Annotated in this window: 57 protein-coding genes and 1 other RNA gene (1 of these 58 only partly in view); 34 read left to right on the forward strand and 24 right to left on the reverse strand. The window is 41.8% G+C overall.

The genetic code is table 11. From position 1 onward, the window contains the following. Positions 1-145: 145 nt before the first annotated feature. The 4 genes from dsbC (at position 146) to lysS (ending at position 5,719) form a co-directional block, all read left to right on the forward strand. On the forward strand, positions 146-883 hold the full coding sequence (gene dsbC, locus AC1HJP_RS11895) for a bifunctional protein-disulfide isomerase/oxidoreductase DsbC (protein WP_480362010.1): 738 nt from the start codon (positions 146-148) through the stop codon (positions 881-883). A 305-nt stretch (positions 884-1,188) separates the two neighbouring features. Beyond that, positions 1,189-2,919 carry a single-stranded-DNA-specific exonuclease RecJ gene (recJ, locus tag AC1HJP_RS11900; protein ID WP_480362011.1) on the forward strand — a complete coding sequence of 577 codons (1,731 nt, stop codon included), beginning with the start codon at positions 1,189-1,191 and terminating at the stop codon, positions 2,917-2,919. A 132-nt stretch (positions 2,920-3,051) separates the two neighbouring features. Next, a protein-coding gene (prfB, locus tag AC1HJP_RS11905; protein WP_130256774.1) for a peptide chain release factor 2 occupies positions 3,052-4,150 on the forward strand; the annotation gives its coding sequence in 2 pieces (ribosomal slippage) (positions 3,052-3,126 and positions 3,128-4,150; 1,098 coding nt in all). A 27-nt stretch (positions 4,151-4,177) separates the two neighbouring features. Then, positions 4,178-5,719 (forward strand): lysine--tRNA ligase, encoded by a 1,542-nt coding sequence (gene lysS / locus AC1HJP_RS11910; protein ID WP_480362012.1) that lies wholly within the window; start codon positions 4,178-4,180, stop codon positions 5,717-5,719. 144 nt (positions 5,720-5,863) lie between these two features. Here the strand turns inward: lysS and ssrS are convergent. Further along, positions 5,864-6,046, reverse strand: a non-coding RNA gene (gene ssrS, locus AC1HJP_RS11915) — 6S RNA. A 241-nt stretch (positions 6,047-6,287) separates the two neighbouring features. Between ssrS and AC1HJP_RS11920 the strand changes: the two genes are divergently transcribed. Genes AC1HJP_RS11920 through AC1HJP_RS11935 form a run of 4 tightly spaced genes read left to right on the forward strand, consistent with a single transcriptional unit; the run spans position 6,288 to position 10,524 of the window. Next, the gene (locus AC1HJP_RS11920) at positions 6,288-6,845 is read left to right on the forward strand and encodes a UPF0149 family protein (protein WP_138479913.1); all 558 of its coding nucleotides are present in this window, start codon (positions 6,288-6,290) and stop codon (positions 6,843-6,845) included. Next, positions 6,845-8,155 carry a Xaa-Pro aminopeptidase gene (gene pepP / locus AC1HJP_RS11925; RefSeq protein ID WP_480362013.1) on the forward strand — a complete coding sequence of 437 codons (1,311 nt, stop codon included), beginning with the start codon at positions 6,845-6,847 and terminating at the stop codon, positions 8,153-8,155. The genes AC1HJP_RS11920 and pepP overlap by 1 nt, the downstream gene beginning before the upstream one ends. A gap of 9 nt (positions 8,156-8,164) precedes the next feature. Further along, a complete protein-coding gene (ubiH, locus tag AC1HJP_RS11930; RefSeq protein ID WP_480362014.1) occupies positions 8,165-9,346 on the forward strand; it encodes a 2-octaprenyl-6-methoxyphenyl hydroxylase in 1,182 nt (393 codons plus the stop codon). Beyond that, positions 9,346-10,524 carry an FAD-dependent monooxygenase gene (locus AC1HJP_RS11935; protein WP_480362015.1) on the forward strand — a complete coding sequence of 393 codons (1,179 nt, stop codon included), beginning with the start codon at positions 9,346-9,348 and terminating at the stop codon, positions 10,522-10,524. Before ubiH ends, AC1HJP_RS11935 begins: the two co-directional genes overlap by 1 nt. Before the next feature lie 365 nt (positions 10,525-10,889). On the opposite strand, the gene AC1HJP_RS11940 is transcribed toward AC1HJP_RS11935, so the two are convergent. Next, a complete protein-coding gene (locus tag AC1HJP_RS11940) occupies positions 10,890-11,735 on the reverse strand; it encodes a LysR family transcriptional regulator (protein ID WP_480362016.1) in 846 nt (281 codons plus the stop codon). A gap of 128 nt (positions 11,736-11,863) precedes the next feature. Here AC1HJP_RS11940 and AC1HJP_RS11945 point away from each other — a divergent pair, with 128 nt between their 5' ends. From AC1HJP_RS11945 to AC1HJP_RS11980, 8 genes are all read left to right on the forward strand, one after another. Then, entirely contained in the window at positions 11,864-12,436 is a 573-nt protein-coding gene (locus tag AC1HJP_RS11945; RefSeq protein ID WP_480362017.1) for a hypothetical protein, read from the forward strand. Between the two features lie 124 nt (positions 12,437-12,560). Continuing rightward, on the forward strand, positions 12,561-13,643 hold the full coding sequence (gene gcvT / locus AC1HJP_RS11950; RefSeq protein WP_480362018.1) for a glycine cleavage system aminomethyltransferase GcvT: 1,083 nt from the start codon (positions 12,561-12,563) through the stop codon (positions 13,641-13,643). A 56-nt stretch (positions 13,644-13,699) separates the two neighbouring features. Further along, positions 13,700-14,089 (forward strand): glycine cleavage system protein GcvH, encoded by a 390-nt coding sequence (gene gcvH / locus AC1HJP_RS11955; RefSeq protein WP_480362019.1) that lies wholly within the window; start codon positions 13,700-13,702, stop codon positions 14,087-14,089. Between the two features lie 212 nt (positions 14,090-14,301). After that, positions 14,302-17,193, forward strand: a complete 2,892-nt coding sequence (gene gcvP / locus AC1HJP_RS11960; RefSeq protein ID WP_480362020.1) for an aminomethyl-transferring glycine dehydrogenase — start codon at positions 14,302-14,304, stop codon at positions 17,191-17,193. Between the two features lie 1,168 nt (positions 17,194-18,361). After that, positions 18,362-18,769, forward strand: a complete 408-nt coding sequence (locus AC1HJP_RS11965) for a hypothetical protein (protein ID WP_480362021.1) — start codon at positions 18,362-18,364, stop codon at positions 18,767-18,769. A gap of 73 nt (positions 18,770-18,842) precedes the next feature. Further along, positions 18,843-19,550, forward strand: coding sequence for a transposase (locus tag AC1HJP_RS11970; RefSeq protein ID WP_480362022.1), 708 nt, complete (start codon positions 18,843-18,845; stop codon positions 19,548-19,550). A gap of 174 nt (positions 19,551-19,724) precedes the next feature. Next, positions 19,725-19,889, forward strand: coding sequence for a hypothetical protein (locus tag AC1HJP_RS11975; RefSeq protein WP_421963649.1), 165 nt, complete (start codon positions 19,725-19,727; stop codon positions 19,887-19,889). Positions 19,890-19,913: 24 nt separating this feature from the next. Beyond that, complete coding sequence (locus AC1HJP_RS11980) at positions 19,914-21,266, forward strand: hypothetical protein (RefSeq protein ID WP_480362023.1); 1,353 nt, start codon at positions 19,914-19,916, stop codon at positions 21,264-21,266. Between the two features lie 157 nt (positions 21,267-21,423). Here the strand turns inward: AC1HJP_RS11980 and upp are convergent, their stop codons facing one another. Together upp and AC1HJP_RS11990 are read right to left on the reverse strand one after the other, a co-directional pair. Next, positions 21,424-22,053: a uracil phosphoribosyltransferase gene (upp, locus tag AC1HJP_RS11985; protein WP_480362024.1), complete on the reverse strand. Its 630-nt coding sequence runs from the start codon at positions 22,051-22,053 to the stop codon at positions 21,424-21,426. A gap of 288 nt (positions 22,054-22,341) precedes the next feature. Continuing rightward, positions 22,342-23,187, reverse strand: coding sequence for a S1 family peptidase (locus AC1HJP_RS11990; protein ID WP_480362025.1), 846 nt, complete (start codon positions 23,185-23,187; stop codon positions 22,342-22,344). A 422-nt stretch (positions 23,188-23,609) separates the two neighbouring features. Here AC1HJP_RS11990 and AC1HJP_RS11995 point away from each other — a divergent pair, with 422 nt between their 5' ends. The 4 genes from AC1HJP_RS11995 to AC1HJP_RS12010 all read left to right on the forward strand — a co-directional run bounded on the left by AC1HJP_RS11995 (position 23,610) and on the right by AC1HJP_RS12010 (position 28,156). Further along, entirely contained in the window at positions 23,610-24,047 is a 438-nt protein-coding gene (locus tag AC1HJP_RS11995; RefSeq protein WP_480362026.1) for an acyl-CoA thioesterase, read from the forward strand. 272 nt (positions 24,048-24,319) lie between these two features. After that, on the forward strand, positions 24,320-25,315 hold the full coding sequence (locus AC1HJP_RS12000; protein WP_480362027.1) for a fatty acid desaturase: 996 nt from the start codon (positions 24,320-24,322) through the stop codon (positions 25,313-25,315). A 458-nt stretch (positions 25,316-25,773) separates the two neighbouring features. Beyond that, positions 25,774-26,550 carry a helix-turn-helix domain-containing protein gene (locus tag AC1HJP_RS12005; RefSeq protein WP_480362028.1) on the forward strand — a complete coding sequence of 259 codons (777 nt, stop codon included), beginning with the start codon at positions 25,774-25,776 and terminating at the stop codon, positions 26,548-26,550. Between the two features lie 70 nt (positions 26,551-26,620). Then, positions 26,621-28,156, forward strand: a complete 1,536-nt coding sequence (locus tag AC1HJP_RS12010; protein ID WP_480362029.1) for a serine hydrolase domain-containing protein — start codon at positions 26,621-26,623, stop codon at positions 28,154-28,156. A 151-nt stretch (positions 28,157-28,307) separates the two neighbouring features. On the opposite strand, the gene AC1HJP_RS12015 is transcribed toward AC1HJP_RS12010, so the two are convergent. Beyond that, complete coding sequence (locus tag AC1HJP_RS12015; RefSeq protein ID WP_480362030.1) at positions 28,308-28,619, reverse strand: hypothetical protein; 312 nt, start codon at positions 28,617-28,619, stop codon at positions 28,308-28,310. 309 nt (positions 28,620-28,928) lie between these two features. After that, positions 28,929-29,135 carry a hypothetical protein gene (locus AC1HJP_RS12020; protein ID WP_480362031.1) on the reverse strand — a complete coding sequence of 69 codons (207 nt, stop codon included), beginning with the start codon at positions 29,133-29,135 and terminating at the stop codon, positions 28,929-28,931. 682 nt (positions 29,136-29,817) lie between these two features. On the opposite strand from AC1HJP_RS12020, the gene AC1HJP_RS12025 reads away from it, so the two are divergent. From AC1HJP_RS12025 to AC1HJP_RS12040, 4 genes are all read left to right on the forward strand, one after another. Continuing rightward, positions 29,818-31,290, forward strand: a complete 1,473-nt coding sequence (locus AC1HJP_RS12025) for a serine hydrolase (protein WP_480362032.1) — start codon at positions 29,818-29,820, stop codon at positions 31,288-31,290. Positions 31,291-31,693: 403 nt separating this feature from the next. Then, positions 31,694-32,239 (forward strand): hypothetical protein, encoded by a 546-nt coding sequence (locus AC1HJP_RS12030; protein ID WP_480362033.1) that lies wholly within the window; start codon positions 31,694-31,696, stop codon positions 32,237-32,239. Positions 32,240-32,330: 91 nt separating this feature from the next. Then, entirely contained in the window at positions 32,331-32,609 is a 279-nt protein-coding gene (ppiC, locus tag AC1HJP_RS12035) for a peptidylprolyl isomerase PpiC (protein ID WP_058028905.1), read from the forward strand. 440 nt (positions 32,610-33,049) lie between these two features. After that, positions 33,050-33,820 carry a DUF4097 family beta strand repeat-containing protein gene (locus AC1HJP_RS12040; RefSeq protein WP_480362034.1) on the forward strand — a complete coding sequence of 257 codons (771 nt, stop codon included), beginning with the start codon at positions 33,050-33,052 and terminating at the stop codon, positions 33,818-33,820. A 61-nt stretch (positions 33,821-33,881) separates the two neighbouring features. On the opposite strand, the gene AC1HJP_RS12045 is transcribed toward AC1HJP_RS12040, so the two are convergent. The 3 genes from AC1HJP_RS12045 to AC1HJP_RS12055 all read right to left on the reverse strand — a co-directional run bounded on the left by AC1HJP_RS12045 (position 33,882) and on the right by AC1HJP_RS12055 (position 37,666). Then, a complete protein-coding gene (locus AC1HJP_RS12045; protein WP_480362035.1) occupies positions 33,882-35,621 on the reverse strand; it encodes a hypothetical protein in 1,740 nt (579 codons plus the stop codon). A gap of 120 nt (positions 35,622-35,741) precedes the next feature. Then, positions 35,742-36,590, reverse strand: a complete 849-nt coding sequence (locus tag AC1HJP_RS12050; RefSeq protein ID WP_480362036.1) for an HAD family hydrolase — start codon at positions 36,588-36,590, stop codon at positions 35,742-35,744. 170 nt (positions 36,591-36,760) lie between these two features. Beyond that, positions 36,761-37,666 carry a LysR substrate-binding domain-containing protein gene (locus tag AC1HJP_RS12055; protein ID WP_480362037.1) on the reverse strand — a complete coding sequence of 302 codons (906 nt, stop codon included), beginning with the start codon at positions 37,664-37,666 and terminating at the stop codon, positions 36,761-36,763. 116 nt (positions 37,667-37,782) lie between these two features. On the opposite strand from AC1HJP_RS12055, the gene AC1HJP_RS12060 reads away from it, so the two are divergent. Beyond that, entirely contained in the window at positions 37,783-38,649 is an 867-nt protein-coding gene (locus AC1HJP_RS12060; RefSeq protein WP_480362038.1) for a pirin family protein, read from the forward strand. 124 nt (positions 38,650-38,773) lie between these two features. On the opposite strand, the gene AC1HJP_RS12065 is transcribed toward AC1HJP_RS12060, so the two are convergent. The 6 genes from AC1HJP_RS12065 to AC1HJP_RS12090 form a co-directional block, all read right to left on the reverse strand. After that, the gene (locus tag AC1HJP_RS12065) at positions 38,774-39,640 is read right to left on the reverse strand and encodes an AraC family transcriptional regulator (protein WP_480362039.1); all 867 of its coding nucleotides are present in this window, start codon (positions 39,638-39,640) and stop codon (positions 38,774-38,776) included. A gap of 282 nt (positions 39,641-39,922) precedes the next feature. After that, a complete protein-coding gene (locus AC1HJP_RS12070; RefSeq protein ID WP_480362040.1) occupies positions 39,923-40,231 on the reverse strand; it encodes a DUF6172 family protein in 309 nt (102 codons plus the stop codon). A gap of 218 nt (positions 40,232-40,449) precedes the next feature. Continuing rightward, positions 40,450-41,247 (reverse strand): hypothetical protein, encoded by a 798-nt coding sequence (locus AC1HJP_RS12075; protein ID WP_480362041.1) that lies wholly within the window; start codon positions 41,245-41,247, stop codon positions 40,450-40,452. 232 nt (positions 41,248-41,479) lie between these two features. After that, positions 41,480-42,187, reverse strand: a complete 708-nt coding sequence (locus AC1HJP_RS12080; protein WP_480362042.1) for an energy transducer TonB — start codon at positions 42,185-42,187, stop codon at positions 41,480-41,482. Continuing rightward, positions 42,156-42,563 (reverse strand): ExbD/TolR family protein, encoded by a 408-nt coding sequence (locus AC1HJP_RS12085; protein ID WP_480362043.1) that lies wholly within the window; start codon positions 42,561-42,563, stop codon positions 42,156-42,158. Before AC1HJP_RS12085 ends, AC1HJP_RS12080 begins: the two co-directional genes overlap by 32 nt. Continuing rightward, positions 42,550-43,128 carry a MotA/TolQ/ExbB proton channel family protein gene (locus AC1HJP_RS12090; RefSeq protein WP_480362044.1) on the reverse strand — a complete coding sequence of 193 codons (579 nt, stop codon included), beginning with the start codon at positions 43,126-43,128 and terminating at the stop codon, positions 42,550-42,552. Before AC1HJP_RS12090 ends, AC1HJP_RS12085 begins: the two co-directional genes overlap by 14 nt. Before the next feature lie 187 nt (positions 43,129-43,315). Here AC1HJP_RS12090 and def point away from each other — a divergent pair, with 187 nt between their 5' ends. Continuing rightward, complete coding sequence (gene def, locus AC1HJP_RS12095) at positions 43,316-43,864, forward strand: peptide deformylase (RefSeq protein ID WP_480362045.1); 549 nt, start codon at positions 43,316-43,318, stop codon at positions 43,862-43,864. Between the two features lie 104 nt (positions 43,865-43,968). Here the strand turns inward: def and AC1HJP_RS12100 are convergent, their stop codons facing one another. Beyond that, the gene (locus tag AC1HJP_RS12100) at positions 43,969-44,277 is read right to left on the reverse strand and encodes a hypothetical protein (RefSeq protein WP_058028923.1); all 309 of its coding nucleotides are present in this window, start codon (positions 44,275-44,277) and stop codon (positions 43,969-43,971) included. Between the two features lie 308 nt (positions 44,278-44,585). Here AC1HJP_RS12100 and AC1HJP_RS12105 point away from each other — a divergent pair, with 308 nt between their 5' ends. Then, positions 44,586-45,995 (forward strand): L-cystine transporter, encoded by a 1,410-nt coding sequence (locus AC1HJP_RS12105; protein WP_480362046.1) that lies wholly within the window; start codon positions 44,586-44,588, stop codon positions 45,993-45,995. Between the two features lie 33 nt (positions 45,996-46,028). Further along, the gene (locus AC1HJP_RS12110) at positions 46,029-46,196 is read left to right on the forward strand and encodes a hypothetical protein (RefSeq protein ID WP_475158853.1); all 168 of its coding nucleotides are present in this window, start codon (positions 46,029-46,031) and stop codon (positions 46,194-46,196) included. Positions 46,197-46,386: 190 nt separating this feature from the next. Here the strand turns inward: AC1HJP_RS12110 and AC1HJP_RS12115 are convergent, their stop codons facing one another. The 4 genes from AC1HJP_RS12115 to AC1HJP_RS12130 all read right to left on the reverse strand — a co-directional run bounded on the left by AC1HJP_RS12115 (position 46,387) and on the right by AC1HJP_RS12130 (position 50,587). After that, entirely contained in the window at positions 46,387-48,078 is a 1,692-nt protein-coding gene (locus tag AC1HJP_RS12115) for an immunoglobulin-like domain-containing protein (protein WP_480362047.1), read from the reverse strand. Between the two features lie 345 nt (positions 48,079-48,423). Then, positions 48,424-48,603, reverse strand: a complete 180-nt coding sequence (locus tag AC1HJP_RS12120) for a hypothetical protein (protein ID WP_138479997.1) — start codon at positions 48,601-48,603, stop codon at positions 48,424-48,426. A gap of 90 nt (positions 48,604-48,693) precedes the next feature. After that, entirely contained in the window at positions 48,694-49,692 is a 999-nt protein-coding gene (locus tag AC1HJP_RS12125) for a Kelch repeat-containing protein (RefSeq protein ID WP_480362048.1), read from the reverse strand. 199 nt (positions 49,693-49,891) lie between these two features. After that, positions 49,892-50,587 carry a VC0807 family protein gene (locus AC1HJP_RS12130; protein ID WP_480362049.1) on the reverse strand — a complete coding sequence of 232 codons (696 nt, stop codon included), beginning with the start codon at positions 50,585-50,587 and terminating at the stop codon, positions 49,892-49,894. Positions 50,588-50,774: 187 nt separating this feature from the next. Here AC1HJP_RS12130 and AC1HJP_RS12135 point away from each other — a divergent pair, with 187 nt between their 5' ends. Beyond that, on the forward strand, positions 50,775-51,944 hold the full coding sequence (locus tag AC1HJP_RS12135) for an acyltransferase family protein (protein ID WP_480362050.1): 1,170 nt from the start codon (positions 50,775-50,777) through the stop codon (positions 51,942-51,944). Here AC1HJP_RS12135 and AC1HJP_RS12140 read toward each other — a convergent pair. After that, positions 51,928-52,644: a substrate-binding periplasmic protein gene (locus tag AC1HJP_RS12140; protein ID WP_480362051.1), complete on the reverse strand. Its 717-nt coding sequence runs from the start codon at positions 52,642-52,644 to the stop codon at positions 51,928-51,930. The genes AC1HJP_RS12135 and AC1HJP_RS12140 overlap by 17 nt on opposite strands. 146 nt (positions 52,645-52,790) lie before the next feature. Between AC1HJP_RS12140 and AC1HJP_RS12145 the strand changes: the two genes are divergently transcribed. After that, the gene (locus AC1HJP_RS12145; RefSeq protein ID WP_480362052.1) at positions 52,791-53,063 is read left to right on the forward strand and encodes a hypothetical protein; all 273 of its coding nucleotides are present in this window, start codon (positions 52,791-52,793) and stop codon (positions 53,061-53,063) included. A gap of 34 nt (positions 53,064-53,097) precedes the next feature. Here AC1HJP_RS12145 and AC1HJP_RS12150 read toward each other — a convergent pair whose 3' ends face one another. Next, the gene (locus tag AC1HJP_RS12150; RefSeq protein ID WP_480362053.1) at positions 53,098-53,346 is read right to left on the reverse strand and encodes a hypothetical protein; all 249 of its coding nucleotides are present in this window, start codon (positions 53,344-53,346) and stop codon (positions 53,098-53,100) included. Between the two features lie 244 nt (positions 53,347-53,590). On the opposite strand from AC1HJP_RS12150, the gene AC1HJP_RS12155 reads away from it, so the two are divergent. The 4 genes from AC1HJP_RS12155 (at position 53,591) to AC1HJP_RS12170 (ending at position 55,685) form a co-directional block, all read left to right on the forward strand. Continuing rightward, positions 53,591-53,773 (forward strand): hypothetical protein, encoded by a 183-nt coding sequence (locus AC1HJP_RS12155; RefSeq protein WP_480362054.1) that lies wholly within the window; start codon positions 53,591-53,593, stop codon positions 53,771-53,773. Positions 53,774-53,927: 154 nt separating this feature from the next. Next, on the forward strand, positions 53,928-54,176 hold the full coding sequence (locus AC1HJP_RS12160) for a hypothetical protein (protein WP_480362055.1): 249 nt from the start codon (positions 53,928-53,930) through the stop codon (positions 54,174-54,176). A gap of 256 nt (positions 54,177-54,432) precedes the next feature. Beyond that, a complete protein-coding gene (locus AC1HJP_RS12165) occupies positions 54,433-55,161 on the forward strand; it encodes a cytochrome b/b6 domain-containing protein (protein WP_480362056.1) in 729 nt (242 codons plus the stop codon). Between the two features lie 8 nt (positions 55,162-55,169). Next, entirely contained in the window at positions 55,170-55,685 is a 516-nt protein-coding gene (locus tag AC1HJP_RS12170) for a helix-turn-helix transcriptional regulator (RefSeq protein WP_480362057.1), read from the forward strand. Here the strand turns inward: AC1HJP_RS12170 and AC1HJP_RS12175 are convergent. Continuing rightward, the gene (locus AC1HJP_RS12175) at positions 55,682-56,866 is read right to left on the reverse strand and encodes a vWA domain-containing protein (RefSeq protein WP_480362058.1); all 1,185 of its coding nucleotides are present in this window, start codon (positions 56,864-56,866) and stop codon (positions 55,682-55,684) included. The two genes, AC1HJP_RS12170 and AC1HJP_RS12175, sit on opposite strands and share 4 nt — an antisense overlap. Positions 56,867-56,869: 3 nt before the next feature. Continuing rightward, a protein-coding gene (locus tag AC1HJP_RS12180) for an AAA family ATPase (RefSeq protein WP_480362059.1) crosses the window boundary here: on the reverse strand, positions 56,870-57,432 show its 3' portion. 277 nt of this gene lie beyond the right edge of the window; only the last 563 of its 840 coding nucleotides appear in the window; the start codon falls outside the window, past its right edge — the gene reads right to left on this strand; the stop codon is at positions 56,870-56,872.

Genomic DNA, 57,432 nt, shown 5'->3' on the forward strand with positions numbered 1-57,432 from the left:
GCGACTTATCGACGACACAAATTTATACCCATGTAGCGAGCGAAAGGTTGAAATCGCTGCATCAAGAACATCATCCTCGTGCGTGATGGAATTTTTTTGAATTTATCCGGTCATACTGGGTAGCAACGAAATTTATGAGAACAGAATGAAAAAGTTAATTTTAGCTGCAGCAATGGCGTTATCTACAGGCGCAATGGCTGAGCAAGTGACTGCTCCTTTAGCTGACGCAGTAGAAACAACAGTAAGCCCAATTGAAACTCAGTTAAATAACTTAGGCTTAACAGTTAAAGCAATTCAAGACAGCCCAGTCGCTGGCTTAAGTACGGTTTTAACTGACAAAGGCGTATTTTACGTAAGCCCAGATGGTCGTTACCTGGTTCAAGGTACGATGATCGATGTTGAGAATCGTGAAAACTTAACTGAATCAGCTTTAAGTGGCGTACGCAAAGACGGCGTAACTGAGTACGAAGACTCAATGATCGTTTACAAAGCTGAAAACGAAAAGCATCAAATTACGGTATTCACCGACATTACGTGTGGTTACTGCCGTAAGTTACACCGTGAATTAGATGATTATCTAAATGCGGGTATCACGGTTAAGTACCTAGCATTCCCTCGTGGTGGCTTACGCGGTAAAGGTTACAAAGACTTAATGAATGTGTGGTGTGCTGAAGATGCTGCAAAAGCATTAACAGAGGCAAAAGCGGGTGAAGAAGTGGCAGAAGTTAAAAATTGTTCTGCACCTGTGGCTGAGCACTACCAGTTAGGTCAGAGCTTTGGCATTTCTGGTACGCCAGCAATCATTTTAGAAGATGGTTCGATTATTCCTGGTTACCAACCAGCAGCGGCATTGGCGCAAGCGCTAGACGGTAAGAAGTCATAAGCGATAAAATTCGCTATAATCACCGTATTCTTAAAAAGGCCTAAGGGCCTTTTTTTGTTGTCTGTTAAATTTCTGTTTAATACCAATCCTCTTAATTAAGTGATCTATTTTGAGGCAAGGAAAATTGTCGATAGCGAGGCGGAAATTTTGCTATTTAGTTGTTCTAAATAAGAAATTTTTAACGAAGCTAGCGTCAGTTTTAGTCCCTCAAAATGATTAAGTATTATTGAGGATTGGTATAATGTTGTAATACTCGCACTCTTAATTAACGTTTTTTGAGTGCAGGTATAAGGGTAAAAGAATAAATGCAAACCGTGATAGCAACACGTGAGCGCGTGGATGACAGTTATCTTCCTGCGCATCTTCATCCTGTAATTAAACAAATCTATGCAGCTCGCGGTGTAAGCGACCCTGTTGAGCTCGATAATCGTGCTAGCACCTTATTAAATTTCAACTTATTCAAAGATATGGATAAGGCCTGTGCTTTGTTAGTCGAAGCATTGCAAAAGCAAAGTAAAGTCTTAATCGTTGGTGACTTTGATGCTGATGGTGCAACCAGTACCTCGGTTCTGATGGAAGGGTTAGCATTATTTGGTTTCCAGCATGTCGATTATCTTGTGCCAGACCGCTTTAGTTTGGGTTATGGCTTAAGCCCTGCGCTGGCAGAGCAAATTGTTACCATCGCGCCAGATCTCGTGATCACCGTAGATAATGGTATTTCTTGTATCAGTGGTGTTGAGATTGTTAAAAATGCCGGTATTAAAGTACTTATTACAGATCATCACCTACAAGGTGAGCAACTGCCTAATGCCGATGCCATCGTCAACCCTAATCAGCATAGTTGTAACTTCCCTTCAAAAAGCATTGCGGGTGTGGGTGTGGCGTTTTACTTGCTGGTGGCGCTGCGTCACAGTCTTCGTGAGCTGCAATATTTTGTGACTCAACAACAGCCAGAGCCGAATTTAGCAGAGTTACTCGATATTGTTGCACTAGGCACCGTTGCTGACGTTGTGGCACTCGATGCCAATAACCGCACATTGGTTTATCAGGGCCTAGCACGGATTCGTAGTGGAAAAACGCGACCGGGGATCACCGCACTTATTGAAGTGGCAAAACGCAATGCTGCGCGTTTATCTGCCAGCGACTTTGGTTTTGCACTCGCGCCGCGCCTGAATGCTGCGGGTCGACTCGATGATATGAGTTTAGGTATCGCTTGTTTGTTATCGAAAGACATCAACCAAGCAAGACGCATTGCAGGCGAGCTTGATGCGCTTAACCATGAGCGCCGTGAGATTGAAGCGGGTATGCAGCAAGAAGCGCAAGCTGTGCTTGAGCGCTTGGTATCGGCACAACAAAGCGTGCCTGATGTTGTCTGTTTATATCAAGACGATTGGCACCAAGGGGTGATTGGTATTTTGGCGGGGCGCTTGAAAGAGCGTTATCACCGTCCGGCAATTATTTTTGCGCAAGGTGACGAGGGGGAAATAAAAGGCTCGTGTCGCTCTATCGAAGGCTTGCATATGCGCGACCTACTTGAGCAAATTAACACTCAGCACCCAGACCTAATTGCTAAGTTTGGTGGTCATGCCATGGCGGCAGGTTTAACCATTTTAGAGCGTGACTTTGAACGTTTTAAAACGGCGTTTACTAATGCTGCTAGTGCGATTTTGACCGAAGAGCATAAGCAAAGTGTGTTACTGACTGATGGCGAGTTGCCTGCGACCTGTTTCAATCTAGATTTTGCGCAACTACTTCAGCAAGCAGGGCCTTGGGGTCAGCAATTCCCTGAACCTGTATTTGAAGGCGTATTTGAACTCATTCAGCAGCGTATTGTCGGTGAAAAACACCTAAAATTGGTGCTAAAACACAGCTCAGGTCAGTTAGTTGATGCCATTGCTTTTAACATTGATGTAAAAGCTTGGCCAAATACAGCTGCACAATATGCCAAATTGGCGTATCAGCTCGATATAAATGAGTTTAGAGGCAAGTTCTCACTGCAATTATTAGTGCGAGAAATTCAAGCACAACCCGCATAAATCCATTTATAGGGCACAGATTGTCTGTTATCATGGCGCGTTTAAAAATCACGCGCCTTTCTTATGGGCTGGAAAAGCATTCAGCTATTTATTTTATTCGCGTGACACGTTAATTTTTTTGGAGTAGTGAGCATGTTTGAAGTGAATCCTGTGATTAACCAAATCAAGGAAATTCGCGAACGCACTGAGCTGCTTAGGGGGTATCTTTGACTACGCTCTAAAACAAGAGCGCTTAGAAGAAGTAAACGCAGAGTTAGAAGACCCAGCAGTATGGAACGAGCCTGAAAAAGCGCAAGCATTAGGCCGTGAAAAGTCGAATCTAGAAGCAATTGTTGAAACCATTGATAACCTTGTTGGTGGTGCAGATGATGCAGAAGGCCTAGTAGAGCTAGCCGTTGAAGCCGAAGACGAAGAAACCTTTGAAGAAGCACAAGCTGAAGTAGAAGGTCTAGTGGGTCAATTAGAAAAGCTAGAGTTCCGTCGTATGTTCTCTGGTGAACAAGATGCTAACGATGCCTACATTGACTTACAGTCAGGTTCGGGCGGTACTGAAGCGCAAGACTGGTGTAACATGCTGTTGCGTATGTACTTACGCTGGGCTGAAGCCAAAGGCTTTAAAGTTGAAATCGTTGAAGCGACCGATGGTGATGTTGCCGGTATTAAAGGCGCAACCGTGCGTGTATCTGGTGAATATGCTTACGGCTGGTTACGTACAGAAACAGGCGTACACCGCTTAGTGCGTAAGAGCCCATTCGATTCAACAGGTCGTCGTCATACTTCATTTGCGTCTGCGTTTATTTACCCAGAAATTGACGACAACATCGAAATTGATATTAACCCAGCTGATTTACGTATCGACGTATATCGTGCATCGGGTGCCGGTGGTCAGCACGTTAACCGTACAGAATCTGCGGTACGTATTACCCACTTACCAACGAATACCGTTGTGCAGTGTCAGAATGACCGCTCACAACATAAAAACAAAGCGCAAGCAATGAAGCAGTTAAAAGCGAAATTGTTTGAACTTGAAATGAAAAAACAAAACGCCGAAAAGCAATCTCAAGAAGATGCTAAATCAGATATCGGTTGGGGTAGTCAAATTCGTTCATACGTATTAGATGACTCACGTATCAAAGATTTACGTACTGGCGTTGAAAACCGTAATACCCAAGCAGTATTAGACGGTGATTTAGACAAATTTATCGAAGCCAGCCTGAAATCAGGCCTTTAATCAACAAGCTAAACTAAGAGCTAAAAAATGACAGATCAAATCCAAGACGAAAATAAACTCATTGCTGAGCGTCGTGCTAAATTGGATACAATTCGTGAGAATTGTGATGCCAATGGCCACCCGAACACCTTCCGCCGTGAAGACTATACGGCTGATCTACAGGCTAAGTTTGGTGATAAATCGAAGGAAGAGCTTGTTGAGTTAGACCATCAGGTATCGGTTGCAGGTCGTATTCTTGCTAAACGCGGTCCTTTCCTTGTGTTACAAGACATGAAAGGTCGCATTCAAGCATATGCATCAAAAGACGTGCAAAAAACGCTTAAAGAAAAATATGGTCAACTAGATATCGGTGACATCATCGGTGTGTCTGGTCCACTTCATAAGTCAGGTAAAGGCGACCTTTACGTAGACATGGTAGAGTACGAGCTACTGACTAAGTCACTTCGTCCGTTACCAGAGAAGTTCCACGGCCTAACAGACCAAGAAGCTAAGTACCGTCAGCGTTATGTTGACCTGATCACCAACATGGACACGCGTGAAACATTCCGCATTCGTTCAAAAGTGATCGAAGGCATTCGTCGTTTCTTAGCTGAGCGTGACTTCATGGAAGTTGAAACGCCAATGCTTCAGGTTATTCCTGGTGGCGCAACGGCGCGTCCATTCGTGACGCACCACAACGCACTAGATATCGACATGTACCTACGTATCGCGCCTGAGCTTTACCTTAAGCGTCTAGTAGTAGGTGGTTTTGACCGTGTATTCGAAATCAACCGTAACTTCCGTAACGAAGGTCTTTCAACGCGTCACAACCCAGAATTCACTATGATCGAATTCTACCAAGCGTATGCTGACTACAACGACCTAATGAATTTAACTGAAGACATGTTACGTACTGTTGCACAAGATGTTCTTGGTACAACAACCGTGATTAACACAGTTAAAAATGCTGAAGGCGAAGTGGTTGAGACGATTGAATATGACTTCGGTAAGCAGTTCGAGCGTCTATCTATGGCTGATGCCATCATCAAGTATGGTCCTGACGCTGAAGAAATCGCGCATATCTTCAAAGATCCTGAAAACCACTTCGACGAGCTAGTCGCTTACGCGAAGAAAGTACACGTTAAGATCCCAGAAAAATGTGTATGGGGTGCTGGTAAGTTCTTATGTGAAATCTTCGAAGAAACTGCTGAGCACAAGCTAATTCAACCGACTTTCATCACTGAGTACCCGTGGGAAGTATCGCCACTTGCACGTCGTAACGATGAAAACCCATTCATCACTGACCGTTTCGAGTTCTTCGTTGGTGGTCGTGAGCTTGCAAATGGTTTCTCTGAGCTTAACGATGCACAAGATCAAGCTGAGCGTTTTGCGCGTCAGGTTGAAGAAAAAGATGCCGGTGATGATGAAGCAATGCACTTCGATGCTGACTACATTCAAGCGCTTGAGTATGGTTTACCACCAACAGCGGGTGAAGGTATTGGTATTGACCGTCTAGTGATGCTTTTCACTGACTCACCAACAATCAAAGACGTTATCTTGTTCCCGCACATGCGTCCTCAAGCTGACTAATCTCGATTGAGTTAATAGATAAGAGCCTTGGCAAATGCCGGGGCTTTTTTTTGCCTAAAAAAGCTATATTTAACAATTCGATATTTAAAAATAGGGGTAAGAAATTTAGATGGATAAAGAAAAGAGATTCAGAAATAAAGGTAAGACTTCCCCGGCTTCGCGGATGCTGATGTCAGCCCTTGAACCCTAAGGTTCAAGGCGGAGTGTAACAGCTCACCGTAGGCTTCTCGGTACATGCCAAGCTTGCGCAATAGTAAGCAAACTACACCCCTAGATAAAGTTTATCGGCTCAGGGACTTAATCTGCTGTCCTACGAGCTAGGGAATTAAGTTCAGTATATAAGACTTGCAGCAGAGGTAAACCATAAATCAAAAAATATCAGTTCAACTGCTGGCAAATTAAACGCCATTGCCGACATAACCGACAACTGTTCATAATTGAAGCCCTTTAAAGACAATTGTTTGGAGTTGCTATACTGTGAGTGTTAGCATTGATAGCAATTAAATTAAGACATACTTTTTAAATGGAGTGTGTTCTTATAATGAAGATTCTTTGACGAGCATTAGCAATGACAGAAATGACCGATTACACACAAGCACAACTGCTGCTTGAAAAGCATGATATTTTCGTATCGCCTTCAGAAGCACACGGCACCATCAGTGGTTTGCTGGCTTGTGGCTTAAACATTGATGAAAAAGACTACTTAATCATGTTAAGTGACGTGTTTAACGACGGACAAAGTTTCTCCAACGAATTAAAAGGGCTATTTGGCCAAATGTTCACGCATGTTATGTCATGCTTCAACAGCGAAGAACCAAACTTTGAGCTGTATTTGCCAAATGAAGACGAAACCCTACTAGATAAAGCCAATGCGCTAGTGGCATGGGTGTCGGGCTTTTTATTGGGCTTTGGCTTAAAGCAAAAAGACTATGGCAAGCTGTCGGTTGATGTAAAAGAAGTGATCAACGATTTTAGTGAAATCACTAAACTCGACACTGATTTCGGTGAAGAAGAAGAAGACCAACAAGCTTTCCACGAGATAGTTGAATATATCCGTGTTTCAGCGCTGTTATGTTTTGCTGAAATGGGCAGAGAAACTGTTACTCCATCAAAGACGTTACACTAATGATCAGCATTCAAGAATTTGTTCAGCGCAGAAGCAAATTACTTGCGCAACTCGACAACCACAGCGTAGCGATTATTCCTGCTGCGGTTGAGATCACCCGCAGTCGCGATACCGAATTCCCGTTTCGCCAAGACAGTGACTTTTTCTACCTGACAGGCTTTAAAGAGCCAGATGCCGTTTTAGTCTTATCAAAAGACAAGCAAGGTGAAGGCAAAAGCACGTTATTCTGTCGTAACAAGGATAAAACTGCCGAGATTTGGCACGGCCGCCGAGTGGGCTATGAAAGCGCCAAATCTGATTATCAGTTTGATGAAACTTACCCGTTGAGTGAGTTAGACGATGAGCTACTGCAATTGGTAAATGGCAATCGCACTTTATTTTATACGCAAGGTACTTACAGTGCGTTTGATGACAAGGTATGGGCTTTATTAAATACCCTGCGCGGCGCACCAAAAAAAGGCTATCGCGCGCCGGAGATAATCAAAGATACACGACCGCTTATTCACGAAATGCGTTTGTTTAAATCAGACGCCGAAATTGCCGTGATGCGTAAAGCGGGTCAAATTAGCGCTGAAGGTCATGTGCGAGCAATGCAGTTTGCCAAGCCTGATGCCACAGAATATCAACTAGAAGCCGAGCTTCATCATCATTATGCAATGAATGGCGCACGCTACCCGGCGTATGGCACCATTGTCGGCTCAGGCAATAATGCCAATATTCTGCATTACACAGAAAACAGCGATACCTTAAAAGCTGGCGACTTAGTGTTGATTGACTCAGGGTGTGAGCTTGAAGGTTATGCCGCTGATATCACGCGAACTTTCCCTGTGTCTGGTAAATTCAGTGAGCCACAAAAGACCATTTATGAGCTGGTATTAAAAGCCCAAGCGGCGGCATTTGAGCATGTGAAGCCGGGCGGTACTTTGGTTGCTGCTAATAAAGCGGTGATGACAGTAATGACCCAAGGTTTGATCGAGCTCGGTATTTTATCTGGCGAGTTAGATACACTTGTTGAAAAACAAGCATGCAAAGCGTTCTATATGCATGGTTTAGGTCACTGGTTAGGCCTTGACGTGCACGATGTGGGCGAGTACAAGCTCGATGAAGCCGACCGTCCATTTGCACCGGGTATGGTGTTGACCATAGAGCCAGGTTTGTACTTCGATGAAGATGCGCAAGTGCCAGAGCAATATAAAGGCATCGGCATTCGTATTGAAGACGACCTATTGGTAACTGAAAATGGTCACGAAAATCTGACCCAAGACGTGCCGAAAACCGTAGCAGAAATAGAAGCGTTAATGCAGCAGTAGGAGAATGCGTTGCAGCACTTTGATGTTGTGATTGTAGGCGGCGGTATGGCAGGGGCCACCGCTGCTTTGGCAATCAAAAAGACCAGCCCAACTTTGCAAGTTGCCGTGATTGAGGCATTTGCACCAAAAAGCCAAACACATCCCAGTTTTGACGACCGCTCAATTGCCTTGGCTGATCAGTCTGTGCAGTATTTAAAGCAGTTTAACTTGTTTAATGCCGACTGGCCGTTTGCCGAAGCCATTAAGCAAGTGCACGTGTCTGATAGAGGTCACTTTGGTAAAACCTCACTGCACCATCAAGACTATAAAACGAATGCCCTTGGTTATGTGGTGGAAGTGAACCCATTTGGTGCTTATTTACACCAACAGCTAGCTAAAACTGACATTCAACTATACTGCCCAGCGACCATTAATGAATTAAAGCAAACCCAATCTAGTGTTGAGCTGACCTTAAACGACGAAACCCAGTTAAGTGGAAAGCTGTTGGTTGTTGCCGATGGCGCACAATCCCCCACGCGCAAACAGCTAAACATTGGTTTTGATAGTTTGGCTTATGAGCAAGGGGCACTAATCGCCAATATCGAAGTTGAAGGTGGTCATAGCGGTCAAGCGTTTGAACGTTTTACCGAGCATGGGCCAATGGCACTGCTGCCTATGACACAAAACCGCTACTCGCTGGTTTGGTGTATGCCTAACGCACACCTTGAGCATTATAAAACGCTTGAACCTGAAGTCTTTATTTCAGAGCTGCAAACTGCCTTTGGCTATCGCGCTGGGGTATTTAAACAGGTTGGTATGCGCGCACAATATCCGCTGGTACTAGGTCGAGTCGAGCAGCTCGTTCATCACCGTAGCGTATTAATAGGTAATGCAGCACACGCTATTCACCCAATAGCTGGGCAAGGTTTTAATTTGGGTTTAAGAGACATTCAAGCCTTGGTTGAGCTGATTGCATCAGAGCAACATGCTTTGGGTGAACATGCCTTCACACAAGCTTATAACCGTGCGCGCGCACAAGACATCAAAACGGTGATGACACTGACCGATGCGCTTGTTCGACTATTCTCAAATTCTTCTCGTTTAATGGCACTCGGTCGCAGTTGCGGTCTGCTTGCCATGTCACTGTCTGAAAATTTAAAAGCACCGTTAGCCAAACAACTAATGGGTCATGTTATTAAAGGAAAAAGCTGATGCAACAAGCGCAAGTATGTATTGTCGGTGGTGGCTGTGTAGGCCTTACTTTGGCGTTAGGTCTGGCGAAAAATAACATTAGCGTGCACGTGATTGATGCGGGCAGTGAACCTGCGCCACTTACTGAGCAATTTGCTAATCGTGTGAGTGCTATCAGTCTTGCCAGCCAAACGTTATTTACTGAGCTAGGTGCATGGGATGATATTTTAGCGCAGCGAACTTGTGCCTATACGCATATGGATGTCAGAGACAAAGATAGTTTTGGCAAAATCGCCTTTAACAGTACCGAGCTAGATTTACCTGAGCTTGGCCACATCATTGAAAATGATGCCATTCGTTATGCGCTGTTTCAGCAGTTAAAACAGTATTCATCTGCAACGCTTAGCTTTAATACCCGCTATCAAAGTATTCATCAAACCGACACTGACGTGTTAATCACCTTAGAGTCAGGTATGCCAGTTATGGCTAAGCTATTAGTTGCAGCAGATGGGGCAAATTCGGGCATTCGTACTCAGTTCAAGATGCCCATTACGTTTTGGGACTACGACCACCACGCCATCGTCGCAACGGTTAAGACGCAAGAGACACACAGCCACACTGCAAGACAAGTATTTTTACCAACCGGCCCTTTGGCGTTTTTACCGCTGAGTGATGAACGTAGTCAATCAATCGTGTGGTCAACCTCACCTGAACAAGCACAGCATTTGATGTCATTAGATAAGGCTGAGTTCAATAAAGCATTGAATGTTGCCATCGACGGACAGTGCGGTTTATGTGAAGTACAAGACGACCGCGCGGTATTCCCGCTGAAAATGCGTTACGCTCAACAGTGGGTAAACGGCAAGATTGCATTGATGGGTGATGCGGCACACACCATCCATCCGCTGGCAGGGTTAGGTATGAACCTAGGTCTTAAAGATGCAGCGCTTTTAATTAAACTACTCACCGACAGCAAGCAAGAATTTGCCAGTACCCGCGTGCTGCGTGAATACGAGCGTGCCCGTAAACTCGATGCGCAAAAGCACATAGCCATGATGCAAGGTTTAAAAGAGTTGTTTGAAGGTGATAACCCGCTGAAGAAACTGATCCGTGGTGTTGGTTTGAGTATGGTTGATAACCTAGGGCCGATTAAAACCCTGTTTGCCAAAGAGGCTGTTGGGAAAGGTAGTGCAAAATAGACCTACGAAGTAGGTTATTTTTGCGCAAGGTGAAGTGAGCCATTTTAGCCGCCGCAGAGTTGAACTCTAGCGAAGCAAAGTTACTTTTGCGCAAGGGCGACGGGTGACCGAAACGAAGTTTCGCAGCGCGAGGAGGTGAGGGTATGGATACCCGATGGGCGTAGCTACATGGATGTAAAACAACACCAATATGAATTTCAAAATTAATCTGCGCGGGGTAAACCCACGCCTACAAAGCAAGCCTTTACACCCTGTAGGCGCTGAATTTATGTCGCGCTTTTAGAATTATCTTGATAACTCGCAACTCGCAACTCGCAACTCGCAACTCGCAACTCGCAAACTATTGTACGCTTACCGCTTACCGCTTACCCCAATCTCAACTCAATAAACTCCGCCAGCTTATCAACGGCATGCACAGACTCGGGTGAATTTTTTACCAAGCAAATACCAATTTGGCCGAGTTCGGGTAGGTGAGGGGTATGTGATTGATAATTTAAGTCGCTTGGCACGGTGCTTTTAGCAAGCACGGTGACGCCTAGGTCTTCTTTAATCGCGGCGATAAGACCGGTTAAGTCGGCGTTGCTGTAGACAATACGGTATTTTAATCCGGCTTGCTGTAGGGCTTCGATGGCGCGGCGGCGGTAGATACAGCCCTCAGGTGCGGTGACCAAAGTCACTATATCGTTCTTTGCGAGGTTTAAATTACCAACCCACACCAGCTGGTCTTGCATAAAAACGGGGAACTGTTCTGAATTAAGCTCTTCATTCAATGCCAACACTAAATCGAATTGATCTTGGCGCGAAACAGACAACAGGTGTTTGCTCAAACGTGATTTCACTTCGAGGGCCACATCAGGGTAAAGAGAAACGAAGTCGCCAATAATAGACGGCAGAATACGGGCTGCAAATTCGCTCGGAATACCTAGGCGCACTTTACCGGTCACACTCTCGGAGGTGAACTGCTGTAAGATGGCGTCGTTTTGTTGTAGCATTTGTTTAGCCAGCGGCAGCAAAAGCTCGCCATATTGATTGATAACTTGCCTTTGGCCTTGTTTTTTAAACAGTCGACAGCCGAGCATTTCTTCGAGTCGTTTGATTTGTAATGACACCGCAGGTTGCGATAATCCCAGTAGTTCACCGGCCTTGGCAAAGCCACCTAATTCAACCACAGTAACAAATGTGCGTAAGCCGTCGTTCGATAAGTTCTTCATATTTAAAAAATCAATTTATAAAACCAAGTTACATAAGCATTATTTATCAATGTATAAATAAATACAATTTGTTGTTGCTCAAATGCACTCATATACTGCACAAATTAAAGTTTTATTAAGGTGTGGTTATGACATTTTCAGCCAGTATGTTTGCAAAACATCGTCAAGGCACAGCGCCTGCGCTAAACACATTAGCGTTAGAAAGCGCACAATTGGTCTTAGACTTCAGTGGCTTCGAAACCACACCATTTTTAAACCAAGTTTTAGGTATTAATCTAAATAAACTATTAGCACCGGGTTTAGGCATTAAAGGCCAACTGGCATCGGGTGCGGCATTTACGGTTTATTACTTCAGTGAAACGGCTTACCGCTTTGTGATTGAACAAAGCCACGCAGATGAGCTACAAAACTTGGTTGAAGCCCACCACAGTGATTACGACATTGAGCTGGTGGCGCGCAAAGATTTAAGCATGAGCACATTAAGCGGTGAGCAAGCGTTTGATACCATTATCAAACAGTTTGGTTTAACACCGGGTCTGCGTTTATCAGACGAGCAAGTGTGCTACGGCCGTCAAAGTGGTGAAGTGTTCGTCACTTCATTACTTGCAGACGACTTGCAGCAGTATCAGTTGATTGCCCAAACAGACACTCTTAATAAGTGGCATCAACAGTTGCAAGAACAAGGCTTTAGCCTAAACTAGATTTCAAATAAAATTTGCTAAGGCACTCAATACGGGTGCCTTAGCTGTTATTGCATTAACCCCGCCTCGAAGAGGCAATCTTGTAGCCATACACTACAAGGTCAGTAATTAGTGAAGGAATGATATGACTTCTAAAACTGTACTACACGCTAAGCACGTAGAAGCTGGCGCAAAAATGGTTGACTTCCACGGTTGGGAAATGCCAATCAACTATGGTTCACAAATCGAAGAGCACAACGCAGTACGTACTGATGCAGGTATGTTCGACGTATCTCACATGACGATTGTGGACGTTAAAGGCGCAGACGCAAAAGCATTCTTACGTAAGCTTGTAGCGAACGATGTAGCTAAGCTAGAAGTACCTGGTAAAGCACTTTACACAGGCATGTTAAATGAAGAAGGTGGCGTAATTGACGACCTTATCATCTACTTCTTCTCTGACACTGAATACCGCCTAGTTGTTAACTCAGCAACGCGTGAAAAAGATTTAGCGCACATTGCTAAAGTAGCGACTGATTTCGCAGTAGAAATCACTGAGCGCCCTGAATTTGCGATGATCGCAGTACAAGGTCCTAACGCAAAAGAAAAAACAGCTAAAGTACTTGATGACGCGCAAAACGCTGCAGTTGAAGGTATGAAACCATTCTTCGGTGTACAAGCGGGCAATCTATTCATTGCAACGACTGGTTACACAGGCGAAGCAGGCTACGAAATCGTTGTACACAACGATGATGCAGCTGACCTTTGGCAAAAATTATTAGACGCAGGCGTAGCGCCGGCTGGCCTTGGCGCACGTGATACGCTACGTTTAGAAGCGGGCATGAACCTATACGGTTCAGATATGGATGAAACTGTATCTCCACTTGCTGCAAACATGGCTTGGACGATTGCATGGGAACCTGAAGATCGTGACTTCATCGGTCGTGAAGCGGTTGCTAAGCAACGTGCTGAAAAGAGCACACATAAGCTAGTTGGTCTAGTACTTGAAAGCAAAGGTGTTCTACGTGGTGGCTCTAAAGTTGTCGTAGAAGGTGGCGAAGGTATCATTACTTCTGGTACATTCTCTCCGACATTAGGCTTTAGTGTTGCACTAGCGCGTGTTCCTCGCTCAACGGGCGAAACAGCGCAAGTAGAAATGCGTAAAAAGTTAGTTGACGTTAAAGTAGTGAAGCCTTGCTTCGTACGTAACGGCAAGTCAGTTATTTAATATTAATAAGGGCGAACCATCGCCCAGTTATTACACCGAACCAAAGGAACAAAAAGATGAGCAACATTCCTAGCGAGTTAAAATACGCGTCTTCACACGAGTGGGTTCGCGCTGAAGGCGACGGCGTTTACACTGTAGGTATCACAGAGCACGCACAAGAGCTTCTAGGCGACATGGTATTCGTTGAATTACCAGAAGTTGGTGACGAAGTTGACGCTGGCGAAGACTGTGCAGTAGCAGAGTCTGTAAAAGCAGCATCTGACATCTACGCACCTATCACTGGTGAAGTTGTAGCAATCAACGAAGACCTTGAAGATTCACCTGAAAACGTTAACAACGACGCATACGGTGACGGTTGGTTGTTCAAAGTCAAAGCGTCTGACGAGTCAGAGCTTGCGAACCTTCTTGACGCTGAAGGTTACGAAAACGTAATCGACGAAGACTAATTACTTCGTTGATCACAAAAGCCCCTTGTGGGGCTTTTGTTGTTTTAAACTTTTATAGTTTAATTTTAAAAAAGGTCCGTACTAAACCATACAGAGTACAGAACTTTTTTATCAACTTAGCGATAAGTTGATAAAGCTGAAGCCAGAGCAGTACCCGCAGCAGGAATCAGCACTAACCCCCTAAATTTTTTGGATCATAGGAATCTAGACTAATGTCAAACGCTAAATCTCTTGAGCAATTAGAGCAAAAGCAAGATTTTATCCGCCGCCATATTGGCCCTACACCGGCACAAGTGAGCGACATGCTATCGGCACTTAACGTATCGAGCGTTGAAGAGCTAATCACGCAAACAGTACCAGCTGGTATTCGTTTAGAGCAGGGTTTAGCAGTGGGTGAGAGCCGCACAGAAGTTGAAGCACTAAGCTACCTAAAGTCTGTTGCTAGCCAAAATAAAATCTTCAAATCTTACATCGGTCAGGGCTACCACCCAACACACGTACCGAATGTAATTTTACGTAACGTATTAGAAAATCCAGGTTGGTACACAGCATATACGCCATACCAGCCTGAGATCGCTCAAGGTCGTTTAGAGTCACTATTAAACTTCCAAACGTTGACGATTGACATCACAGGTCTAGACCTAGCATCTGCATCTCTACTAGATGAATCAACTGCAGCAGCAGAAGCAATGGCCCTTGCTAAGCGCGTATCTAAAGCGAAAAAAGCAAACATCTTCTTCATCGCTGACGACGTTCACACACAAACAATCGACGTTGTAACAACACGTGCAGAGCAGTTTGGTTTCGAAGTGCTAGTAGGTCCTGCGGCAGATGCAGCTAACCATGACATTTTCGGTGCTTTATTCCAGTACCCAACAACATCAGGTGAAGTGGTAAACATCACTGACCTAATCGCACAAGTACAAGATAAAAAAGCGATTGCCTGTGTTGCAGCTGACATCATGAGCTTAATGCTACTTAAAGCACCAGGTAAACTAGGCGCTGACGTAGTACTTGGTTCTGCACAGCGTTTTGGTGTACCTATGGGTTACGGTGGTCCACACGCGGCATTCTTCGCAACACGCGACAAGTACAAGCGTTCACTACCAGGTCGTATCATTGGTGTATCTAAAGACCGTTTAGGTAACGACGCACTTCGTATGGCGATGCAGACTCGTGAGCAGCACATCCGTCGTGAAAAAGCGAACTCAAACATCTGTACAGCGCAGGTACTACTTGCGAACATGGCTGCGTTCTACGCGGTTTACCACGGTCCACAAGGCCTTAAGACAATTGCACAGCGCATTAACCGTTTCGCAAGCATCTTAGCGACAGGTCTTAAAGCCAAAGGTGTAAGCCTTAAGCACGACACTTGGTTCGACACAATTACAGTTGTAGCTGACAACAAAGAAGAGATCGTTGCACGCGCAATCGCGGCAGAGACTAACTTTGCAACGAACCACGCGGGTGAGTTCTCAGTATCTGTGAACGAAACAACAACACGTGCTGACGTACTAGCACTATTCGACATCATCCTAGGTGAAGGCCACGGTCTTGACGTTGCAGCACTTGACGCACAAGTATCTGCAGACGACATCACAGGTATTCCTGCAAGCCTAGTTCGTGACGACGAAATCTTAACGCACCCTAACTTCAACTCGTACCACAGCGAGACTGAAATGCTGCGTTATATCAAGCGTCTTGAAAACAAAGATTTAGCGCTTAACCACTCAATGATCTCGCTAGGTTCATGTACCATGAAACTAAACGCTACAGCTGAGATGATCCCAGTAACTTGGCCTGAATTTGCAGAGCTTCACCCGTTCTGCCCACTAGACCAAGCGCAAGGTTACCAAACAATGATTGGTGAGCTTCACGACTGGTTAGTAGACATCACAGGTTACGACGCTGTATCTATGCAGCCTAACTCAGGTGCACAAGGTGAATACGCAGGTCTTATCGCGATTCGTAAATACCACGAGTCACGTGGCGAAGGTCACCGTAACGTCTGTTTGATCCCAAGCTCAGCGCACGGTACTAACCCTGCATCTGCGCAAATGGCAAGCATGAAAGTTGTGGTCGTTGCCTGTGATAACGACGGTAACATCGACATGGCTGACCTTAAAGCGAAAGCTGAAGAAGTGTCAGAGAACCTATCTTGTATCATGGTTACTTACCCATCTACACACGGTGTATACGAAGAGTCTATCCGTGAAGTATGTGAGATTGTTCACCAGCACGGCGGCCAAGTGTACATGGACGGCGCGAACATGAACGCGCAAGTAGGTGTAACTAGCCCAGGTTCAATCGGTTCAGACGTATCGCACTTAAACCTACACAAAACATTCTGTATCCCACACGGTGGCGGTGGCCCAGGTGTTGGTCCTATCGGTGTTAAATCGCACCTAGCGCCATTCATGCCTAACCACAGCGTTATCAACGTACCGGGTACAACTGAAGGCAACGGTGCAGTATCTGCAGCGCCTTACGGTTCAGCAGCTATCTTACCTATCTCTTGGGCATACATCACAATGATGGGCTCAGAAGGCCTTAAGCAAGCGACTGAAATGGCTATCGTGAATGCAAACTATCTAACTGAGAAGTTAAGCGAGCACTACCCAATTCTTTACCGTGGTCAAAACAACCGTGTTGCACACGAATGTATCGTTGACTTACGCCCTATTAAAGAAGAGACGGGGATTTCAGAAATGGATATTGCTAAGCGTCTTCAAGACTATGGCTTCCATTCACCAACTATGTCGTTCCCAGTAGCGGGTACTTTAATGATCGAGCCAACTGAGTCTGAGTCTAAGGTTGAAATTGACCGCTTCATCGAAGCAATGGTGTCGATTAAAGCTGAAGTTAACAAGATTGCTTCTGGCGAATGGTCTATTGAAAACAACCCACTCGTATTTGCACCGCACACGCAAGCTGATGTACTAAGTGGCGACTGGGACCGTGCATATGACCGTTTCTACGCTGCATTCCCAGTGAAATCTGTAGCGAAAGATAAGTTCTGGCCAACAGTTACACGTATCGACGACGTACTAGGTGACCGTAACCTTATCTGTTCTTGCCCTGCAGTTGAGACATATGCAGAGTAATTGAGCGTAGGTCGTGCTTTAGCGCGACAATGATTTTAAAAACCGCCTTAAGCAATTAAGGCGGTTTTTTTGTGGGCGTAGATCGTCATTTATGGTGGGATTCTAATACCTGTAGGTCGTGCTTTAGCGCGACAAGCTAACAACATTGTCGCCGTAAACGACGACCTACAAGCGAATAAAACACCTCGGTAGCAGCGATTTCATGCCGCAATTTGTTATCGCCTGTTGGTCGTGCTTTAGCGCGACAATCCAACAACATTGTCGCTATAAACGACGACCTACAAGAGAATAAAATACTTCGGTATCAGCGGCTTTATGCCGCGAATTGTTATCGCTTGTAGGCCGTGCTTTAGCGCGACAAGCTAACAACATTGTCGCCGTAAACGACGACCTACAAGAGAATAAAACACCTCGGTAGCAGCGGCTTTATGCCGCGATTTGATATCGCCTGTAGGTCGTGTTTTAGCGCGACAGGTTTAAAATTATCCTTCAATTTAACCCTTTGTCGCGTTGGCGACGGCAACCAAAGGGCGGCTGCCGCCGACCGCCCCTTGGAACCCCACGGCGCCCCTCTATCACGCTTGATCTTCAAAACGCAATTGATGTGAACGTAAACGCCACGAAGGCACATCCATGTGCCAGCGTGGCTTGACTCGCATCCATGCGAGCGCATTACTCATCAATTGCTTATTTTCAGGCGTGATAGAAGGGAGAAGGGAGTTGTCTGTTGGTTTTGTGTTTAGGTTTGCACAATGCAAGACCTGACCCTGCGAATTTATAATTCTTTACTCATTGATATATAAGAATCTGTCCTTGAAGTGTTTTTCGATATGGAATATATTAATAAGGCTTGAGTGTTCCACTCGATTGTTGCAGCCAGGAAAATATAATTTAGACAATGCTTCAGAATGTAATTTTGAGGCGATCCATTTTGGATCTCTGCTGGAAAGGTCCACCGTCGCCGAGTCATAACCACAATAGCCTGACTTCGTCAGATCTATTGAGTTATTAACTCAACGGTTGCTCCTTCGTCGCAAGGATGTACTGACTTGATGAATACAAGCTGTAGTCTTTAATTATACTGGTGAAAGCAAATTGTATTCATCCGATGCGAGAGCATCTAAGGGGGTTACCCTAAGTCAGCTCCATTCCTAAAATGGACACGGAAATGCTAGTTAAATATAAAAACCCACCAATTAATACCAAACTAAAATTAGCTCAAACTCTCTCAATTAGTGAGTCAGAATTAGAATCTCTTTTGTCCACTCCTGATACAGACAGATATTCTGATCCTAAAAAGCCTGCTTTTAAGAAAGATGGTACAAAACGCAAAATTAAAAGTCCTAATAGAGACTTTAGAAGAATACAAGGTCGAATTAATAATAGGATTTTTTTAGATGGTATAATTTGGCCGTCATATTTATTTGGTTCAATTCCTGCGGAATTTGCTAAGCGTGATACAGACTATATTGCGTGTGCGTTAAAACATTGCAGAGCTAAAAGTATCTTGAAAATAGATATTTCGAACTTTTTTGACAACATATCTGAGTACAATCAAAGGGGTCAGAGTCGTTGATTTTGGGTTTTGACTCCACTTATGTTTGAGCAGCTATACTGATATAACGATAAACTAATGGACTAGTTAAGTTATGGCACGTCTTCCTCGATTAAATCTTCCTAACGTACCTCAGCATATTGTTCAGCGTGGCAACAATCGGCAAGTGACTTTTGTAGAACCAGATGACTATGTTGTTTATTTAGAAAAACTAAAGTACTACGCCAAAGAATATGAAGTAAAAGTACATGCGTTTGTACTGATGACTAATCATGTTCATTTATTGGCAACGCCAACAACAAGCAATGGTGTTAGCAAGCTTATGCAGTCTTTAGGGCGTTACTATGTTCGCTATTTTAATCAAACCTATAAACGCACGGGCACATTATGGGAAGGGAGATTTAAATCAACATTAGTTGATAGTGACAATTATTTTTTAATTGTGAGTCGTTACATTGAGCTGAACCCTGTTAGAGCAGGCATGGTCGCACATCCTGCTGAGTATACTTGGTCAAGTTATCAGCATAATGGGACGGGGAAAGTGATTGAGCTTATAACTGAACATGACTTATATACACGGTTGGGTACGAACCTAGAGAATAGGCAAGCACAATACCGCGCATTGTTCGAAAGAGATATTCCGCCATATACGCTAGAGGAAATAAAAACAGCAACCGATAAAATGTGGGTACTTGGCAATGAACAATTCAAACAACAAGTTGAGGAAATGTCGGGTAGGAGAGCCTCACCTTTGGCAAAAGGAGGAGATAGAAAATCAGAGGCGTTCTTGAAGTCGAAATAACAAGTCAATGACTCTGAACTCATTGAACCTGTATTTGCTTCTAAAAGCGTCTGAGTGGGCTTTAACACCCCCTTTTCGATTACCCCAAATTTTAAGTTAATTCCACCGAGTGTTCTAAGCCTAACTTCGTTACTTTCAGTACTCAATTTAATGTTGATCTATGAGTACAGTCCAATGAATTCAAATCCTATGTCACAACAATATAATGGCTTGGAAGCTCAGCCATCTGACGATTTACAAAAGCTCAATCTACCGGCTGCACTGACCAGTTTGATCCGTGAGCAAAACAATGGCGGAGATTATTGGCTACTGCAAAATTTGATTGACGACGATGAGTAAAATGAGCAGAAGGAGAGCTACGAGATGAGATTATTTATTTTTAACAATGGCAAGTTAAAACATGTGCTTAGTCAAACTTATGAAGAGCAAGATACCTTATATAAGGTGTTTGAAAGAGACTTGGAGAAGTTAGTCAAAGATCCAGACGGGGTGGCTACTGAGCGAAGAGAGGGTTTATGGGCTCCAGCATTACTCAGTTGTAAAAACATGAAATTCGATAAATCAAAAAGTAATTTCAGAGATTGGGATAAGAAAAATCAACAAACTCAGGGCGGAGTCGATTCAAAGTATAACAACGCACCAAATGCGTTTGACTTTTATCTTGATAGAGGCACAGGTTGGATAGGGCTTGCTAAAAACTATTCCATCATCAATGAAATTAACAATAGCGGAGAAATTAAAGGTAAAAAAGAGTCGTTAACAAGCGACGTAGGTTATCCATGGAATAACTATAGAAAATCTAAGCTTTGGGGGTTATTTAGCACCGAGGGCTTCAGTGAAGAAATAGCTAAACTGGAAAAAGGCGGTAAATCAATTATCCCCCCTTCTGTGGGTGGCTTTTATACCGAAGACTCAGCTATGACTAAAAATAACTTTGAAATGATGCTTTGTGTTACCAACAAGCTAGCAGCAACAATTAAAGCCGTCGTAAATGTGGAGTGGCCTGCAGTCGCTTACGATAATGCAGTATTCGCTTTATACTCTATGGATAGAAGTTCAAATGCTAGCAATAATGCAAAGCTCGCCTATGAAGGGTTAATTAAAAACTTATCTGATCATAATGGCGACTTTGGCAGCCCCCAAAAAAAAGAGAGTATTGGTAAAACCCGTTACTTAGATAAACTAAAAGCAGTTGAAAACTTATTGGTTGTCTCTTATCGACAGATGCGCATGATGACCAAAAGCTATCACTTTGATTCATCTAGTTTGGAGCTAGCGTGGTATCAAAAATTCTATAGCGGTATTTTATGGACTCTAGAAAGTCTATTAGGTGTCGTTGCGAGTATTGTAGGTTCGGTGTCTGCCTCTGGAGTGACGAAATTGGGCGCTGCTGGTGTTAATGTCGCTGGTGGAGCAGTGGGTAAAGAGTTGCTCAGCGCCATTGCATTATATGTGGGTGATGCAAGGCAAAAATATGAACGCGGCGGTCAGAAGCAAGACGTTAATATCGTATTAGATAAAATGATGGATACTTTACTCATCACCTACACCACCTTTGAGTTATTTTTGATGACTTGGGGTTTGGAAAAGCACATTGTTGGCGCAACCGAAGATAAAATGCAAAAGAAGCTCACCAAAGTTCGCTTATTGCTAGAAGCAAAAGTAAGAAATAAAACGCTGGATGAAAATGACCCGCTCCTTGCTCAATTACAATAGTTTTTGAACCTCACTAAACTTAACAAGGGCTAATTTAATTTCAGTGATATATAAGCTGCTTTTTCAAGCCGAGTTACTATAAACCTCGGCTTTTTACTTAACTATGCTTAAATATGATGTTGTTTAAGTATGAAATCAATGACTCTGACCCCATTGATTACTTCTTTGTCCCAAATATCTTATCACCCGCATCACCAAGGCCTGGTAAAATATAGCCTTGTTCATTGAGCTTTTCATCAACACTGGCGGTATAAAGTGTGACATCTGGGTGAGCCTCTTTAAGTGCTTGAATACCCTCAGGAGCTGCCACTAAAACCATGGCTTTAATCTCTTTTACGCCATGTTTTTTTAATAAATCTATGGTCGCGATCATTGAGCCTCCGGTTGCTAACATCGGGTCTACGACCAAGGCGACACGTTTATCTAAATCAGAAGTGAGTTTTTCAAAGTAGGGCACAGGCTCTAGGGTTTCTTCATCTCGATAAAGGCCAACCACAGAGACTCTGGCACACGGAATAATGGATAGCACCCCTTCATTTAAACCCAGTCCAGCCCTTAAGATCGGAACCAAGGTTAGTTTTTTACCTGCTAGTTGTTGTGTGGTTATATCACCTTGCCAAGAGACGGTTGTGGTATCTTCTAGCGGTAGGTCTCGTGTTGCTTCAAAGGTTAATAAACTGCCTATTTCAGATACTAATTCACGAAACGCTTTAACGCTAATATCGTGTGTTCGTAATAGTCCCATCTTGTGTGAAATTAATGGGTGCTTAACTTCAACTACGTTCATGTTGTGGCCTAAACAAGTTTTTATAATTTAGTTAAGTAACAAGAGTGAGAAATATCAATAAAATTTATTAGAGGATTAAGAAATGGTAACTTGAAGAACAGATTAACAATTGCCCTTGGCTAATTAAAAGTGAAAATTCTAGATGAGGTTTTGTATTGTTGGTGTCACTCTCAACAACGCGACGCATTCTTGAATTGGAAGTTAAATTAAAACCTGTCGCGCTAAAACGACCTACATATCAAGTCGCGGCATAAAGCCGCAACTCAAGATGAAAGGTGCTTATTTAATTTAAGGGGTAGCTGTTTTTAAAGCCATGGTTTTACCTATCCAAGTAGTCATTGCATTCACGCTAATATAGTATTCTTGCCAGCCATATTTTCCTTCTCTTTTATGAATTTGCACACCCGGGTAATCTCCACCTGAGCTGACCCCAACGATGTGATACCCAGATGAAAGCTTAACAAGGGCGGGGCTGCCACTGTCACCAGGACCGTTAATGCCCTCAAGCGGTAATGCATTTTTGCTTTCTGGCGCATCAAAATTAAAAATCAGATAATTGCCGCTGATGGCGTCTATTTTATTGCGCGCGACACGCAGTTGCCTGTCGTTCACTCTCTCTTTGCGAGAGACGCCTTCTAAACCGTTACCAAAGTCACCCCAGCCCATCACTTCTATGGTTTGGTTCATTTTGACTTCTGGCTCAAGTAGAGGGAAAGTTTGAACTTCTTCTAGAGGATGCGAAAGCCTTAGCAAAGCGATATCAAATGATGGGTCTTTAACCTTGTCTTCAATGTCGATGATTTTGCCTTGCTCATTTTTTATTGCTTTCATATAGCCATATTCAGGCGGCAAATGAATAGAGTGAACTTCAGCTTTGTTACCTGCTATTTCAAGCTGACTGCCGGGCTCTAATAAAATAGTACAGTGCGCTGCAGTTACAGCCCATTGTGGTGCCAACAAAGTTCCGACACAGTTTTTAGTTTGACCGTCATCCTTCAAGGGAAAAATAGCGGGGTAATCGCTTGCTTGTTGAACGTACTTATCGTCATTTACATCGTGCCTAATTATCATGGCATTGGCGTGCAGGCTAGTTGTGATTAAACCAGCGATGATTACTTTGCTTAGTAAGTTCATGTTATTCCTACTCTTCATGTGTTTAGAGTTATGAGATAGCAAGGTGCGTTCCTTAATTTAAGTTTCTGATATTTAGTGATTTTATTTTTTTGAGCGATTTTCAGCTGTGTATATTTACGGTTTCGTTAAGGCTTTTTTGATTTCGAGAAAAGGTTGGCGTCTACAGGGGATCGAGGTTTGGTTTGTAGGCGCGGGTTTATTTTAAAATGGCTTATTTCACCTTGCGCAAAGAGAATGTACTCGCTTTGCTCGCAGTCATAACCCCTTTGCACCTTCTAGCTAGGTACAGACTCAGCAGCTTTTAAAATGGCTCATTTCACCTTGCGCAAAAGTAACCTTGCTTCGCAACGTGTATTTTGCACTTTGTACTGGTACGATGAGTCCTTGTTCTAAATCTAAATAACCATAACAAAGGCAACATCATGCAGGAATTTTTCGAGAAGTTTGCAATCACCACTAAGGTAAAGGTGGTGTGGGGTGAAATGGATGCATTAGGGCATGTGAATAACGTGTCGTATTTTCGCTACTTTGAAACCGCGCGGATCGATTTTTTACAACAAACCGGGCTTTTATCTATTTTGTCTGAACCGACCCATAGTCCTGTGTTACGCGACACTTATGCGCAATATAAGCGCCCTGTGACTTTTCCAGATACCTTGTACATTGGTTCATACATTACTGACATAAAAGAAGATCGCTTTACTATGCGTTATGAAGCGTTTAGTGAGTCTCAGCAGGCAATCTGTACAACAGGGTATGCGAATGTGGTGATGTTTAATATGAAAACCGGGCAAAAGTCGCCAATTCCAGAGAATATGCTGGCTATACTTAAGCAGTATGAAATGGATGTTGCTCAATAGGTTTTGCTGGTGCAGGAGGGGGGGTACCCATTGAGTTATGCTTATTAGGTATTCTTATCCCCCTTGCTGAGGCTGGTTCGCTTCGTTTCGGGCTCTGTAGTTTTGAAAATAGCTCAATTCATATTGCGCAAAGAGAATGTACTCGCTGCGCTCGCAGTCATAAACCCTTTGCACCTTCAACGTGTATTTTGCACTTAGTTCCACCGCAATTAGTCGAGGGAATGTTGCCTTTACGCTATGATCTTGGCACCAAAAAGTTAGTTATATTTTCAATGTCAAAATTAACCGCGAAGCAGAACATCAAAACTATTGTGACTGCGATTAAAGCTGAAGAACAATCGCTCAGGACACGTTACCCAATTCTTAATCAACAAGACAGTATTGCGATGGCTATCTTGTTGTTGTCGCTCTTTTCACTTGTTGGCGTTGCGACGCTGTATTATTTTGCGCTTATTCCTGCGTGGTTGTGTATTATTTCAGCGGCTTTAATCACGTCTATTTCTCATGAGTTAGAGCATGACCTGATTCACAAACAATACTTTAGTAATCGACCATTTATACATAATTTTATGATGTTGACAGTATGGTTGATGCGACCCAATACGGTTAACCCTTGGTACCGCAGACAGATACATCTTCACCATCATAAGGTGTCTGGTACGGAACAAGATTTAGAAGAACGCTTAGTCGGTAATGGCATTAAGTCGCCATTTTTAAGAGCGGTGGTGATTATGGATGGGTTGCTCGGTTTACTGATTAACTCCAAGCGTTTTAGCAAAGAGATCAAAGGCTTTAAGTTTTTACAGGTGTTTAATGCCGGTTTTCCTATAACCTCGGCTTATTTTGCGATTTTATATGGCGTGATTGCTTATCATGCAGTGCAATTTATTCAGCCGTTTAAAGTGCCTCTTTGGGGGGCGGATATATTAGCAGTGGCTGAATTTTTAATGGTGATACTGATTGTGCCGAATATGATCCGCTCAACGTCACTGAACTTTGTGACTTCTTCAATGCATTACTACGGTGGCGTGAACAACTTGTTAGAGCAAACGCATGTGATCAGCAGCCGCTGGTTTTTGCCTTTCCAGCTTTTTTGTTTTGATTTTGGCCGCACGCACACCATTCATCACTTTGTGCCGAATCAACCATTTTATATCCGCCAGTTAATCAGCAAGAAGATACAGCCGGTTATGGCTGAGCATGGTGTGCGCTTTAATGACTTGCAAAGCTTAAAGCATGCGAATCGGTATTTAGAAAAGGTTGAGTAACGTAGCTTTATGATTGCGTAAGTTGTTCGATTTGCGCTGGTTGGTTAAGCGCGACATAAAGTCGGCGCCTACAGGGAGTTGAGGTGCGAACTGTAGGCGCGGGTTTACCCCGCGCAGAAGTGAATTAGTTTCATAGACCTTGTGCCCTTATCAATTTTTAAAATAGCTTATTTCAACTTGCGCAAAGAGAATGTTGAAAAATAGATTGGTGTTATATTACATCCATGTAGCTACGCCCATCGGGTATCCATACCCTCACTTCCTCGTGCTGCGAAACTTCGTTTCGGTCACTCGTCACCCTTGCGCAAAGAGAATGTACTCGCTGCGCTCGCAGTCATAACCCCTTTGCACCTTCAACGTGTATTTTGCACTAAGGAATAAACTGTTACATAGTTAAGATTGCTGCTAAGAGGGCTTTAACTTAGTCTAACTGCATCAAAACCACACCTATAACCCAAATGAATGAAGTAAAGCAAAAGCGTGTCGATATTTCGTCAGGTCAGTATGCGAGCTTAACTTACTACCCCGCTAATACTGAAATGGCGATGCATGAGCATCAAGGTCATCAAGTATCAATCGTTCTATCTGGCGCTTTGGCTGAGTCTGATAACCGACAGCAGCAACACGTATTTACACCAAGTTTATGTACTAAGCCAGCAGAGTTTGGCCACGCTAACCAATATGGAAAACAGGGAGCGCTGATATTTTCATTAAACTTTAGCAAGCAAACTTTCACTGAGTATGCTGATGGCGTAGATATTGATTGGCATTGGCAACCATTAACTGCCAAGCCGTTACTGCAAATGCTTAAGCAGTCAGTACAGGGAATGATGATAAATAATGAGTCATTTCAGCAGCAGTTATTGTGGGATTTGCTGGCAATTAGACAAGGGGCTGCTTTAGCTTCTGAACGCCATAAAGTGTCTTGGCTCGTAAAAGCCAAACAATATATTGAACATGCACCAGAGAATCTTAATCTAACTCACTTAGCGGCAGAGCTAGGTATTCATCCTGTGTACTTTTCGCGGAGCTTTCATAAACATTTTGGTTGTACACCTAGTCTTTATCAGCAGCGGTGTAAGGTGTCACGAGCAATACGTCTTTTATCAAAAAACAAAATGCTCGTTGATATTGCGCATGACAGCGGCTTTACTGATCAAAGTCACTTAACACGATTATTTAAGCAAGAGGTTGGTTTTACACCACGACAACTCAAACAATTAATTGCAGGTTAAATCTATACAATAAAATAGCGAGCACAATGGCTATGCTGTTGCTGATATTTTTTGAACTAAGGAGTGAGTCATGTATACAAAAAGCAAGGCTATTTTACTATCAGCGTTAATAGGTGTGAGCCAGTTGAGCTATGCCATCACGCCACAGCAAGCTGCTGATAAATTAGAACAGTTTATTGGTAAAGTGCCAAACCTCGGGCCTGGTTATGCAATTGTAGCCGTCAGTAAAGATGAAGTGCTGTTAAATCATGTTCAAGGCATTAGAAATATCGACACTAAACTGCCATTGACGGTCGATACACCAATATATATCGCATCTCAAACTAAAGCATATCTGGGTCTTCTGGCGGCTAAGTTAGATAAGCAAGGCATATTGAAGCTTGACGACACCATTGCCAAGCACTGGCCAAATATCACCCTGCCAGAAGGGGTTGATCCTAACCAGTGGACGTTACGAGATTTATTGACTCATCAATTCCCAATTGACGCCGATCAGATTGTTATTTTAGAAGCTTATGTGACAGAGGTTGATTATAAAGATTACCCTGCCTTAATCGCAAAACATGCGAGCAAGCGTAAAGAGGGCTACGATTACACTAACCTTGGATACAATATCTATGGCGCTATTTTGCATCAAGCCACGGGTAAAGCTTGGCAAGACTGGCTGCAAGATGAAATCTTTACGCCGATGGGGATGACAAATAGCTCTGCGCGCACTTCAGACTTTTCAATGAAACACCTATCTTGGAATCATATCTGGCAAGGTGAAGAAAAAGGCTGGCATTTAGTGCCACCAAAAACAGACGGTAAAATGCAATCAGCAGGTGGCTTAGTGGTTTCGGCTAATGATATGGGTAAGTGGCTGCAGTTACAGTTAAACCCCGAGCTGGCAAATAAGTCAGGCTTTAACGCTGAGACTATGAAGCTGGCTCATACACCAGTGGCGAAATTAGACCCCAAAGCCAGAAACCCTTATGAGCTGCCATGTCATGGTTATGCGCTTGGGTGGAGTGTCTGTGATATTTATGGACACACCCTGTATGCCCATGGTGGGGGCTATACAGGCGCTCGTACTATGATGGCATTTTCTCCAGACCTAGGTGTGGGAATTGGGGTGTTTTCTAATTCAGATAATATGACGGGTTGGTTAACCAGCAGAACCATGGTGCAGTTTTTTCAGTACTTAACAGAGCATGAAAAAGCAGAGCATATGGCCAATGTTCGTCAGCAGGGTTACCAAGAGCGCGTAGACTGGCTATTAAATCGAAGATTACAAAGAAACAATGACACGTTAGCCGAGTTTGCTCAGCAATCTGGTGCAGAAAATTACCAAGCAACAAAAGCTGATTTGGTTAAGCTGGTGGGGAATTATCAAGGTGATGATAAGTACAGTAAGTTGGCCATTTCGATGTCTTCAAATGGAAACTTGAAAGGCAAGCAATTCGACTATGAATTTGATTTAACAGCTATCTCTTCGAACTTATTTTTAGAGCAAAGCACGCCGTTTAGCTCATTTAACCCGATCAATGTGAAGTTTGATGACAGCACAAAGCAGGTAAATAGTCTGACCTGGCAAGATGTTGAGTACCAAAAAATCAGAGAATAGGTATGGGTGTGAATTGTAAGAGGCTGGTGAAATCAAAGTTATGATCTATCTTTGATTTCTTGCTTCACAAAAGATTGCTTTACAATCCGCTATGCTTACAGTCACTAACGCTTCAAACTTGTTTGAAGCGTTAGATCTATTCTGCTGTTAATTACACCGCAATTGGTAAATCATTAACAACTAAAGACTGGCCGTTTTCTTGTGCGCGAAGAAAGCTAGAAATTAAAACATCATTTGTTAGCGCATTGATGTCTTCAACCTCTTCGACCATACAAAATGAGATAGACTCCCAGCCAAACCCTTTAACAAAAGCTTCAAGTTGAGTAATGTTCTCTTGATAATTTTCATCGGTTGTTAATAGGCCGATAGAATGCTGATTACCTTCTTTATATTTTTCGCTGTTAGCTGTCGAGCATTTAGCAAATCCGCTCAATACATAAACTTTACTATCATTATGATTCATTGTGCTTACCTGTTTAATGAGTATCAGTGAATGGTAATATGCATTTTTCAAACCAATTTAAAAATTGACTCTAATTTTGTGCATAAGTACATAGAATAAAAGGGTAAACACATTTGCTAATGAGCCAATAAAAATGTTTTTTTATAGTGTCAATTTTTTGAAAGTTAATAAGTATTTCAGATTTTGGATATAGAGAAGTTTAAAGGGGGCGCTGAATTGGTTAGCCTTAGTTTTAGTTCTTAAAACTCACACTTTTATAAAGGGAGCTTAATGAGCTCCCTTAATGTGTAACTCTTCAGTAAAAGTTGCTTACTTTGTTGAGGAGTCAGTAACAGTTTTAGGGAAAGGAGTAGGTAAATCCTTTGTTGGCTCAGGGCAGGTCATTGCAGCTTTAGTCATCGGATAGTCATCAGTGATTTTACCACCAGCAATATTTTCAGTAACAAATACTGGTAGCTGCTTTGAATCTTGACTCAAAGATTTCATTCTTTTTTTAGCAAGTTTTAAGTTCATCATTATTCCTTTGAATTTCTAAAATGTTTGGTGTCGATAATATATCGAACAGTGAACATATTTGATCGCTTTAAATTTTATTGCAACATTTTGTTATCAAATTTGAAACCTTTCGGGGCGCCCCTTCACTTCTTTTTTGCTTTCCAAGTCCCACCATATTGATATGTATCACAATACTGCTTTTTAATGACGAGTAAGCAGGGGCCGCAGACAAATTGCCATTCAATGTTGCTGTTATAACGGCACCGGTACATAACGGACTTGCTTTGTTGGCACTGTGCGCAGAGTTTGTGGCGTATTCTCATTAATCTCATCCTCTTGATTAATCTTTTGATACGAAATGTGAGGTCGTTCGATCAAAACTAAAATCGCAGCACTATGATCCCCCTCATTATGGGAATACCTCTGTTTGGTTTATTTAGAGGTAATTCAGTTTATTTTTGGTTTGACTGTGTCGATTTTGGTAAGTGAGCAACAAATTATATTACTGTAAATACACTCTCAAATGGCCTCAAAGTGTGTTCCGAAAGTGACACACTACACATTTTTTATGTTCCGATATAGCGACATTTAAAAAGGTATAAAGAACAAGATAATATGTAAGCTATTGATAAGTAATATTTAAAATATTGGTCTGATACTTGTTATTTGATTACTACGAATTCAATAATAATCGAGAATTAATATGAACAAGTTTATCCTTTCTAGCTTAGTAAGCAGTGTAATGTTTCTGAGCAGTCAATCAGCAATGGCTGAGCAGGATTCAAGAGTAGAAACATTAAAATCCTATTTTAAACAGTGTCATAAGGCGCAACTTTGTAATGGTAGCTTCTTGGTGGCCGAAGACGGAAAAGTGTTATATCACCAAGCTATGGGTGTTAATCATAAAGGTGATACGCCGCTTTCAACTTCACATCAATTCGATATTGGCTCAATTTCGAAGCAGTTTACAGCGGTCGCTATTATGATGCTTCAAGAGCAGGGCAAACTTAATTTTGAAGATAAAGTCATTCAGCATATCCCTGATTTTCCGTATGAGCAGATCACCATCAAACACCTGCTTAATCATACATCTGGTATTGCTGATATGATGCCTTACTTAACAAGTTTGTACCGTCAGGGGAAAGTTACAGCGAGTCTTGACCAAAATACCGTGCTAGATGCATTAATCGACCAAGCCCCAGAGGTGATGTTTCAGCCAGGCGCACAGTGGCGTTACAGTAATACCGGATATGTTGTGCTAGCGACTTTGGTGTCTAAGATCTCAAAGCAAAGTTATGACGAGTTTTTACAAAGCAGTATTTTTACACCGCTGAAAATGACGCAGTCGGTAAGCCGTACAAGCAAAACAGAGCATAGATTAACTGAGCGCGCATACGGTTTTCGTCAGCAAATTAATGGAAATAAACGTGCATTTGACCAAATTCCATTTTTTGATATTGAAGGTATGGGGGGGATCTATTCAACAACCAGCGATCTTTATGCTTGGGATCAAGCGCTACATAGCCATAAGCTTTTAAGCCCAAAGACGTGGCAAGCAGCCACACAAGTGACTAAAACAACAGATGGCAAAACCAAAGAATATGGCTTTGGATTTATGCTAAAACTGGATGCTTTTAATCAACAAAAGATCGGGCACAGTGGTCATTGGCGTGCATTTAAATCGATTTATACGCGTCAAATTGAAGATAATCGCACAATTATTTTACTGACGAACAATGGTCAAGATGACAGTGTAGATGCTAATGAAAAAGCTGTTGAAGCGATTTTGGCAGGTCAGACATATGAATTTATTCAGCAGCCTATTTCACAGGTGCTTTATGGCGTGTTTAAGCAAGATATCAACAAGGCACTCAGTACATATCGTCAACTAAAGGCAGAGCAAGCAGCAGGATATGATTTCTCTGAAGGTCAATTGAATGACCTAGGTTATGTATTGTTACAAGAAGAGCATGTTCAAGCTGCAATTGCTGCTTTTGAATTAAATGTTGAAGCTTTTCCCAAGTCGCCAAATGCATTTGATAGCCTGGCTGAAGCGTTAATTTCAAATGGTCAAAAGAGGGCTGCGACTAAACGTTTAAAGCAAGCCTTAGAAATAGACCCAAACTTTGTTTCAGCTAAGCAGCAGTTGGCAAAATTAAATGGCGCGAAGTTATAAGGGGTAAGTCATTTTACTTATTTAGGGCTCAGATTAATGACTTCTTTGTCATTAAAAGGCCGTAACATGTTTACGGCCTTTTAGTTTGTAGGCGCGGGTTTACCCCGCGCAAAATAAGTTTGAAATGAAGGGTGGTATTGTATTACATCCATGTAGCCTGAGACTGTTTTGGTACTTTGTAAAACATACGCAAAAGTAACCTTGCTTCTCAACGTGTATTTTGCACACGTTATCACTTGTACCTAAGTTGGTGTGGCTGTTATATTTGCGCGCGTAAATCATTGCTATTTATCAATTAATAAATGATAGGTAGTTTTGCTCTTTTACATAAGCATAGCATTGATTCTCTGGACGCCAGCTATGCCTATGAGCCTCAACAATATTTAAAAGGAAGAAAGGACGCATGAAAAAATTACTTTCAGCAATAGGCCTATGTTTACTCTCTACAACTGCTCAGGCTGAGTATGATAGGTACTGGCTGGAATACAGTGAAGGGCTTCAGTATGGCAGCTCGTTTAAAATTAAAGTAAGAGACAACGACAAAGGTTGGGCGTTTGTGCATTCGAACTACACTGAAGAAGAGTTCTTCGGCACCACAAATCTTAATCGAGTAACAAAGGCACGCCATGATGCTGAATTTAAAGTGTACGGCGTCACTCGATTTGTTTCTATACCTTATAGCTGGGGTTATGTTGATGCGGGCGCTGGTTTAGGTTACGGCGATGGCTCATGGTCTAAAAACTGCGAACACTATCAAGATGGCTTTTTAGGCACCAGTGATATCTGTGACTTGAAAGAGGGATCAAGTATAGGTATTCCACTTCATGCATCTGCCACATTTGGTAAGTTTATCGGTATTGGTGTGAATGTAGATGTATTTTTGTCGTTAGAGCGAGGCACAACAGCGCAAGTCGGGTTAGTGATACCTTTTGGTTTATTTACAAAATAACACAGAGCAATCATAAGTTAGTGTGGTCATGATTTTTCGTTATAATACGCAATATTATTAGAGTTAATTTTAAGTCGTAAATCGAGAGTATATGGCCAGTACAGCACATGCCTTGCATATTTTGGTAAAGCATAAAGAGCAAGCAGAAGACATTCTTAAGCAATTAAAAAAAGGTGCTAAGTTTCAGACTTTAGCAAAGAAGTATTCTAACTGTCCGACTGGTAAAAAGGGCGGTGATTTAGGAGAGTTCAGACGCGGAACTATGGTGCCGCAATTTGATAAAGTCTGCTTTTCTTGTGAAGTTTTAACGCCGCAGTTGGTTAAAACGAAGTTTGGTTGGCACGTAATAAAAGTGCTTTATCGTACTTAGAGCTAGAGCTAGAGCTAGAGCTAGAGCTAGAGCTAGAGCTAGAGCTAGTGAATATAGTTTAGTGTTGATATGTTTTTGTAGTCAAAGACGTATCAATGCTTGTCCATTTTTTAAACTATCTAGCTAAGCCCTTCGGGTATCTATATCTTCACCACCTCGCGCTGCGAAACTTCGTATGATTTCAGGCTTCCTGCCCTTCATTCTTCGGACCTGCTTCGCAGTTCAAAAATGTTCCATACATTTTTGTGGTCGCTCGTCGCCCTTGCGCAAAAGTAACTTTGCTTCGAAGGAGTTTACCGCAGCGTTGTTTAAAGTTGCTTATTTCACCTTGCGCAAAAGTAATCTTGCTCCGCAAGATGTATTTTGCACTTTATTTAAACCTTTCCTTCACGGGTTGCGTCTTATTGGTTAAGACAGGTGATTAAGAGAAAGGAAATACCATGAATTTAGTTAAACCAACTTTAGCATTCGCGCTTTGCGCACTGACTTCTGCAAGTGTATTTGCTCATAACGGTCAACGTTATACTGAAACTGTGGAGAAGACGTTCTCAGCAGATGCAGGCACGCAATTACAAATCGAAAACACCAATGGCAAAGTAGAAATTGAAGCATGGAACAAGGACGAAGTGCTTGTAACCGCGACTATCTACAGTAAAGACAAAGAAGGCAGGGAAAGGGTTGAGGTTGAGCTATCACAAAGAGGCAACACCATTGATATCGAAACGCACTTTGCTAAGCAGTTCGGCTGGAATAATGGCGGCTATGCCAAGGTAGATTATTTTATTAATGTGCCAGCACATATTGAATTAGATGATGTTGAGCTAAATAATGGTTCGTTATCTATCAAAGGCGTAACGGGAGCTGTTAACGCATCTTTAAATAACGGCAGCATGGTGGCGAAAGGACTTGCTGGCAATACGCGTGTTGAGAGCAATAATGGCTCTGTTAAATTATCGTTTAGCGATGAATTAAAAGACCTGACTGATGTGGATGTTGAATCGCAAAATGGGTCGATTACGGTTTATTTCCCTGATTCGATTGATGCCAGTATTAAAGCAAAATCTAATAATGGCTCAATTAGTAATAACTTCGGTTTAGAGGTAGATAAAAGTCGTTCAAACCGAAAAACCTTATCTGGTGAAATAGGGTCGGGAAAAGCAAAAGTAACGTTGTCGAGTAATAACGGCTCTATTCGTATTAAAAACCTTTAACGGGTAATAAACCTGCATACTCTTAATTGAAGTATGCAGGTTTTATATGTGGTACTGCTTTTTAAAGCTTTTTAATCATAATTTGGGTGTCAGTAACCACCCCTTTCTCTGCAACATCAAGGTTAATTTGCATTTGTGTATTTTGACCAATGAACTGTTCAAATTCGTCACCTAATTCTTCACCCGCAATTTCGGCGCCCTTCAATAGCGCTTTAAAGAATTTATCTGAATTCATTGAAAATGCCATCATGCCGTTTGCTTCAACGGTTTGTTTAGTTAAAGTGTCAGCAAATTTTTTGCCTTGCTCACCGGTGTAAAAAGTCAAATGATCACCTTTTAATGCAAGATAGATAGGTGCATCTAACTCAAAGCCAGCCGGAAGGAACTCATTTACTTCAATGGCAGAGCCATCTGCAGGTAAAGTGACACCTGCGAGTGCAGGTTCGAAGCTTTTAGCAATATTAAATAAGGCTTCAGCATCATCGGCAGAAATTGTCGCAAGTACATTGAGCGATTTGAAATCAGGTTGCCCAGGGTTTTGTGCATGTTCCACAATTTCGACATCAAAAAGACTTAAACTGACGCCTTTCAAAGAGCCAAGCATGCCGGTCATCATTGCGAGTGCCGCAGGGTTTGTGTCTTTACTTTGCGCTTGCGCAGCAACAAGAGGTTGACAGCTAAAGTCAGCCGAAGCAAAACGTGCCCACACTGTATTAACCATAGGGGAAATTTTCGATGCGTTGAGGCCGTATGCAAAAGAAATCATTGCCTCCCCCATATTTTTTGCGTGCTCAGGGATGAAACCGCGAGCGTTACTCATTGCATCAAGCACTTTCTTGTCTGTCGATGCGAATACAGTAGATACTTGAATATCAGCATAGTTATGTGTGATTTCAACTTTTTGTGTGCCAGATACAATCGCAGGCCAATTACTTGCCATATCAGCAAAATCTTGTTGGCAAGCTTCATTTCGGATAAGGGCGAGGTCGTCTTCACTCCCTAATAAAGCAAGCAAACCATCAAGCATTCTTGTGGTATTGCTTTGTGGATCTTTTGCAGTAAGGGCATTAACTAAAAGGGTTGTATCAAGGTAAGCAAGAGATTGACCATCTAACTGATAGTCATTGATATATTGCTCAACGCGATTCGTTTCACTCAGTGCTTTTGCAGGTTTTGTGGCTGCTAGTGCCACCTTTAAGTCTTCTTCGGTGTTAAAGGCTGTATCTAAAGTGAGTGTGACCCAGTCACCTTTGGTTGAGACAACAATATCAAATAGCTTTTCATCTCCCTGCTCTATAACAAAGCGGGTAATAGGCAGACCAGCTAGTGCAGTCGTTTCATAACGTACACCAGATTGCTCAGCTGCTGTTTTCATCGTTTGTACAAAGGTTTCAACATTGGCTAATTTGGCTCTGCCAACAGGCAGAAGTCCCACTGAATAACCTAACATTTTAAAGTCATTGTCAGCGCCCCAGGTGTTTGCAAAGGCTTCTGAAGAATTTAAGCTGTTAGTATAATTTTCCATAAGTCTAACGAAGAAACGCTCATTGCTAGATGCATTACTTTGTTGCATCAGCTCGACCAGATCATCAAATTGATGCGTGTTCTTAAATGCTTCAGGCAATACGTCTAGATATTCAAGGTATGGAAACCCTTCAAGCTGCGACCAAAAAAAGACTGTATCGGCAGGTACATAATCTAGTTGTGGTAATGGGGTGTATGAATCGTTTTGATTAGAAACAAAATATGCGCCAGAGGCAACTGCAGCTCCTGTGACTGTTGCTAAAAGTAGTTTTTTCATATTCTTACTCCATAAGAATTATTATTATCCAAGTTCCTTTTAGGATAACAGGATATTACCTGTCGAAGTAGCAAAAATATGGGTTGAATAACGGCTTTTTAGCCCAAATTACCGTGCGCTTTATAGTGAAAAACGTTCAGCTAAAAACTTCGCAACCCCATCTTCGTTATGGTGACCAATCACAGCTGTAGCGGTTTGTTTATTCTCAATATTGGCATTTTCTGGTGCATAACATTCGTCTGCAATTTCGAACATACTTAAATCGTTATCACCATCACCAAAACAAATGATTGACTCAATGTTGAGCAACTTTTTTAATTTAGCGATTGCAGTACCCTTGGTCGCTTTTGCATGATGCACATCTATCCATCGGTATGTCTCATGTTCTATGGCTTGCCCTGAATAGGCGATTAAATGGTTGAGTGTTTCAATGGTGTTGTGAACCGAAATAACTTCATCACGAGGGCCAATCATACTGATGTTGGTAATTTGAAAGTCGTGATTCAACTTGCTTAAAGGCAACATGCGCGTTTTTGGTGATAACCCAAATTGCTCTAACAATGCTTGTTCAAACCGGTTTTTATATTCTCCATGAAAAACAATGCGCTCACCTTGGTCGTTGAGTGCATTAATAAATGGATGTGCAGAGTTCGATATCATTACTTCAGTTGCAGCTAATGTTTCATCAAGGCCTAAACAATTATCAAAGCTAAAACGCTGCTTTGTCGGGCAATAAGTAACAACGCCATTGGTATATATCTGAGGCAGAGAAAAAGTGTGACCCTTTAAAATGTCTTCTGCAGATAAAAAGCTTCTACCTGTGGCGATAGTGTAGTGAATGCCTCGCTTGTCCATTTCGCGAAGTGTTTGCAATGTAAATGGAGATAGCTGCGAGTGCTTGTTAAGTAAAGTTCTATCAAGATCAAATACAACGAGTTGTTTTATTTTTTGTTGAGTATGTATATTCAAGCTGAGGATCCTAAGTTGAAATATCAAAGAACATAATTTGTGCCGATATAAGTTTCTACTTGCAAAAGCCTAACATAGATCATTGATAGGTGATTGAAGTCACAAGCCCAATAGTAACACTTAAAAGTATGTCTAAAGATTATTACAGAGGTATCACTCAGGTTTAGTTTTCAATTCATCACACTGGGTAGCTTGTCACGAATAAAGTCGGCTAATGCTTTAATGTGGGCTGGAACACCAAGTCTTGATGGCATCACTAAACTTAAATTTGCTGCTTGTGTTAGGTATTCAGGCAATACATGAACAAGCTCTCCGCTTTTAAGCTCTGATTTGCAGACATAATTAGGCAGTGAGGTAACACCAAGCCCTGCGATGGCTGCGCGTTTGAGTGTGCTCATATCTTCAGAGCAAAGTTTTGCTATCACCGTTTGCGATGTGTGTTGGCCATTGCCATCAAGGAGGTTAATGGTGTTCGCTGGATTAAAGCGACCGACCTTTAAGAAGTTGAGCTGAGCCAAGTCAGAGGCATCTTTTAAATATGTCACTTTTTCTAACAGAGCGGGAGAAGCGAATAGCGGCCAGTCGACTCGTGCAATAGAGCGTTGGATTAAGCTTGAATCGGGTAGGTCGGCGCTATGGCCCCGAATTGCCAAGTCGACGCTTTCTGTGATTAGGTTAGCCATGTTGTTTGAAACACGCTGTTCTATTTGCACTTGCGGGTGCCGCTCGGCGAACTCAATCAATAACTCACCTAGAGCGTATTGAGCAACCCCCGTTGAGCAACTGATCACAACTTTGCCTGACAGTTCACCTTGGGTATTCTTCATGGCAGATTCAGCCAGTTCCATGGCATCAACGAGCTTACGAGCATGTTCATAGAAGTATCGACCTTCCTGTGTCACCGCGACATGACGTGAAGTGCGCTGCAGCAGTCTAACTCCAAGACGGGCTTCAAGCTGTGCTACATGTCGACTCAACCGAGACTTTGGCATTTGCAGTGCGGCAGCCGCAGCCGTGTAACCTTGCTTTTCTACGACGTGTACGAAGTAGTAATAGTCGTTGAGATCTAGTTTCATGAACACCTTAGGTTGTTCTAAATATGGAACGATAAGTCCGATTGTTGTCTATTTTTTTGCCAATTTCAAGTTGTTATAGTTATTTCAACGCAAAGAGTTCAACAGGAAATTGTAAAATGACGACTTATGAAAACAAAAATGAAACAATTGATTTCTCACCAGTGACAGGCAACCCACTTAATATTGGCGAAGGCTTTACCGGTTTAGGCTTTCGCCATAAGCAATTTAACGGTGTGATGGATCCCTTGATCATGGCGGATCATTATACGATGACAGTACCGACTTTTGGCGCACATCCGCATGCTGGTATCTCAGCGGTGTCAGTACTGTTTGAAGACACTCAGGGAAAGTTTAATAACCGAGATTCGTTGGGTAATGACTTTGATATTGAAGCGGGTGATTTATATTGGCTCAATGCCGGTAGCGGCGCAATTCATGATGAAGCGCCAAGGCCGGGGGCCAAAATTCATGGCTTACAGGTTTTTGTAAACCTACCAGCAAAGCTAAAACATAATGCACCAAGCTCACTGCATATAAAACGTGAAGACATGCTAATCCTTGAAGGATTAGGTTATAGAATTCGTTTGGTGTTAGGTGAAAGTAATGGTCACTCTTCACAAGACAATGCCGTTTGGCCTGTGACTATTTTAGATGGCTATGCCGACAACCTGGCAAAGTTTACTCATCAAATACAAAGCGGATTTAACACATGGCTATATGCCGTTGAGGGCGATATTGAGTTTCAGTTAGGTGGTCATTGGGCAAGTTTAAAGCAAGGGTCATCAATTGCACTCACATTTGAGCAGTTACAACAATTAACGGTGCGAGGTGCAGCCTCTACGCATAGCCACTTTGTGGTGATGTCGGGTGAGCCGATCAAAGAAGCGTTTGTTCAACAAGGTCCATTTGCCATGACAACGCAACAAGAAATTGATGATGTTGTGGCTAAGTATGAAGCCGGTGAATTGGGTAGTATTGTTTAACCTTTTAGTTAAAGGGGGCGGCTAGCCCCTTTTAAGTTCTATATGAAGAAACTTGATAATTTTAATATATCAGAAACTTATAAGTAAGAGGCTGAAGATGTATCGCAGCCCTCAAATTTAAACTTTAATCTACCAAGCAATAAATACGTGTAAGCAGGTCTTGCGGCGCTACTTCTCGCACATCATTTAAGTATTCTTCAAACGGTGGAAAGTCTTTTAATTGATATTGGCTAGTTGGTAAATATTCACCAAACAACCAGTCATAAGGCTTTTCAAGTTCAGGGTAATCACCCTTAAATAGCAAAGACACAGAGTTAGAAGTGGGAATGCTCATCACTTCAAACTCATGCTCTTTTGGCAGGGTAGTTAAATCAACCGTAATACAGGCTTTTGATCTTAATTCATCTGTTTTAACGGTTTTAGGGTCGTCGTAGTAAATGCCAAAGTAGCGTGTTTTATCGTTAATTAAACCGAGTTTGCCAGCCATCATTGAGAGTTTTTCGAATGCTTGGCCTATCTGCATATAGTCACCGCTGTGATCAATGGCGATTAACGAAAGTGCTGGCGTTGTATGTTGTTCAACTGGGTACATGGTTTTGTATTCCTTATCTGATTTCGGATAAAGCATGGTTACTTGCTTATCAGCTCTTGCAGTACGATATTGGTTTGGTGTTTCTTGGTAGTGTTTACTAAACGCCCGGTTAAAAGCTTCAACACTGCCATAGCCAACTTGCTTTGCAATTTGCTGTTGAGACAAGTCACTACGCACTAAATAGGCCGCTGCTTTTAATAACCGCATTCTTCTTACCGTGACATTGATGGTTTCTGCTGCAAATTCACGGTATATCCGATGAAAATGATAACTAGACATACAGGCCACATCAGCAAGTGCATTGACATCCAACTCGCCATCTACATGTTCATAGATGTAGTCGATCACTCTAAGCAGACGTTGTTCATACTGATTTTTGGTAACAAGTTTATGGTTCATGGTTTCACTCAAAATCTAAGTTAAGGTGATTGTTCAGCGACATTGATAAGGTAATGCAAAGCCGTTTGATAATGTTTGCTAACTTTGTGTATTTATTATGGGTAACACAAATCCAGGGAGTTTTATACTTTAGATGAGTTTCAGTAGTGTTTACTTGATTTACAGAGGTAAGGAGTAAGAATAAAAAGTAAAGAGAGAAATAAACTGAACTGATATTTATATCAAAGCCATGATAAATCAGTTCAGTAGGAACGTTGTTAGCTAAGAAATCAGTTTAGCTATTTACTCGTCGTCGTAATCAGCAGAGTCTGCTGATTCTCTAAAACCTGGCTTTACTAAGATCTCAACATAAAATGACGTTAAGCTCTCATCTTGTGTTTTATCAATCAGTTTATTAATTTGTGATAAATGCACTGTTTCGGCTTCAGCTTCTGTGTTACCGAATTTACAGTCAAAGTCCCAATAATCAACGCCCGCAGGAAGCTTTTTATTACGCTCGCGTTTTACATACTTTTTTAGCTCATGCTTAACCGCGTCAACGCGGCGTGCGATTTTGATTTTAGGATGAGTTAGTTCAAATGTTTTTTTCATAATTGCCTTCAAGCAAACAAGGACTCAAGCAGCCGTTGGCTGGTCGAGTAGGGGCATTGATAAACGAGGAAACTCGCAATTTAATCAATATTAACTTTAGCAGGTAAGTTTACGCGATAATTAGCGAACTGGCGAGTTAGATACGCACCTGATAGCGTAAAATAACGAGTAGAAAACTTGTAAAAAAATAGGGGGCTGAAATAGCTTCAGCCTCCTCATTAATTAAGCGCTTGCTGTGGTTGAGATTTGGTTGGTGCAGATGCAAGTTTAGTTTCAAGGCGCTCAAGTTGCTCAACGAGGGCACTTTGCGTCATTTCAAGCTGTGCGATACTGCCGCCAATTTCTAGCTGTTTTGAATCTCTGCTTTGTGCTTGAGACTTTAGTTTATCTATATCTGCGCTCAATGCGGTTAGCTGACTTTTGATTGATTGTGCTTGATCTAGTTGTTCTTGTAAAAGAGATAGCTTTAACGTCATATCGGCTTGATTATCTGATAATGACTTAATACTAGAGGCAGTATTAGATTGCGTTTTATTTTGTTTTGATTGTGAGTTCTCTAGTGCAGCTGTTTGTTCGCGCAGTTTTTTAATTTCTGATTGATTGCGTCGCCAAGCTGATGCCCATAGCTTATCCATTTGTGTCCAAAGCTCATCGGTACGCTCGGTAATTGCGTTAAGCTTTGCTTTGATGGCGCCTGCAGATTCACCCATTTCTTCACCAGTAGCAGATAAAGCTCGCTCAAGTTCGATAATTCGTTGTTCAGAGGCAAATAATTTCGTCTGAGTTTTTAAGTTTTGCTGGTGAAGTGTATAACCGCCAATTGAAAAGCCAATGATTGAAACGATACAAAGCCATAATGCAGCATTACTTGATTTGGCAGGTTGGTGGTTAACCGTCTCGCTTTTGTCAAATGCAGGCGCTTTGTGATTCGATGGTGCTTGAGACTGCTTAAAGTCTTTAACCTGGTCTAAATCGGGCATAATACTAGGCAGCTCAGGTTCAATTCTTTTACTCAAAACATTTACCTTTGGTTTGGGGTTAAACAGAATCAAGAAGCTTACTTTAAAATCTGTTTAGATGGAATTAAAAGGGGCTAATACCAATCTTTCAAAATAGATCACTTAATTAAGAGGATTGGTATAAATTAGGGTGAGCTGAGGCAGTCAAAAAGCTAGGTTAGCATTTATACGGTGGTTAACTTGAGTATGGCTTAACGGAAGAGAGCTGGTTTCAAATTAAATCCTACAACTAGTTTAAAGAGAAGTTGAACTCGATCATAAATTCTTTTTCTTTGTGGCCTATTGCATTTGTATCGAAGATCCAGAGATTTACCGCTTTAAGCACATCATCATCAAGCGTTTTATGACCCGAAGACTTCGTCATAGTAATAAGGTCGATCAGACCGTGCTTGTTGACTAATAACTTGATAACTACTGTCCCTTCAAGTTCATTCTTTCTGGCTTTATAACTATAGCTTGGAGGCGCGCCTACGGTTAAATTTTGGTAAACTAACTCGGTTGAAAGAGCACCAGAGATTAAAATAGATTCAGGTGTAGGTAATGAGCTTTTGCTGAGCTGGGCAGGTTGATTTGTTTCTGCTTTGCCATGGCCTTTTGAGGCCTTGAACTTGTCTATACTTTCTGTTTCTGACTCTTGCTCTCCGGTGCTGTTTTTATTGCCTATACTCACTTTTAATACATTGTCTTTCTGAGTAAGTAAATTGATATTTGATTTATAATTATTTGCGGAGGTTAATTGCGATAAACTGAAGTCAGAGGCTTGCGCAGGTCGAGAAAAAAGAGAATTAAGTGTGTTTTTGAAACTGAAATTGTGTCGTTCATTTGAAGAAGACATCCATGGCGAAACAAACATGATGGTTACGACCATGACTATTGTTACCGCCATGATTAAGCGGTGAGAATCATTATTTAGATCCAGACGTTTCAATATTAACATTGAAAATCTCATTGCTTTTTAATGTATCTAGTACTTTTATGAAGTATTCATATTGGCTTTTGTTATCAGCGGCAATATAAATGACAATGTCATCTTGATGAGTTGACTTTAATTCGACAACTTTTTCACTCAACTGTGCCCACTCTACAGCTTGTTTATCAAAAAACAGGTTATTATCACTATCAATACTTATCGATTTGAATACTTGCGTGTTAGATTGTGAATTGTCAGCACTAGGTAAATCTACTTTCATACCTTCATGCCTCACCATAAATAACATTAAGTAAAAGAATATCGCAAGCACTAAGAAAATCACGTCCATAAGCGGTAGTAAGTTTACAGGCCTGTTTGGCTTTGAGTATTTAGGCAGTTCCATCTAGTTTTACTTTCATATTGGTGAGAAACATATCTTCTTCAACTAAATTTTTCTCGGAAATACTTTGGAAGTAACTATATGTAAAAAGAGAGAAAAGGCTGACAATTAACCCAAAGGCAGTTGCAATAAAGGCTTCTGCCATGCCTACCATGGCTGTCGCTGGCTCTAAATCTGTAAATGAGCCTGCTAAATTAAAAGAGCTTATGATCCCCCAGATTGTGCCTAAAATTCCAAATAACGGGGCTACACTAGTAATGACGTCAAGAGAACGCATAAAGCGGTTGTTTCTCATAAATGTTGATTTTAAATGATTCTCAATTTCTTCATTGTAGAGGGTTTTCTTTTTCTGCGATTGTTCTGCAAGTATGATAGCTTTGTCTTTTATATCGTTTGCAGTTGTTTCAATATGGAGTGAATTCAATAAAGTTGTTCTGTAAGTTAAATTTGTATCAGTATTAACTTTTATCCAGTAAATACTTCGTTCAACTAAGATGATTAATGAAACAACAAGCAGCGTTAAGAGAGGCCACATAAAAATACCTCCCTTTATAAATAATGTTTCCATACATACTCTTTATGACTTTGTAATCGGTACTAAAAATAACCTATCTCATATATTAATTAATTTCAATGCCACTAGTGATATTACCTTTGGGTAAAGTAGCTTTTTGATATAATTAGTATTTATCATGGAAAAGCCACTTTAGATTTTATTTAAAAATGATCTTCGTGTTTCTAAAATAGAGTTTTTTATGCCTTCAATCACTCATAAGCTAACCCTCGATATCGCTCAGCTAGGTCAACCAGTGCTGAAACAAAAAGCACAAGTTGTAGAAGATATTCTCGGCGACGAATGCCAAAATTTAATAAAAAACATGATGTCTACGGTGGAAGAGGCTGGTGGAGTAGGGATAGCTGCGCCACAAATTTATCACAGCTTGCGTATTTTTATTATGTGTTCAAAGCCTAATGCACGATACCCTGATGCACCACTAATGGCCCCTACGGCTATCATAAACCCAAAGATAATTGCTGCCAGTGAAGAAATAGAAAAAGGCTGGGAGGGTTGCTTGAGTGTACCGAGCATGCGCGGCTTAGTGCCAAGGCATCATGCTGTAACAGTGAAATATCATGATTCACAAGGGCGAGAGCATGAATCTGTATTTACAGGTTTTATTGCACGTATCTTTCAACATGAAATCGATCATTTAGATGGCCTGACTTTTATCGATAGGCTTGAGTCGATGGAAGATTTAGTGAGTGAAAGCTATTGGTATGAGCATTATATGCCTCAGGGGTAAGAATGGGATTTAATCAGGCTCATTGAAAAGTGAGCCTGATTAGTTTTTTTCGACTAAGTATTTAGAGTCCAAGTAGAGGCTTTTACTATGATTCTTCTGTGCCGTTAGTCTTCTGGACCTAATAGTGTAAAGGTTAAGTGCTTGCGCATGTCTTTTAAAATTACACCTTTCTTTAGCATGGCTGCGCTTAAGCGTTTCTGCCATTTTAGTAAATCAGGTTTTGCTGCTTCTAGTGATTGCTCATCTTCAAATTGAAAGCACAATAACAGCGAGCCAGGAAATAAATGGTATTCCACATCAAACCAACATTGCAGCATGCCTGGAATTTCTTCTCGACCTTGCGCTTCGATCATATCTGCGATTTGTAAAACCAAGGCTTGTTGCTTTTGTTGTACTTTTGAAAGCTTCTTCATAAATGAACCAAAAAGACAGTGAGTTAATACAGTAGGAGTATACCTGAGCTTGAGTAGCTAAAACAGTGAGAGACAATGCGACAAGCATCACTATTTAAGCAATGTCATAACTCGAAAATATATCTCATTCCGATTCAATCTTTTCTCAAAGGCAATAATTTATTACTGTGCAGCGTTGAGTAAAAGCTTTAAAAATTATCTTCTAATTTGAGTTTTCCTTCGTATAAGAAGTTTTCGTCTTAACCGATGAATTGATTCAGTCGGTTTTCAGGTCTGTAAGTTAGTAACAGTATTAATAGGTTAACGCTATGTCTTTCATTGCTATGGTGAGTTTGGCTGTCTTTGCAGCAATACTCTTGGCGCTATTTAAAATACAACAAAAAGAGGCACCACTCTCTCGGTTGGTATTAATCGGTTTATCTCTTGGTAGTGTGTTTGGTTTGGCACTGCAATTTTTCTTGGGAGAAGGGCATACAGCGATTCAAGAAACCTTAGCTTGGACCAATGTGGTCGGTAGTGGCTATGTCGGCTTGCTTAAAATGATCATCATGCCATTGGTGTTGGTGTCGATGATTGCGGCAGTCGTAAAACTAGATAAGTCAGGGGCACTTGGCAAAATCAGTGGTATCTCTATATCAATTCTTTTACTCACCACTATGATTGCTGCACTGATTGGTATCACCATTACGCAGCTTTTCGGCCTCACCGCAGAGGGGCTGACTGAAGGCGCGCGCGAAACCACTCGACTTGCTGACTTAGAAACGCGAATGGAAAAAGTCAGCGATTTATCTATTCCTGAGATGCTGGTGAGCTTTATTCCAACCAATATTTTCCAAGATCTCGCATGGGACCGCTCTACGTCGATTATCGCCGTAGTGATTTTTGGTATTTTAACAGGCATTGCAGCACGCAAAGTGATGCAAGAGCGTGAAGAGTTAGAAGCACCTATTCGTACTTTTGTAGAAACATTACAAGCCGTGGTTATGCGACTGGTAAAAATGGTGATTTCACTGACTCCTTATGGGGTGGCGGCTTTGATGGCTAAAGTGGTTGCGACTTCTAGTCTTACTGACATTCTGAATTTACTTGGGTTTATCGTTGCGTCTTATGTCGCTATTTTATTAATGTTTGTGGTGCATGGTCTGCTGGTGGGCTTGTTTGGTGTAAACCCAAAACAATACTTTCAAAAGATTTGGCCTGTATTGACCTTTGCTTTCACCTCGCGAAGCAGTGCTGCAACGATACCGCTTAATGTTGAAACACAAATTAACAAGTTAAATGTGCCACCTGCTATAGCTAACTTATCTGCGTCATTTGGCGCGACGATTGGTCAAAATGGTTGTGCGGGTATTTACCCTGCGATGTTAGCAGTGATGGTTGCACCGACTGTCGGTGTTGACCCGATGAGCTTTTCTTTTATTGTGTCATTGGTTGCGATGATCACTATTAGCTCGTTTGGTATTGCTGGCGTTGGTGGGGGTGCAACTTTCGCAGCCTTGATTGTATTGCCTGCCATGGGATTACCTGTGACGATAGCGGCCTTACTTATCTCTATTGAACCTCTGATTGATATGGCGCGTACCGCGTTGAATGTATCGGGCTCAATGACTGCGGGTATAATCACTCATCGTATTTTGGGGGATGCAGCCAATGCAGAAGTCGCATCGGATGATGTATCTGCTGCACAATCTAACGAGCAGTTTTCAAAAGCGTCGTAGTCTCACTTGCGAGTGCTCAGAGTTGGGAGTGTGATGCTTTCAACTCTGATTGCTCAACACCTAAATGTTCTGAAAAGCATTTATTACTTTTTAGCTGCGCTTACTTTTGAAAGAAATGAAGCGAACGCAATGCCACAAGACACTGAAATTGCAGTAGAGATTGAGTATGGATGTTCAGTAAAAGCTGAAATCAAAAAGTAGCATAAATTGAAAGCTGCCAATCCTATCAGAAGTTTTACGTAAATATTTGAAGACATTGATTATGCTTTTTTAGAACAGGTTTATTCTTTTGTACCTAATAAGATTGTTCAATACAAGCCATCCATAGTAAAACTTAGCACTATGAATGGCTTAATAAACAGATCAATTAGCCTTAAATTTGGTTATTTAGTTATAACTGGCAAGCGTTATTCGCTAACTGCCAAACACCCCATTGACCTGTTGTGCCAGGCTCTTCGCCTTTCGTCCACCAACCCGCTTTGTAAATGTCGCCTTTGTGGCTGACAAGTTGGTTTGCTAAATACACGGTATTGCGATCCCATGGCTGTGCACATGAAGTATCAGATACGGTAATTGTTCGACTTACCGTCGTTGTTTGCTGCGCACTATCAGACACACTATAAGTCAGTTGATATTGGCCTGCTGTATTTGTATCAACGCTGCCTGTAACAGTGATATTCGCTGTTAAATCACCATCTTCTTCATCAACTGCTGTGACACCCGCGAGTGCATTGAAGCTTGAGCCAATTGCCAGTTGCACATCGCTAACACCACTAAACACAGGCTTGTTGCTGTACACTTCTACTGTTCTAGTTGCCTTGGTTTCGTTGCCAGCAGAGTCACTTACGCTATATACCAATACGTATTGGCCTGTTGTTGAAGTATCGACATTGCCTGAAACGATAATGTTATTGGTTAAGTTGCCATCTTCTTTATCGGTAGCACTGACACCTGCGAGTACATTGAACACATCACCTTGGCGAACACGCGCATTACTCACACCGCTGAATACTGGCGCATTCTTTGGCGGCTCAATCACTTGACCATGAATAAATGGGCCATAGCTTTTAATAAAGCTTTGGTTGTAGGCTGCGCCAGCCGCGTTGGTTCCCATGTCCCAGTTTACTGACCAAGTCATCACCCCTTTAAGTGGCTGGCCTTGCTGTTTTAACTGATTAAATGCGTTGTACAGATTATTTGGGTTTTGAATATAGCCCGATGCTGCAGCGTCATTATTGGTTGGAATACCAAAAACCAGTTTATCGTGCGGGATTTGATGGAAGCCACGAGTCCCGTTCGAAAGAGAGTCAGACATATAGTAAATAAACTCTTGTTTTAGCGATTCGTTGGTTTGTGCTATCCAACCCACACCATCAACATACACGCCGTCACCTCCTTGGTTGTAAAACTGTGGGTTGATCCAATCGTAATAACCATTTAATGCAGTGATGTAAGGAATGTATTTACCCGCTTGTGTTAAATAGGGGAATTCGGGTGCCATGGTCACCAAAAAGTTTTTGCCTTGCGCAGCATAGTGGTCTTTAACAAGACGCAGTGCCGCAGGGATCACGGTTTGGTTATCGTCAGCAGTCACTGCTGTTTGTTCAAGGTCGATGTCTAAACCATCAAAGCCAAACTTATCAGTCAAGCGGATGATCTCATCGGCGAATGCTTGCTCGTCACCGGTTTTGAGGCCAATTAATGCATCAGCACCACCAAGGGCAAGCAACACACTGCGGCCTTGGCTATTTAGTTTCGCAATTTGAGCGATAAAAGCTTGCTCGGACAGCCCAATTTTGGGGTCGAGTTTAAAAGTCGGGATACGCCCCTCTGAAAGGTCATACACCTTCATAAATGAGACGTTCACAACGTTATACTGGCTGTTTACTTGCTCTAGCGTCACACAAGGCGCATTACCACCTTTGTACCCTGCGCCATCACACCAGTTATGCCAATAACCGACAACGACCCCATTGGGTTGGTTAACCATAAGGTCACCACTGCTCGCTAATGCACTGCCTGAAGCGAGTGATGAAAGGCCCATTGCAACTGCTGCAACTAGGGTGTTTGATATTTTCAACATGTTATTAATTCCTTTTGTTGTTTTAATGCCATGCAATTATTTGCAGGCGAGTTAGCAACCTAAACTCGGAATAAAAACGACAATTCAGACTTTAGGCTCGGTAAAAACAAGGTAGAGTACGATCATCAATCCTTGATACACCTCGTGTAAAATAATTGTAAATAACCTACCGTTATCTATATGAGTTTGGAAATGAATTTTTCTAATAAAGGTACTTTTTGATATCAGGAGAATGGGTTAGGAAGGGGCGGGGTAAATAAAAGAATCGTGCTACTGCACGATTCTAAATTTTCATTAATTTAAATTTAATCATCTAATTAATATGAGATATTGAGTTGCTATGCCTTAATCTTTCCAGCATTGCGTGATTTGCGCACTTTGACAAAGCGCAGGGTGAGTCGGGCACATTTGCCAAGAATATGGATCTGGCGTGAAATAACCCGCAGCAATTTTTGCTGTTTGGTCATTACTCAAAGATTTTTGTGAAAGTTGTTTAAGTGACTGCTTTTTGATTTGTAGTTTCATAATTATTCCTTGTAAATAAAACGTTAAAAAACTTATCGGTAAAAATCGAACTTTGGCAAATGAAAAAAATACAACTTAACAATATCCTGACTATAACTTTTGAGGCGTTATCACTTTATTGGCATCAAGCAGTACATTACTTGTGTTAGCTAAGCCACTATTACGTGCACCCCCTATCAGCCATGGTGTGCCATAAAGCGTTACCGCGCCTAAACCATGAAGGGCCGCTGGCCACTTTGATATGCTGTGCCAAGCATCTGTTTTTAAATCGTATTTTAGAATGTTTTGATAAACGCCGCTGTGATGTTCACCACCAAACACGTAAATACTCTCATTGATGATTGTTGCTGCATGTCCGGCTCTTGGTTCAGGTAAATGCGCTAAGGGTTGCCAAGTATCAAGCTTGGCGTTGTAAAGTAAAACTTCTGACAAATTGCTTCCACCCATTTGTCGGCCACCGATAACCACCCAGCCATGCTTGCTTGTTACCGTCGCTGCGCTATTGCGAGGACTAGGCAGTGGTTTTGCGTGTGTAAACGTATAATTTAGTGGATCAAAAACAAAGTGGGCGGCGGTATCCGTACTGTGTTGCCATTGTCCATTTTGGTTTTTTTGTGGGCTTCTTCCGCCTGCCAAATGAATTTTACCCTTGATAACAGTTCCAACCGTTTCACTCAAAGGGATAGGGATCTCGGCAACTTTGATCCATGTATTTTTTGTTTCATCGAGTAATAACACATCAGCTGTATTCAGCCATTGCCCTTGTGCTGAGTTTATAAAGCCGCCAAAAGCAAACAGCTTTCCTGCTGCAGCTTGAAGATAAGTATGATGTCGACCTTCAGGTAGGCTAGGGGCTTGTTGCCATTGCTTTTCTTCGGTTGACCAAAAATGTACTTTGGCGGTCATATTGCCTTGTTCAGCAGGCAGGGTTGAAGAAATGCCGCCAGCAACCCAAATCTTATTCTTATAAACTGCAGGATATATTTCTTGAACTGCTTCGGGTAAGGCGGGTGGAGCTTCGTGTGCGAATAAGTCATTTGTTAAAGTCGCGGATATTAATAGACATAGTGCGGTAAATGGCGAACGCATAATTTTCCTTAAAAACATAAATATCAGATGATTAGCATACAGAAGTTAATCTTTTTAGGTACATATGAAGGCGTGGTATGAGTTTTACACTTAGGGAAGTGATTGTTAAGTTGCTGAATCTAAAAGGGGATAGTTGAATTATGACGTGGGTGAATAAAATTCATACACGTCATAGATAACAGCTTATTCTTAAAAGAAGTTAGTTATCGGGAAACATCTCTTCTAGAGATAACCCTGATAGTTTTTTGATTGAGTTAAGTAAATAATAGAGTGCCACAAAAAATAAAATCATGCTTGGAATGGCTATCACTGGGTAGCTAAGCGCCGTCATCCTACCAAGTTCATTGTTAAAAGCTTCAGTGCCAGTTGGGCTCACGACAATCATTTTCGCTAAGATGTAATTCATCGCAGAAGAAAACAAAAAAGAACCGCCCAGAATATTCGATGCTGTAGTTTGTATCTTGGGTAACTTCTCTAAGTTACCTTTTTCTGCGAGTGCTTTTTCTATACGGGCCACATCGAGGGTATTTTGGTTAAACAACATAGTTTTTAAAAGCGGGTACTTAGTGTGTTGGCTGACAAAAATCGCGATTGCGATTAAACCCGGTACCAAAGCTTCTTTAATGGCGATGTATTTAACATCAAGCTCTAATAAGCTGATCCCGCCAGTCAATAAGACAGAAACGATACCTAAGATAGAAATAAAACTAAATTTACCGACTTTTTTTAATTCCCAAAGACCAAACCCTAGAGGAAAGGCAAGTGCTACCGCAACACCTAGGCTTGGCCCGAGGTGTTCTTCACCTGAAAAGCGAGTCAGGATGATAACGGGCACTATGATGTTGAATAAAAGTTGACTGAAAAACCCACTTGGTTTGTTTTCTTGCTGCGTCACAGAAACCTCATATTAGTAACTAAAGCACTGCAGCAGTGTACGTTAAAGTCATCGACTTCACCAAGCAGATAAAACGCGTTTTTTAGTGTTTCATCTCGAAACATTTCGTTACGTGAATTACTTATAGTGACTTATAATTTTGTACCTCTTATGAGGTAAACTCGTGAAAACTACCAAGGATGAAAATATGATTAAACACACTCGATATCACTATATTGATAACCTTCGCACCATGGCATTATTACTCGGCATTGTATTTCATGCGGCGCTTGCCTACGGCGCATCGTTTCAAAATATCTGGCTCACGTCTGATGTGACTAACCATATAGTTTTTGATTTTATAGCTAAGTGGACGCATTTATTCAGAATGCCCTTATTCTTTGTTATTGCTGGTTTTTGCGGGGCTTTATTAGTCAATTTAAGAGGAGAGAATAACTACCTCTTCAATCGTTTTAAGCGGGTATTTTTACCTTTCTTAGTGTTTCTGCCCATAATTCTAGGTTCAACTCTAGCAATCTCATTTTGGGCGGCGTCTTTTGTGCAATACCGCCCGCCCATTTTTGAGTTGTTCGAGTTAGTTGAATCGCCGACCATTAGCACCATGCATTTATGGTTCTTATTTAATTTGTTTCAGTTCTGTTTTGTGTTTTGGTTGCTGTCTAAATGGCAAAGGGGCTACCAAGCTATCATGGGCTTTATAAGTCGCCCTATCTTTCTTATTGCGGTGTTACCTTTTGTTGTTGGGGTTTCTATGTCGCAGCAGATGATCCCATTTCCTCCACCAGATAAGCTTTTTCCTCAATTATGGTCATATGGCTTTTACGGGGTATTGTTTTTGGTTGGCGCAAGCTTTTTTCATCACCATAGTGTGATCCAAAGGTATGAAAAACAACTCGTTTGGCTGTTACTTATTGCCGTTGTGAGCAGCTACTTTTATTTTGCCCATTTGCCAGCTCCGTTGGCGATAGAAGATGTGGTAACGGCTCTAAACAATGGTGGGGTAGTGGATGTTGAAGTCGATGTGTTTTTAGTTGTGATGCAAACCTTGGCCATTCTTAGTTGGACTGCAGTATGCTATCTGTCAGGTTACAAGTGGTTAAATAAGCCAAATAATTTAAGTCGCTACCTTTCAGATGCTTCTTACTGGGTTTACCTTATTCACCTTCCTATTTTGATGATTATTCAATTTGCTTTAATCAACACTTCATTCAATGTGTTTATTAAGTTCAACGTATCGATATTAGTGACTTTTGTTTTGTCTATTTTGAGTTATCACCTTTTTGTAAGAAGTACATTTATAGGTACCTTTTTAAATGGTAAAAAGCGCAGCGTTAAAGGGTTTAATAAATTGGCTTAAATGCGCCAGCTTCATACGCTTTATCAACGATTCTGATTAATTCTGCATTAGACATATTAAGCTTATGCTTTTTACTAAAGCCAAAGAAGGTTTCTTTGGCTCTTGCTTTATCTAACGAGATAGGTGAAATCCATAATGTCGAGAGGTCTTGTTCTTTCGATAGAGAAGCAAACTTTTCGGGGCTGACCATAAGAATATCGATGCGGTCTTTGAGCAATAATGAAAAGCCCACTCTGGCATTTTGAATTGAGATCTTGTCTAGGGATGTGTCTTTATCGAAACGTGGGAAGTAGCTTTCACCTCTTGCGACGCCGATAATTTTTCCGTAAAGGTCTTCATATTTTGTAACTCTGATTTGTTTTTTTGAGATCACACGTAATTGATCGGCTGCTTTGAAAGGCGAGAAAAACGCAAACTGCTTTCTAGATGTTGTTGGACTTAAACCCGCAACGACATCTACTTCTCCACTTTCTAAGAAAGCCACACAGCGGGCAAAGTTAGGTGACTTTATAAATGTAATCTCTTTATTTAGCACTGTGGCAAGCACCTTCAGAGCATCAATGTGTATACCAGAAGGTGAAGGTTCGAGTACCTGATAGGGAGGATGATCGTCAATACACGCTTTTATTGGTTGTGTCTGTGCTTGGGTGAAATGTGTGGTTATTAGTAAAAGTATCAAACATGCTTTCACTAAGTGCATTTGCTTTGGCCCTAATCATAACGAGAAGTAAATTTAAAAGCATGCTTGTACATAATTTAACAGTTTACCTGCAAGTCGTATGACATACTTTATGTGAACTACGTTTCAGTTTAACTCAATTATCAATTTTAAGGAAAGAATGAAAAATGAGCCGTTTGACGACCTTTGTTATCTTATTTATGTTAACCCTCAGCGGATGCAGTGCAGATCCTGAAGTAAATTGCTTTTTAATTACAGGTTCACAGCATTGTGCTGAAAGTAACAAAGCGTTGAATAAACAGAATAAAACGCTCAAACAACGTTGCTTGAAAGCGCAATTTGACCACAAATTAGCAATAGAAGAGCAGGATAAAAGTGCAATTAAAGCGCATCAAAAATCAGTTGATAAGTATTGTTTTGATGCGAAGGAAAAAGAGTAAGCATTTATATGCCTACTCAATTAAATTATGTTAATTATCTTTGACCTGTAGCTAAACTTGCCATGCCACCCATAAATTCACATGTACTGTAGTCAATCTCTGCATCAAAGGCGTTGTTGCGAATACTTCTAAAAATTAGTCGATGTGTGTTTGCGTCATGGCAAAGTACTTCATAAAAAGTTTTTTTGGATAATTTTTGAGAGCCATGCTCAAGGCTTTCGCCTGCTGATGTTGCTGAAATAAAGAATGTAGCTGATGCGATCATCAATGTTTTAAATGTCATTTTAATATCCTTTTATTAAAAAATGCCTGGACCTTTTTTAGGCTCGGAAATGACAATCTATCTTTTCAAATTAAAAATTCAAGTCTAAATACTGAGCTAAAACGATTTTCAGATGGTGATAGCTGGTAAATTGTTTTTACTTTGTAAATTAAGTAAGTAGATGTTGCATTTGATTGACTCACTCAACTTATTCCAATAATTTGTTAGTTACCCAACACGGGTAATTACTTTTTAAGGAAAAAACATGAAATTAAAATTACAAAAGAAACCACTTAAATCATTATCAAAAGATTCAGCTTTACACCTGCAAGCAACTCCTCAAGTTGCCGGTGGTGTGAAGATCACTGAGTGGTGTAGTCGTGATAAAAAATGTGTGGTAACAGAAACCTGCTATGTGACTGACCAAAAAGACTGTACAGTGATGTAAAGAGTGTCTCATTAAGATAGTTATTAGAAAATGGATTTCATTCAAACCGAGCCTGTAGCAAACAGGCTCATATCGATACTCAAAACCCCTACTAATTTATACTTCTGAAAACACCTGTTATCCTATGCATATTCAGTATTTTGAGTATTAAAACATGATTAAAGATAACGATATCATCGAAACATTATCAGAACTTGAAGCTTTCTTATTATTGGTTGAAAACGGTGGTTTAGGACTAACCAATGTTGAAGGTGTAGCTTTAGCAACCAATAACAGCAATGGTCGTCCTTTTATTGCTGTGCTAGATGATAAACATCAATTACTACTTGGTCGTTGGGTATCGCAAGACGTATACGAAAATGGCAAAGACATGGTGCGTTATGGGGTTAAAAAGCGTCACTAATTACACCCTGCCACCAGCTAATGAGAAGTGATTTTGTTTGCCCATAATGAGTCTTACACAGTGGCTTCTCACATTAACGCGACTTATTATTGCCGCAACCCGCAACCCGCAACCCGCAACCCGCTAACTATATAAAAATGCTCGTTAATTTTTATAGGTCATTTGCCCAATAGGCCAGTCTAAGACATTTGCTCCATGTAATTTTAGATTTTGATGCTTATCTTCAATATCGATTTTTACTGTTGGAGCGAGCACGATGATCCGCGTGTATGATTTACCCACAAGAGTCTTTCATTGGCTTTTTGCCTTTGGCTTTTTAACCGCTTTTACCCTTGCTAATACCATAGACGATGAGCAAGCCACTTTTTCGTATCACATGATCGCAGGCGCAACCATGTGCATGGCGCTTATCTGGCGTGTTATTTGGGGTTTTGTAGGCACTAAACACGCCAAGTTTACTGATTTTAATTTAAACCCATCCGCGTTAATTCATTACTTGAAAGGAGCGCTGAGTGGCAGTAATTCGCACTCTGTGGGGCATAATCCTGCTTCGAGCTGGGCGGCAATCACTATGATGATATTAGCGGCCTGTTTAGGTGTAACAGGCTTTTTGATGACCAATGGACCATTTAATGAGGTGATTGAAGAGGTGCACGAGTTATGCGCCAATGTGTTTATGCTGGTGGTGGTATTGCATTTATGTGGCATTGCGCTGCACACCATTAAATATCGAGATCCCATTGGTAAAAGTATGGTAAGCGGTGAAAAATCGGTATCAGATGACACTAAACCTGTGGCCACATTTACCATTTTGGGCGTGCTGTGCTTAGTGGCTACTTTGCTATTTACCACGACTTTGATAGCACAATTTGATCCACACACGCGTATAACTTCAATTTTTGGGGTAACTTGGCAGTTATCAGAGTTTGAAACTGACGAGCACAAAGCGCATGATGAGCACTACGAAAATGATGAGCATGAATAGAGAAGCTTATGACTCGTAAAGACCGTCTGATTTTACTGTCTACCTTGTTAATAATTACGGTATTAATCGCAGTAGATCTCTCGACCGATTTAAAAGAAGGTGTGGCACTGTGGCATCTTGTTATTGAGGGAGCTGCGGGGGTTATGGCGCTCATTGGTATTGCGTATATTTTTAAAGACATTGTTCAGCTGAAACAAGACTTACAGTCAGAGCGGGCGCTGGCGAAAGATTACCGAGCCGAGGCCGAATTGTGGCGCGAGAAGTCTAAAACCTATTTAGATGGTTTATCGATTTTAATCGATGAGCAATTAACTCTTTGGCAATTGACTCCCGCAGAGCGAGAAGTGGCGTTTTTATTGTTAAAAGGCATTAGTTTAAAAGAGCTTGCTGAGCTTAGAGGCACAAGCGAAAAAACCGCCCGTGCCCAGTCTATGTCTATCTATGCAAAAGCAGGCCTCAGTGGTCGTTCAGAACTCTCGGCGTTCTTTTTAGAAGACTTGTTGCCAGCAAGGGAACCAGACTAACCCAGCGCCTTAATTGCCTGTCCAATACCATCTAACGTCAGCGGATACATGCGTTTATCCATTAGCTCATAAATGATGTCGATAGAATGATAGTAACGCCAATAATCCACGGGTTGTGGGTTTAGCCAAACGACATTGTCAAAATGATTGGTGATGCGTTTTAGCCACGCACTGCCAGGCTCTTCATTCCAATGCTCAACGCTGCCGCCGGGGTAGTTAATTTCATAAGGACCCATGGTGGCATCACCGACAAAAATCACTTTGTAATCTGAGCCAAAGCGGTTGATCACTGTCATGGTGTCGAGCACATTTTGAAAGCGGCGTTCATTGTCTTGCCAAACGTGTTCATAAAGGCAGTTATGAAAGTAGAAAAACTCTAAGTGCTTAAATTCACTATGCGCAGCACTGAATAACTCTTCACAGGTGTGAATGTAATCGTCCATCGAACCGCCGATATCAAAAAACATCAGTACTTTGACGGCATTGTGACGCTGCGGCTGCATTCTTACGTCGAGCATACCGCCTTGCTTGGCAGTGGCTTCGATGGTGTGGTTTAAATCGAGTTCGTCACTTTCGCCACTGCGGGCGAATTTGCGCAGTTTTTTGAGCGCCAGCTTCATAGTGCGAGAGCTGATATCGGCATCTTGGTCGAGGTTTTTAAACTGACGTTTGTCCCAAACTTTCACAGCACGACGATGGCGGTTGCCATCTTGACCTATGCGAATACCTTCTGGATTATAGCCATAGGCACCAAACGGCGAAGTGCCGCCCGTGCCAACCCATTTGTTGCCGCCAGCATGTCGCTTTTGTTGCTCTTTCAAACGCTCGGCAAGGGTTTCCATGAGTTTGTCTAGGCCACCAAGTGATTTAAGCTGCGCTTTTTCTTCTTCACTGAGCTGTTTTTCAAACTCTTTTCTTAGCCAATCACTGGGCAAGTTATGCTGCTGTAATTGACTAAAAATATCGATGCTTTCAACGCCTTCAAAATACTCGGCAAAAGCGCGGTCGAATTTATCGAATTGGGTTTCATCTTTGACTAAGCACAATTTGGCAAGCTCATAAAAGCCGTCGATGTCGGCAAATACCACCTGTTGCTTTAAGGCGTTAATTAAATCGAGTAGTTCGCGCAAGCTGGCCTTTGCGCGATACTTTTTTAAGGTGAAGAAAAAGTCGATCAGCATGGGTTAACCGCGCTTGGCCATAAACGCCAACTTTTCTAATAGGCTGACATCTTGCTCGTTTTTAAGCAGTGCGCCAAATAAAGGCATTAATCCGCCTTTGTGGGTTTTATCGTGCAGTGTTTTGGCATCGATGTCTTCGGCTAGTAATAATTTCAGCCAATCGATTAATTCACTGGTCGATGGTTTTTTACGTAAGCCATTTACTTCGCGCAAGTTGAAGAACACGCTGAGTGCGGTTTGCACTAACTCTTGTTTGATATTTGGGTGGTGCACATCAATGATGCTGGCCATTTCTTCAGGTGTTGGGAAGTTGATATAGTGGAAGAAACATCTGCGAAGAAATGCATCCGGCAACTCTTTTTCATTGTTAGAAGTGATAATCACAATCGGACGTTGTTTAGCTTTAACAACTTCTTGTGTTTCATATACATAGAATTCCATTTTATCGAGCTCTAAAAGCAAGTCATTGGGGAATTCAATGTCTGCTTTGTCAATTTCATCAATGAGTAGAATTGGGCGCTTTTCGGCGGTAAACGCCTGCCAAAGTTTGCCTTTCACAATGTAGT

This window comes from Pseudoalteromonas sp. NFXS53 (assembly GCF_056629255.1).

Bases quoted from the DNA above. Each gene is read 5' to 3' on its own strand.
- AC1HJP_RS12100 (WP_058028923.1), bottom strand. From the start codon at position 44,277: ATGAAGAAGCTTTCAAAAGTACAACAAAAGCAACAAGCCTTGGTTTTA.
- AC1HJP_RS11975 (WP_421963649.1), top strand. From the start codon at position 19,725: ATGAATTCAAATCCTATGTCACAACAATATAATGGCTTGGAAGCTCAG.
- AC1HJP_RS12025 (WP_480362032.1), top strand. From the start codon at position 29,818: ATGAACAAGTTTATCCTTTCTAGCTTAGTAAGCAGTGTAATGTTTCTG.
- AC1HJP_RS12080 (WP_480362042.1), bottom strand. From the start codon at position 42,187: ATGTTAATATTGAAACGTCTGGATCTAAATAATGATTCTCACCGCTTA.
- AC1HJP_RS12170 (WP_480362057.1), top strand. From the start codon at position 55,170: ATGACTCGTAAAGACCGTCTGATTTTACTGTCTACCTTGTTAATAATT.
- AC1HJP_RS11940 (WP_480362016.1), bottom strand. From the start codon at position 11,735: ATGAAGAACTTATCGAACGACGGCTTACGCACATTTGTTACTGTGGTT.
- AC1HJP_RS12005 (WP_480362028.1), top strand. From the start codon at position 25,774: ATGAATGAAGTAAAGCAAAAGCGTGTCGATATTTCGTCAGGTCAGTAT.
- AC1HJP_RS12015 (WP_480362030.1), bottom strand. From the start codon at position 28,619: ATGAATCATAATGATAGTAAAGTTTATGTATTGAGCGGATTTGCTAAA.
- AC1HJP_RS12085 (WP_480362043.1), bottom strand. From the start codon at position 42,563: ATGGAACTGCCTAAATACTCAAAGCCAAACAGGCCTGTAAACTTACTA.
- AC1HJP_RS11945 (WP_480362017.1), top strand. From the start codon at position 11,864: ATGACATTTTCAGCCAGTATGTTTGCAAAACATCGTCAAGGCACAGCG.
- AC1HJP_RS12135 (WP_480362050.1), top strand. From the start codon at position 50,775: ATGATTAAACACACTCGATATCACTATATTGATAACCTTCGCACCATG.
- AC1HJP_RS11965 (WP_480362021.1), top strand. From the start codon at position 18,362: ATGCTAGTTAAATATAAAAACCCACCAATTAATACCAAACTAAAATTA.
- AC1HJP_RS12020 (WP_480362031.1), bottom strand. From the start codon at position 29,135: ATGATGAACTTAAAACTTGCTAAAAAAAGAATGAAATCTTTGAGTCAA.
- def (WP_480362045.1), top strand. From the start codon at position 43,316: ATGCCTTCAATCACTCATAAGCTAACCCTCGATATCGCTCAGCTAGGT.
- dsbC (WP_480362010.1), top strand. From the start codon at position 146: ATGAAAAAGTTAATTTTAGCTGCAGCAATGGCGTTATCTACAGGCGCA.
- AC1HJP_RS12055 (WP_480362037.1), bottom strand. From the start codon at position 37,666: ATGAAACTAGATCTCAACGACTATTACTACTTCGTACACGTCGTAGAA.
- AC1HJP_RS12060 (WP_480362038.1), top strand. From the start codon at position 37,783: ATGACGACTTATGAAAACAAAAATGAAACAATTGATTTCTCACCAGTG.
- AC1HJP_RS11920 (WP_138479913.1), top strand. From the start codon at position 6,288: ATGACAGAAATGACCGATTACACACAAGCACAACTGCTGCTTGAAAAG.
- AC1HJP_RS12125 (WP_480362048.1), bottom strand. From the start codon at position 49,692: ATGCGTTCGCCATTTACCGCACTATGTCTATTAATATCCGCGACTTTA.
- AC1HJP_RS12070 (WP_480362040.1), bottom strand. From the start codon at position 40,231: ATGAAAAAAACATTTGAACTAACTCATCCTAAAATCAAAATCGCACGC.
- AC1HJP_RS12065 (WP_480362039.1), bottom strand. From the start codon at position 39,640: ATGAACCATAAACTTGTTACCAAAAATCAGTATGAACAACGTCTGCTT.
- AC1HJP_RS12120 (WP_138479997.1), bottom strand. From the start codon at position 48,603: ATGAAACTACAAATCAAAAAGCAGTCACTTAAACAACTTTCACAAAAA.
- gcvH (WP_480362019.1), top strand. From the start codon at position 13,700: ATGAGCAACATTCCTAGCGAGTTAAAATACGCGTCTTCACACGAGTGG.
- recJ (WP_480362011.1), top strand. From the start codon at position 1,189: ATGCAAACCGTGATAGCAACACGTGAGCGCGTGGATGACAGTTATCTT.
- AC1HJP_RS11995 (WP_480362026.1), top strand. From the start codon at position 23,610: ATGCAGGAATTTTTCGAGAAGTTTGCAATCACCACTAAGGTAAAGGTG.
- AC1HJP_RS12175 (WP_480362058.1), bottom strand. From the start codon at position 56,866: ATGCTGATCGACTTTTTCTTCACCTTAAAAAAGTATCGCGCAAAGGCC.
- AC1HJP_RS11990 (WP_480362025.1), bottom strand. From the start codon at position 23,187: ATGAACTTACTAAGCAAAGTAATCATCGCTGGTTTAATCACAACTAGC.
- ppiC (WP_058028905.1), top strand. From the start codon at position 32,331: ATGGCCAGTACAGCACATGCCTTGCATATTTTGGTAAAGCATAAAGAG.
- upp (WP_480362024.1), bottom strand. From the start codon at position 22,053: ATGAACGTAGTTGAAGTTAAGCACCCATTAATTTCACACAAGATGGGA.
- pepP (WP_480362013.1), top strand. From the start codon at position 6,845: ATGATCAGCATTCAAGAATTTGTTCAGCGCAGAAGCAAATTACTTGCG.
- AC1HJP_RS12090 (WP_480362044.1), bottom strand. From the start codon at position 43,128: ATGGAAACATTATTTATAAAGGGAGGTATTTTTATGTGGCCTCTCTTA.
- AC1HJP_RS12010 (WP_480362029.1), top strand. From the start codon at position 26,621: ATGTATACAAAAAGCAAGGCTATTTTACTATCAGCGTTAATAGGTGTG.
- AC1HJP_RS12155 (WP_480362054.1), top strand. From the start codon at position 53,591: ATGAAATTAAAATTACAAAAGAAACCACTTAAATCATTATCAAAAGAT.
- AC1HJP_RS12030 (WP_480362033.1), top strand. From the start codon at position 31,694: ATGAAAAAATTACTTTCAGCAATAGGCCTATGTTTACTCTCTACAACT.
- gcvP (WP_480362020.1), top strand. From the start codon at position 14,302: ATGTCAAACGCTAAATCTCTTGAGCAATTAGAGCAAAAGCAAGATTTT.
- AC1HJP_RS12105 (WP_480362046.1), top strand. From the start codon at position 44,586: ATGTCTTTCATTGCTATGGTGAGTTTGGCTGTCTTTGCAGCAATACTC.
- AC1HJP_RS12040 (WP_480362034.1), top strand. From the start codon at position 33,050: ATGAATTTAGTTAAACCAACTTTAGCATTCGCGCTTTGCGCACTGACT.
- AC1HJP_RS12160 (WP_480362055.1), top strand. From the start codon at position 53,928: ATGATTAAAGATAACGATATCATCGAAACATTATCAGAACTTGAAGCT.
- AC1HJP_RS11935 (WP_480362015.1), top strand. From the start codon at position 9,346: ATGCAACAAGCGCAAGTATGTATTGTCGGTGGTGGCTGTGTAGGCCTT.
- AC1HJP_RS12115 (WP_480362047.1), bottom strand. From the start codon at position 48,078: ATGTTGAAAATATCAAACACCCTAGTTGCAGCAGTTGCAATGGGCCTT.
- gcvT (WP_480362018.1), top strand. From the start codon at position 12,561: ATGACTTCTAAAACTGTACTACACGCTAAGCACGTAGAAGCTGGCGCA.
- AC1HJP_RS12145 (WP_480362052.1), top strand. From the start codon at position 52,791: ATGAGCCGTTTGACGACCTTTGTTATCTTATTTATGTTAACCCTCAGC.
- AC1HJP_RS12045 (WP_480362035.1), bottom strand. From the start codon at position 35,621: ATGAAAAAACTACTTTTAGCAACAGTCACAGGAGCTGCAGTTGCCTCT.
- AC1HJP_RS11970 (WP_480362022.1), top strand. From the start codon at position 18,843: ATGGCACGTCTTCCTCGATTAAATCTTCCTAACGTACCTCAGCATATT.
- AC1HJP_RS12000 (WP_480362027.1), top strand. From the start codon at position 24,320: ATGTCAAAATTAACCGCGAAGCAGAACATCAAAACTATTGTGACTGCG.
- AC1HJP_RS11980 (WP_480362023.1), top strand. From the start codon at position 19,914: ATGAGATTATTTATTTTTAACAATGGCAAGTTAAAACATGTGCTTAGT.
- lysS (WP_480362012.1), top strand. From the start codon at position 4,178: ATGACAGATCAAATCCAAGACGAAAATAAACTCATTGCTGAGCGTCGT.
- AC1HJP_RS12150 (WP_480362053.1), bottom strand. From the start codon at position 53,346: ATGACATTTAAAACATTGATGATCGCATCAGCTACATTCTTTATTTCA.
- AC1HJP_RS12165 (WP_480362056.1), top strand. From the start codon at position 54,433: ATGATCCGCGTGTATGATTTACCCACAAGAGTCTTTCATTGGCTTTTT.
- AC1HJP_RS12110 (WP_475158853.1), top strand. From the start codon at position 46,029: ATGCTTTCAACTCTGATTGCTCAACACCTAAATGTTCTGAAAAGCATT.
- AC1HJP_RS12140 (WP_480362051.1), bottom strand. From the start codon at position 52,644: ATGCACTTAGTGAAAGCATGTTTGATACTTTTACTAATAACCACACAT.